Annotated in this window: 55 protein-coding genes, 1 tRNA gene and 1 pseudogene (1 of these 57 only partly in view); 31 read left to right on the top strand and 26 right to left on the bottom strand. The window is 63.1% G+C overall.

The window, feature by feature from the left end:
* The 3 genes in view from FOY53_RS17585 to FOY53_RS17575 are tightly spaced (each overlapping or abutting the next) and all read left to right on the top strand, a layout consistent with a single transcriptional unit that may run on beyond the window.
* Window positions 1-100 carry the 3' end of a tripartite tricarboxylate transporter TctB family protein gene (locus tag FOY53_RS17585; RefSeq protein ID WP_146591288.1) on the top strand. It extends 464 nt beyond the left edge of the window, so only the last 100 of its 564 coding nucleotides appear in the window; its start codon lies beyond the left edge, outside the window; the stop codon is at window positions 98-100.
* On the top strand, window positions 100-1,605 hold the full coding sequence (locus FOY53_RS17580) for a tripartite tricarboxylate transporter permease (RefSeq protein ID WP_146591286.1): 1,506 nt from the start codon (window positions 100-102) through the stop codon (window positions 1,603-1,605). The genes FOY53_RS17585 and FOY53_RS17580 overlap by 1 nt, the downstream gene beginning before the upstream one ends.
* Complete coding sequence (locus FOY53_RS17575; protein WP_146591284.1) at window positions 1,605-2,456, top strand: shikimate dehydrogenase family protein; 852 nt, start codon at window positions 1,605-1,607, stop codon at window positions 2,454-2,456. Before FOY53_RS17580 ends, FOY53_RS17575 begins: the two co-directional genes overlap by 1 nt.
* A 46-nt stretch (window positions 2,457-2,502) precedes the next feature.
* Here the strand turns inward: FOY53_RS17575 and FOY53_RS17570 are convergent, their stop codons facing one another.
* On the bottom strand, window positions 2,503-3,450 hold the full coding sequence (locus FOY53_RS17570) for an ornithine cyclodeaminase family protein (RefSeq protein WP_146591282.1): 948 nt from the start codon (window positions 3,448-3,450) through the stop codon (window positions 2,503-2,505).
* Window positions 3,451-3,736: 286 nt separating this feature from the next.
* On the opposite strand from FOY53_RS17570, the gene FOY53_RS17565 reads away from it, so the two are divergent.
* The 6 genes from FOY53_RS17565 (at window position 3,737) to FOY53_RS17540 (ending at window position 11,640) form a co-directional block, all read left to right on the top strand.
* Window positions 3,737-5,926 (top strand): NADP-dependent isocitrate dehydrogenase, encoded by a 2,190-nt coding sequence (locus tag FOY53_RS17565; protein WP_146591280.1) that lies wholly within the window; start codon window positions 3,737-3,739, stop codon window positions 5,924-5,926.
* Between the two features lie 803 nt (window positions 5,927-6,729).
* Window positions 6,730-7,068: a P-II family nitrogen regulator gene (locus FOY53_RS17560; RefSeq protein ID WP_146591278.1), complete on the top strand. Its 339-nt coding sequence runs from the start codon at window positions 6,730-6,732 to the stop codon at window positions 7,066-7,068.
* 42 nt (window positions 7,069-7,110) lie between these two features.
* The gene (gene glnA / locus FOY53_RS17555; protein WP_146591276.1) at window positions 7,111-8,517 is read left to right on the top strand and encodes a type I glutamate--ammonia ligase; all 1,407 of its coding nucleotides are present in this window, start codon (window positions 7,111-7,113) and stop codon (window positions 8,515-8,517) included.
* Between the two features lie 379 nt (window positions 8,518-8,896).
* On the top strand, window positions 8,897-9,754 hold the full coding sequence (locus tag FOY53_RS17550; RefSeq protein WP_146591274.1) for a hypothetical protein: 858 nt from the start codon (window positions 8,897-8,899) through the stop codon (window positions 9,752-9,754).
* Between the two features lie 115 nt (window positions 9,755-9,869).
* The gene (locus FOY53_RS17545; RefSeq protein ID WP_146591272.1) at window positions 9,870-10,661 is read left to right on the top strand and encodes a lytic murein transglycosylase; all 792 of its coding nucleotides are present in this window, start codon (window positions 9,870-9,872) and stop codon (window positions 10,659-10,661) included.
* 124 nt (window positions 10,662-10,785) lie between these two features.
* Entirely contained in the window at window positions 10,786-11,640 is an 855-nt protein-coding gene (locus FOY53_RS17540) for a hypothetical protein (protein WP_146591270.1), read from the top strand.
* Here FOY53_RS17540 and FOY53_RS17535 read toward each other — a convergent pair.
* The 3 genes from FOY53_RS17535 to FOY53_RS17525 form a co-directional block, all read right to left on the bottom strand.
* Window positions 11,609-12,355: a heme-dependent oxidative N-demethylase family protein gene (locus FOY53_RS17535; RefSeq protein ID WP_146591268.1), complete on the bottom strand. Its 747-nt coding sequence runs from the start codon at window positions 12,353-12,355 to the stop codon at window positions 11,609-11,611. The genes FOY53_RS17540 and FOY53_RS17535 overlap by 32 nt on opposite strands.
* 358 nt (window positions 12,356-12,713) lie before the next feature.
* A complete protein-coding gene (gene mfd, locus FOY53_RS17530; RefSeq protein WP_146591266.1) occupies window positions 12,714-16,187 on the bottom strand; it encodes a transcription-repair coupling factor in 3,474 nt (1,157 codons plus the stop codon).
* Between the two features lie 33 nt (window positions 16,188-16,220).
* Window positions 16,221-16,745, bottom strand: coding sequence for a component of SufBCD complex (locus tag FOY53_RS17525; RefSeq protein ID WP_146591264.1), 525 nt, complete (start codon window positions 16,743-16,745; stop codon window positions 16,221-16,223).
* Between the two features lie 134 nt (window positions 16,746-16,879).
* Between FOY53_RS17525 and hemB the strand changes: the two genes are divergently transcribed.
* The gene (gene hemB, locus FOY53_RS17520) at window positions 16,880-17,878 is read left to right on the top strand and encodes a porphobilinogen synthase (protein WP_146591262.1); all 999 of its coding nucleotides are present in this window, start codon (window positions 16,880-16,882) and stop codon (window positions 17,876-17,878) included.
* Window positions 17,879-17,997: 119 nt separating this feature from the next.
* Window positions 17,998-18,555: a lipid-binding SYLF domain-containing protein gene (locus tag FOY53_RS17515; RefSeq protein WP_146591260.1), complete on the top strand. Its 558-nt coding sequence runs from the start codon at window positions 17,998-18,000 to the stop codon at window positions 18,553-18,555.
* Window positions 18,556-18,717: 162 nt separating this feature from the next.
* Here the strand turns inward: FOY53_RS17515 and FOY53_RS17510 are convergent, their stop codons facing one another.
* The gene (locus tag FOY53_RS17510) at window positions 18,718-18,984 is read right to left on the bottom strand and encodes an usg protein (protein ID WP_146591258.1); all 267 of its coding nucleotides are present in this window, start codon (window positions 18,982-18,984) and stop codon (window positions 18,718-18,720) included.
* Between the two features lie 196 nt (window positions 18,985-19,180).
* On the opposite strand from FOY53_RS17510, the gene gyrA reads away from it, so the two are divergent.
* Window positions 19,181-21,946: a DNA gyrase subunit A gene (gene gyrA / locus FOY53_RS17505; RefSeq protein WP_146591256.1), complete on the top strand. Its 2,766-nt coding sequence runs from the start codon at window positions 19,181-19,183 to the stop codon at window positions 21,944-21,946.
* A gap of 113 nt (window positions 21,947-22,059) precedes the next feature.
* Here the strand turns inward: gyrA and FOY53_RS17500 are convergent, their stop codons facing one another.
* From FOY53_RS17500 to FOY53_RS17485, 4 genes are all read right to left on the bottom strand, one after another.
* On the bottom strand, window positions 22,060-23,313 hold the full coding sequence (locus tag FOY53_RS17500) for a GNAT family N-acetyltransferase (protein ID WP_186766652.1): 1,254 nt from the start codon (window positions 23,311-23,313) through the stop codon (window positions 22,060-22,062).
* 135 nt (window positions 23,314-23,448) lie between these two features.
* Window positions 23,449-24,924, bottom strand: coding sequence for a carboxypeptidase M32 (locus FOY53_RS17495; RefSeq protein ID WP_146591252.1), 1,476 nt, complete (start codon window positions 24,922-24,924; stop codon window positions 23,449-23,451).
* Window positions 24,921-26,075, bottom strand: coding sequence for a heme A synthase (gene ctaA, locus FOY53_RS17490; protein ID WP_146591249.1), 1,155 nt, complete (start codon window positions 26,073-26,075; stop codon window positions 24,921-24,923). Before ctaA ends, FOY53_RS17495 begins: the two co-directional genes overlap by 4 nt.
* Window positions 26,076-26,129: 54 nt before the next feature.
* Window positions 26,130-26,876 carry an RNA methyltransferase gene (locus FOY53_RS17485; RefSeq protein ID WP_146591247.1) on the bottom strand — a complete coding sequence of 249 codons (747 nt, stop codon included), beginning with the start codon at window positions 26,874-26,876 and terminating at the stop codon, window positions 26,130-26,132.
* A gap of 141 nt (window positions 26,877-27,017) precedes the next feature.
* On the opposite strand from FOY53_RS17485, the gene FOY53_RS17480 reads away from it, so the two are divergent.
* Window positions 27,018-27,353 carry a TfoX/Sxy family protein gene (locus FOY53_RS17480; protein ID WP_146591245.1) on the top strand — a complete coding sequence of 112 codons (336 nt, stop codon included), beginning with the start codon at window positions 27,018-27,020 and terminating at the stop codon, window positions 27,351-27,353.
* A 63-nt stretch (window positions 27,354-27,416) separates the two neighbouring features.
* Window positions 27,417-28,040 carry a thiamine phosphate synthase gene (locus FOY53_RS17475; protein WP_146591243.1) on the top strand — a complete coding sequence of 208 codons (624 nt, stop codon included), beginning with the start codon at window positions 27,417-27,419 and terminating at the stop codon, window positions 28,038-28,040.
* Here the strand turns inward: FOY53_RS17475 and olsA are convergent, their stop codons facing one another.
* The 3 genes from olsA to FOY53_RS17460 form a co-directional block, all read right to left on the bottom strand.
* Window positions 28,041-28,877 carry a lyso-ornithine lipid O-acyltransferase gene (olsA, locus tag FOY53_RS17470; protein ID WP_186766651.1) on the bottom strand — a complete coding sequence of 279 codons (837 nt, stop codon included), beginning with the start codon at window positions 28,875-28,877 and terminating at the stop codon, window positions 28,041-28,043. It lies immediately after the preceding gene.
* Window positions 28,874-29,635, bottom strand: a complete 762-nt coding sequence (gene olsB / locus FOY53_RS17465) for an L-ornithine N(alpha)-acyltransferase (RefSeq protein WP_146591298.1) — start codon at window positions 29,633-29,635, stop codon at window positions 28,874-28,876. Before olsB ends, olsA begins: the two co-directional genes overlap by 4 nt.
* 130 nt (window positions 29,636-29,765) lie before the next feature.
* Window positions 29,766-29,951 carry a DUF3553 domain-containing protein gene (locus tag FOY53_RS17460; protein WP_146591242.1) on the bottom strand — a complete coding sequence of 62 codons (186 nt, stop codon included), beginning with the start codon at window positions 29,949-29,951 and terminating at the stop codon, window positions 29,766-29,768.
* Window positions 29,952-29,977: 26 nt separating this feature from the next.
* On the opposite strand from FOY53_RS17460, the gene FOY53_RS17455 reads away from it, so the two are divergent.
* Window positions 29,978-30,580: a histidine phosphotransferase family protein gene (locus tag FOY53_RS17455; protein WP_146591240.1), complete on the top strand. Its 603-nt coding sequence runs from the start codon at window positions 29,978-29,980 to the stop codon at window positions 30,578-30,580.
* Between the two features lie 45 nt (window positions 30,581-30,625).
* On the opposite strand, the gene FOY53_RS17450 is transcribed toward FOY53_RS17455, so the two are convergent.
* From FOY53_RS17450 to FOY53_RS17420, 7 genes are all read right to left on the bottom strand, one after another.
* Entirely contained in the window at window positions 30,626-31,891 is a 1,266-nt protein-coding gene (locus tag FOY53_RS17450) for a glutamate-5-semialdehyde dehydrogenase (RefSeq protein WP_146591238.1), read from the bottom strand.
* Between the two features lie 60 nt (window positions 31,892-31,951).
* On the bottom strand, window positions 31,952-33,058 hold the full coding sequence (gene proB, locus FOY53_RS17445; protein WP_146591236.1) for a glutamate 5-kinase: 1,107 nt from the start codon (window positions 33,056-33,058) through the stop codon (window positions 31,952-31,954).
* Window positions 33,046-34,086, bottom strand: coding sequence for a GTPase ObgE (obgE, locus tag FOY53_RS17440; RefSeq protein ID WP_146591234.1), 1,041 nt, complete (start codon window positions 34,084-34,086; stop codon window positions 33,046-33,048). The genes proB and obgE overlap by 13 nt, the downstream gene beginning before the upstream one ends.
* 69 nt (window positions 34,087-34,155) lie before the next feature.
* Complete coding sequence (locus tag FOY53_RS17435) at window positions 34,156-34,695, bottom strand: GNAT family N-acetyltransferase (protein WP_146591232.1); 540 nt, start codon at window positions 34,693-34,695, stop codon at window positions 34,156-34,158.
* Window positions 34,696-34,852: 157 nt separating this feature from the next.
* Window positions 34,853-35,122, bottom strand: a complete 270-nt coding sequence (gene rpmA / locus FOY53_RS17430) for a 50S ribosomal protein L27 (RefSeq protein WP_146591230.1) — start codon at window positions 35,120-35,122, stop codon at window positions 34,853-34,855.
* Window positions 35,123-35,134: 12 nt separating this feature from the next.
* The gene (locus FOY53_RS17425; RefSeq protein WP_146591228.1) at window positions 35,135-35,770 is read right to left on the bottom strand and encodes a 50S ribosomal protein L21; all 636 of its coding nucleotides are present in this window, start codon (window positions 35,768-35,770) and stop codon (window positions 35,135-35,137) included.
* Window positions 35,771-35,984: 214 nt separating this feature from the next.
* A complete protein-coding gene (locus FOY53_RS17420; protein ID WP_146591226.1) occupies window positions 35,985-36,794 on the bottom strand; it encodes a DUF2059 domain-containing protein in 810 nt (269 codons plus the stop codon).
* Between the two features lie 172 nt (window positions 36,795-36,966).
* Here FOY53_RS17420 and FOY53_RS17415 point away from each other — a divergent pair.
* Window positions 36,967-37,056 (top strand) — tRNA-Ser (locus FOY53_RS17415).
* A 260-nt stretch (window positions 37,057-37,316) separates the two neighbouring features.
* Here FOY53_RS17415 and FOY53_RS23455 read toward each other — a convergent pair.
* The gene (locus FOY53_RS23455) at window positions 37,317-37,502 is read right to left on the bottom strand and encodes a hypothetical protein (RefSeq protein WP_146591224.1); all 186 of its coding nucleotides are present in this window, start codon (window positions 37,500-37,502) and stop codon (window positions 37,317-37,319) included.
* 160 nt (window positions 37,503-37,662) lie between these two features.
* On the opposite strand from FOY53_RS23455, the gene FOY53_RS24230 reads away from it, so the two are divergent.
* From FOY53_RS24230 to FOY53_RS24220, 3 genes and pseudogenes are all read left to right on the top strand, one after another.
* Window positions 37,663-38,010: a transposase gene (locus FOY53_RS24230; RefSeq protein ID WP_439332550.1), complete on the top strand. Its 348-nt coding sequence runs from the start codon at window positions 37,663-37,665 to the stop codon at window positions 38,008-38,010.
* Window positions 38,007-38,228: pseudogene (locus FOY53_RS24225) on the top strand (IS5/IS1182 family transposase); the annotation flags it as partial. The gene FOY53_RS24230 and the pseudogene FOY53_RS24225, both read left to right, overlap by 4 nt.
* Before the next feature lie 91 nt (window positions 38,229-38,319).
* Window positions 38,320-38,457, top strand: coding sequence for a transposase (locus FOY53_RS24220; protein WP_439332549.1), 138 nt, complete (start codon window positions 38,320-38,322; stop codon window positions 38,455-38,457).
* 71 nt (window positions 38,458-38,528) lie between these two features.
* Here FOY53_RS24220 and FOY53_RS17400 read toward each other — a convergent pair whose 3' ends face one another.
* Window positions 38,529-39,911 (bottom strand): amidohydrolase family protein, encoded by a 1,383-nt coding sequence (locus FOY53_RS17400; protein ID WP_146591222.1) that lies wholly within the window; start codon window positions 39,909-39,911, stop codon window positions 38,529-38,531.
* A 2-nt stretch (window positions 39,912-39,913) separates the two neighbouring features.
* Window positions 39,914-40,684 (bottom strand): GntR family transcriptional regulator, encoded by a 771-nt coding sequence (locus FOY53_RS17395; RefSeq protein ID WP_246107453.1) that lies wholly within the window; start codon window positions 40,682-40,684, stop codon window positions 39,914-39,916.
* Window positions 40,685-40,808: 124 nt separating this feature from the next.
* On the opposite strand from FOY53_RS17395, the gene FOY53_RS17390 reads away from it, so the two are divergent.
* The 9 genes from FOY53_RS17390 to FOY53_RS17350 all read left to right on the top strand — a co-directional run bounded on the left by FOY53_RS17390 (window position 40,809) and on the right by FOY53_RS17350 (window position 50,444).
* Entirely contained in the window at window positions 40,809-42,380 is a 1,572-nt protein-coding gene (locus FOY53_RS17390; RefSeq protein WP_146591220.1) for an ABC transporter substrate-binding protein, read from the top strand.
* A gap of 61 nt (window positions 42,381-42,441) precedes the next feature.
* A complete protein-coding gene (locus FOY53_RS17385; RefSeq protein ID WP_146591218.1) occupies window positions 42,442-43,428 on the top strand; it encodes an ABC transporter permease in 987 nt (328 codons plus the stop codon).
* 10 nt (window positions 43,429-43,438) lie between these two features.
* Complete coding sequence (locus FOY53_RS17380; RefSeq protein ID WP_146591216.1) at window positions 43,439-44,362, top strand: ABC transporter permease; 924 nt, start codon at window positions 43,439-43,441, stop codon at window positions 44,360-44,362.
* Between the two features lie 9 nt (window positions 44,363-44,371).
* Entirely contained in the window at window positions 44,372-45,337 is a 966-nt protein-coding gene (locus tag FOY53_RS17375; RefSeq protein WP_146591214.1) for an ABC transporter ATP-binding protein, read from the top strand.
* Entirely contained in the window at window positions 45,334-46,371 is a 1,038-nt protein-coding gene (locus FOY53_RS17370) for an ABC transporter ATP-binding protein (protein ID WP_146591212.1), read from the top strand. The genes FOY53_RS17375 and FOY53_RS17370 overlap by 4 nt, the downstream gene beginning before the upstream one ends.
* 4 nt (window positions 46,372-46,375) lie before the next feature.
* Window positions 46,376-47,011 carry a flavin reductase family protein gene (locus tag FOY53_RS17365; RefSeq protein ID WP_146591210.1) on the top strand — a complete coding sequence of 212 codons (636 nt, stop codon included), beginning with the start codon at window positions 46,376-46,378 and terminating at the stop codon, window positions 47,009-47,011.
* On the top strand, window positions 47,008-47,748 hold the full coding sequence (locus FOY53_RS17360; RefSeq protein ID WP_146591208.1) for an aspartate/glutamate racemase family protein: 741 nt from the start codon (window positions 47,008-47,010) through the stop codon (window positions 47,746-47,748). Before FOY53_RS17365 ends, FOY53_RS17360 begins: the two co-directional genes overlap by 4 nt.
* Before the next feature lie 12 nt (window positions 47,749-47,760).
* Window positions 47,761-48,966, top strand: a complete 1,206-nt coding sequence (locus FOY53_RS17355; protein WP_146591206.1) for an amidohydrolase family protein — start codon at window positions 47,761-47,763, stop codon at window positions 48,964-48,966.
* The gene (locus FOY53_RS17350; protein ID WP_246107452.1) at window positions 48,963-50,444 is read left to right on the top strand and encodes a chlorohydrolase family protein; all 1,482 of its coding nucleotides are present in this window, start codon (window positions 48,963-48,965) and stop codon (window positions 50,442-50,444) included. Before FOY53_RS17355 ends, FOY53_RS17350 begins: the two co-directional genes overlap by 4 nt.
* A gap of 81 nt (window positions 50,445-50,525) precedes the next feature.
* On the opposite strand, the gene FOY53_RS17345 is transcribed toward FOY53_RS17350, so the two are convergent.
* From FOY53_RS17345 to FOY53_RS17330, 4 genes are all read right to left on the bottom strand, one after another.
* A complete protein-coding gene (locus FOY53_RS17345) occupies window positions 50,526-51,191 on the bottom strand; it encodes an ankyrin repeat domain-containing protein (protein WP_146591202.1) in 666 nt (221 codons plus the stop codon).
* Window positions 51,192-51,248: 57 nt separating this feature from the next.
* Window positions 51,249-51,731, bottom strand: a complete 483-nt coding sequence (locus FOY53_RS17340) for a GlcG/HbpS family heme-binding protein (protein WP_146591199.1) — start codon at window positions 51,729-51,731, stop codon at window positions 51,249-51,251.
* Between the two features lie 91 nt (window positions 51,732-51,822).
* A complete protein-coding gene (locus tag FOY53_RS17335) occupies window positions 51,823-52,431 on the bottom strand; it encodes a response regulator transcription factor (protein ID WP_146591197.1) in 609 nt (202 codons plus the stop codon).
* Entirely contained in the window at window positions 52,428-53,942 is a 1,515-nt protein-coding gene (locus tag FOY53_RS17330; protein WP_246107451.1) for a sensor histidine kinase, read from the bottom strand. Before FOY53_RS17330 ends, FOY53_RS17335 begins: the two co-directional genes overlap by 4 nt.
* A gap of 335 nt (window positions 53,943-54,277) precedes the next feature.
* Between FOY53_RS17330 and FOY53_RS17325 the strand changes: the two genes are divergently transcribed.
* From FOY53_RS17325 to FOY53_RS17315, 3 genes are all read left to right on the top strand, one after another.
* Window positions 54,278-54,616, top strand: a complete 339-nt coding sequence (locus FOY53_RS17325; RefSeq protein ID WP_146591195.1) for an ArsR/SmtB family transcription factor — start codon at window positions 54,278-54,280, stop codon at window positions 54,614-54,616.
* Entirely contained in the window at window positions 54,613-55,113 is a 501-nt protein-coding gene (locus tag FOY53_RS17320; protein WP_146591193.1) for an SRPBCC family protein, read from the top strand. Before FOY53_RS17325 ends, FOY53_RS17320 begins: the two co-directional genes overlap by 4 nt.
* Before the next feature lie 327 nt (window positions 55,114-55,440).
* A complete protein-coding gene (locus FOY53_RS17315) occupies window positions 55,441-55,986 on the top strand; it encodes a YaeQ family protein (RefSeq protein WP_146591191.1) in 546 nt (181 codons plus the stop codon).
* The last annotated feature ends 81 nt before the right edge of the window (window positions 55,987-56,067 follow it).

The raw sequence follows: 56,067 nt of genomic DNA, 5'->3' as shown, positions 1-56,067 counted from the left end.
GATCTTCCGCATCGTGTTCAGCGTTCTCATGCCCGCCGGCATCGTGCCGGAAGCTGAATTCATCCAGATGTTCCGCAACCTCCTGGGAGGGAAAGCCTGATGGAGACCCTGCTCGCCTTTCTCACTGTCTTTACCCATCCCGAGCTGCTGCTCCTGGTCGGGGTCGGCACCTTTGCCGGGGTATATGTCGGCGCGATCCCCGGGCTGTCGGTGACGATGGCAGTGTCGATCCTGATTTCGTTCACCTTTTCCTGGGATGTGCACCCGGCCATCGCGCTGATGATCGGCATCTACATGGGGGGCGTTTACGGCGGGTCGCGCACGGCGATCCTGCTGAACATTCCCGGCGCGCCCTCGGCCATCGCCACGGCGCTGGACGGCTATCCCATGGCACAGCGCGGAGAGGCCGGCACCGCCATCGGCGTGACAACGGTCATGTCCTTCTTTGGCGGCTTCATCGGCATCGCCGTGCTGGCGGTGGCGGCGCCCTTCGTGTCGGACTTTGCTCTGAAGTTCCAGCCGCGCGACTACATGCTGCTGGCGGTTCTGGGCATTCTGCTGGTCGGCTCGCTGTCCACCGGTTCCCTGCTCAAAGGCATCTTTGCCGGTGCGCTCGGCATTGCCATCGGCGCTGTGGGCCGCGACCCGCTGACCTTTACCGAACGCTTCACCTTCGATCTGAAACTGATGGAGGGGGGCATTTCCTTTATCGCGGTGATGATCGGCATGTTCGGTGTCTCCGAAGCGCTGATGCAGCTGCATCACGTCAACAAGGCGGCCGTTCGGCAGAAGATCTCTCGGATTGTGCCGTCGTTTTCGACGATCCGGAAATACCTGCCGCTGTCGCTTCAGACGTCGTCCATCGGCGTGATCATCGGCGCCCTGCCCGGCACCGGCGGCGACATTGCGGCGCTGATGGCCTATGACCATGCCAAACGCGTCACCAAGTCCCCCGAAGTGCCGTTTGGCAAGGGCGCGATGGAAGGCCTGGTCGCCCCGGAGACCGCCAACAATGCCGCCGTCGGCGGAGCCTTCATCCCGATGATGACACTGGGCATTCCCGGCGACGCGGTGACGGCGATCATGATCGGGGCGCTGTTCATCCACGGGCTCAACCCCGGGCCGATGCTGATGATCGATCAACCCGACATGTTCTGGTTCATTGTCGGCGCGCTGGTCATGGCCAACTTCTTCATGCTGCTGTTCGGCCTGACCGGGATCAAGCTGTTCACCAGGATCGTCGAGATGCCGCGCGCGGTGTTGATCCCGCTGATCATGCTGCTGTCGATTGTCGGGGCCTATGCCGTCAACAACTCGATTTCGGATGTGTACTGGATGCTCGGGTTCGGCGTGTTCGGATACTTCATGCGGCACTATGGCTATCCGCTGGGGCCGGTCATTCTGGGGGTGATCCTGTCGCGGCTGCTGGATGACAACTGGCGCCGGGCCATCATTTCCGAACGCGAGGATCTGGGGCGGTTCTTTGCAGGCCTGTTTTCAAGCCCGCTGTCCACGATCCTGTTCCTGAGCGTTGTCCTGATCTTCGTCTCGCAAACGCCCCTCTGGACCCGCGCCAAGGCGCGTCTTGCACGAAAGGCCGCATGATGATCGAGGCAAACACTCTCAGTCTGGGCCTGATCGGGGACAACATTGCCCGCTCACGCTCGCCCGGACTGCACCGGCTGGCCGGGGGGCAGAACGGCATCGCGGTCACCTATGACAGGCTGGTGCCCAGGGATCTTGAGGAAAGCTTTGAACAGGTCTTTGCCCGCTGCCTGACCGGCGGCTACCGGGGCATCAACGTGACCTATCCCTACAAGGAACGTGTCACACAGGCCCTGCGGATCGATGATCCGCTGGTAAAGGCCATCGGCGCGGTCAACACCGTGATCTTCGAGCCCGATGGTCCGCGCGGGCACAACACCGATTATTCGGGCTTTGTGGCGGCCTACACCCAGGTGCGCGGCTCTGCCGGGACCGGTCCGGTGCTGATGATCGGCACCGGCGGTGTCGGCCGTGCGGTCGCCTTTGGTCTGGTTGCACTGGGAACCCGCGAATTGCGGCTTGTGGATCGCGACGCCGCCAAGGCGGAAGCCCTGGCAGAGGCGTTGCAGGCCGCAGACCCGCAGATGCAGGTGACAATCTGGCTGGATCCGGAAAAAGCCGCCGAAGGGGCGTCGGGCCTGATCAACTGTACCCCGGTCGGCATGGTCGGGTATGGCGGCACGCCGTTGCCGCGCGCGGCCATGACCGGGGCCAAATGGGCGTTTGACGCCGTCTACACCCCGGCGGACACGCAGTTCCTGACCGACGCCGAGGCCCAGGGGCTGACAGTGATTTCCGGGTGGGAGCTGTTCTTTTTCCAGGGCGTTCATGCCTGGGCGTTCTTTTCCGGCCTGCCGCTGGACGAGGCACAGCTGCGCCGGGATCTGTCCCGCGAAGAAGAGACCGCCTGACGGCAGGCCGAACCGCACAGAACCGCATGGGCCGGGGCGGGCGGGCCTAGCGCCGTTCCTTGCCAGCCGCCGACCCGCCCGTCCCGAGAATCGCACAGGCCGTCATCAGATCCAGATGCGCCCCGCCGCCATTTTTGAACACGGTGATCTGTTCGGGGCTGGTGCGCCCCGGGCTGCCCTGGTTGAGCTGGTAGAAATCCGCCAGTACATCCGCCTCGGTGATCGCGCCCGATGCCAGCGGTATGCTGAGTTCGCCGATATGGTGCAGCGTGGTTTCCCGGCTGTCGACAAAGATCCGCGCCTTTTGCAAAAGCGCGTCATCAGCTTCGCGCATGTCCGCGCGGAAGGCGCCGATCAGGTCCACATGGGTGCCGGGCCGGACCCAGTCGCCCCGCAGAACCGGAGTCTGCGACATGGTGGCGGTGACGATCATATCCGCGCGCCCGACCGCATCCGGCAGGTCCGTCACCGCGGATGCCGGCAGCCCCTGCTCCGCCAGCTCCCGCGCCAGTGTCGCGGCCTTGTCCGCGGTCCGGTTCCACAGGCAGATCTGCGAAATCCCGGGAAAGATCTGCCGGTAGGCAGCGGCGACATTGCGCGCCACCTGCCCCGCCCCGATGATCAGCAGCGACCGGCTGTCCTTGCGGGCCAGATAACGTGCGCCGAGTGCCGAATCCGCCGCGGTCTTCACATCGGTCACCAGCCCGCTGTCGATGGCGGCGATCAGCGCCCCGGCCCGATCCTCGAACACCAGCATCGCACCCTGTACCGTCGGCAGGCCCCGCGCCGCGTTCTGTGCCATCACGGTCACGCTTTTGACGCCGTACCCCAAACCTTCGATCCAGGCCGCCCGGCTGAGCAGCGTACGCCCCGGGGGACCAAGAAAGACATCCTCGATATGTGCGGCCGGATAGCGGTGCCCCTGATCGAGCGCCTCTACAAATCCTGCCCAGTCAATCAGGCTGCCAAAAGTTTCCCGGGTGACAAATTTCATGGCGTTGCTTCCTTGGTGCGTTCACGGGTGCCACAGCAGTTAAAGCAGCGGGCTTGCGCGCGCCACCGCTGTCGTTCACCCGGCGCGGATGGGCTGGCCCCTCTCTTGTTCATCGACGATAATACCGTGACATTCCGGCGTTGCCGCATCCGCACGGGACAACTGTGCACAACGGGGAAGCATCGCAAAAATATATCGCCCGCAAGCAAGGTGTACCACGGTATACCGTAGACGTTCCGGAATGAATCCGATATGGGTCGGCCAACGCAAATCCCAAGAGGTTTCCATGTCTGATATCATCTACACCAAAGTCGACGAAGCACCCGAACTGGCGTCCGCTTCCTTTCTGCCGATCATCCAGAAATTTGCAGCGGCTGCCGGTGTGTCCGTCGGCACCAAGGACATCAGCCTCGCGGGTCGGATCCTGGCCACATTTCCCGACTACCTGACCGAAGCGCAGCGCCAGCCGGACGATCTGGCCGAACTGGGCCAGCTGGTGAAGACCGCTGATGCCAATGTGATCAAGCTGCCGAACATTTCCGCCTCGGTGCCGCAGCTTGTCGCCGCGATCAAAGAGCTTCAGGCCCAGGGCTATGCCCTGCCCGACTATCCCGAAACCCCGGCGACGGACGAGGAAAAGGCCGTGCGCGCCAAATACGACGGGATCAAGGGCTCGGCGGTGAACCCGGTCCTGCGCGAAGGCAACTCGGACCGCCGCGCCGCCAAGGCCGTCAAGAATTTCGCGCAAAAGAACCCGCACCGGATGGGCGACTGGAGTGCTGACAGCAAGACGCGCGTGGCCTGCATGACCAGCGGCGACTTCCGCTCGAACGAGGTGTCGGCAACACTTGCCAACGCAGCCACTGCCAAAATCGTTCTGGAAACGGCTGGTGGCCAGACTGTCCTGAAAGAGGGCATCAGCTATCCGGCAGGCACGGTGGTCGATGCCACCTTCATGAGTGCCGCGGCACTGGGCCGGTTCCTCGCGGAGGAGATCGAGAAGACCAAGGCCGAAGGCACGCTGTTTTCGCTGCACCTGAAGGCCACGATGATGAAGGTGTCGGACCCGATCATCTTTGGCCACGCCGTCAAAGCCTATCTCGCGCCGGTGATCGAAAAGCACGGCGCCGCCCTCGCCGATCTGGGTGTGACCCCGAACTCGGGCCTTGGTGACCTGCTGGCCAAGGTTCAGGACAATGCTGCGATCATGGCGGACATCGAAGCCTGCATGGCCGCGCGCCCGCCGCTGTACATGGTGGATTCCGACAAGGGCATCACCAACCTGCATGTGCCGTCGGACGTGATCGTCGATGCCTCGATGCCGGCGCTGATCCGCGCAGGCGGCAAGGGCTGGGGCCCTGATGGCAAGGAATCCGACGCCAACTGCGTGATCCCGGACAGCTCGTACGCGTCGATCTATGACGAGGCGATCCGTTTCTTCAAGGAGAACGGCAAGCTGAACCCCGCAACCGCCGGCACCGTGCAGAACATCGGCCTGATGGCGCAGAAGGCCGAGGAATACGGCTCGCACCCGACGACCTTTGAAATCGCCGAGGCCGGCACCGTCAAGATGATCCTCGACGACGGCACCGTGCTGCACAGCCACGAGGTCCAGGCCGGCGACATCTGGCGTTCGGCATCGACGCGCAAGGCGCCGATCGAAGACTGGGTCAACCTGGCCATCGACCGTCAGAAGGCCGAAGGCATCCGCGCCATCTTCTGGCTGGATGCAAGCCGCGCCCATGACGCCGAACTGATCGCCTACGTCAAACCGATTCTCGACGCCAAGGGCCTGTCCGACACCTTCGAGATCATGGCGCCGCGCGAAGCCACCCGCGCCTCGCTCGAGACCATCACCAAGGGAGAAAACACCATTGCCATCACCGGCAACGTGCTGCGCGACTACCTGACCGACCTGTTCCCGATCCTCGAACTGGCGACTTCGGCCAAGATGCTGTCGATCGTGAAGCTGATGAACGGCGGCGGCCTGTTCGAGACCGGTGCAGGCGGATCCGCCCCCAAGCATGTTCAGCAACTGATGGAACAGAACCACCTGCGCTGGGACAGCCTTGGCGAGTTCTGCGCCCTCGGGGAAAGCCTGACCTTCCTTGCCGACGCCAAGGGCAACGAAAAGGCCCGGGTGCTCGGCCGGGCAGTGGACGCAGCAACCCAGGGCATCCTGGACAACGACCGTTCACCGTCGCGCAAGGTCGGCGAGCCGGACAACCGTGACAGCCACTACTGGTTCGCACGCTATTGGGCCGAAGCCCTCGCCGCGCAGACTGACGATGCCGGACTCGCGTCCCATTTTGCCCCCATCGCTGCGGCCTTGGCGGAAAATGAGCAACAGATCCTGTCCGAACTGGCCGCTGCACAAGGCGACGCAGCCGATCTTGGCGGCTATTACCACACCGATGCCGGAAAAACCGGTGCCGTGATGCGCCCCTCGGAAACGCTGAACGCGCTGATCGGCTAGGGCAAGCACACGCAAGACCAACGCCGCCGCGCCTCTGAACGAGGCGCGGCGGCATTTTATTGCGCCCCGTGCGGGCGGGTTTCCGTACAACAGACCTCGCCCTGCACCGCAGCCCCTGCGAGGTGTCGACGCGGGCCAGAGCCCGTTCCAGAGACGGTTGCGCCGGATCTGGGCCGCATCGCATCAGACCAGTGCCCCCTGCGCTGGCGGGCCGTTTTCGCCGCCCGAAGCGGGACAAGGTTGCCTGCCGAGCGAAGCCATGCGGGGACGTCACCGTTTGTATCAGATTTCTTGACAGAACCGGCGCCGCCTGCTCCGATGACGCCTCGTTCATCGCAAGGAGTAACCGACCGCCGGATGGCGGCCACGGACCAGCCGTCTTGGCAGTGACCTCGGTGACCTGCATGCCCTGCGACCGCACTCTGTCCCCATTCCGGCCACGGGTGAGCCCCCCGGCTGCGCCCGACCATCACCCCGGCGTTTTTTTCGGACTTCGGCCCCTGCAGGCAACGCTGGCGCACCGTACCACGGGGTGCAGCTGTCAACTCCGAGACCCGCCGGAAAACGGTGAAGCAAGCGAAAAAGTACAAAACCGGGCAGTCGCAAACACACCTGCCTGCAGGATCGTCGCCCGACCAAAAGGCGCGATTCAAAAGTGATTATATTTTGCGCACATCGCACAAAATTTAATCCTGACCCTCGAATTGCGTTGCGCTTGGCGCACCAACCACGATCAATCCGATTGTGACGGCGACCCCGAGATGGTCTGAGCGTCAACCAACGGATTTGCGAGGAGACGGGCCGTGAAAAAGATCGAAGCGATCATCAAACCGTTCAAGCTGGACGAGGTCAAGGAAGCTCTGCAGGAGGCCGGCATCCAGGGCCTCAGCGTGATCGAGGTCAAAGGTTTTGGCCGCCAGAAGGGTCATACAGAGCTGTACCGCGGCGCCGAATACGTCGTTGATTTCCTGCCGAAGGTCAAAATCGAGGTTGTGCTTGACGACGATCAGGTGGATGGCGCTATCGAGGCGATCATCTCGGCTGCGAAAACCGACAAGATCGGTGACGGAAAGATCTTTGTCACGACCGTCGAACAGGCTATCCGCATCCGCACCGGCGAATCCGGCTCGGACGCGCTTTAACAAACGCTACACGCTATACCAGGACAGAAAGGGACCCAGGGAATGAGCACAGAAGCAGTTCTTAAGCTGATCAAGGACGAGGAAGTCGCCTACGTCGACATCCGCTTTACCGACCCGCGCGGCAAGCTCCAGCACGTCACACTGTGCGAAGACCAGGTTGATGCGGATTTCCTCGAAGAAGGCTTCATGTTCGACGGTTCGTCGATTGCAGGCTGGAAGTCGATCGAAGCCTCCGACATGAAACTGATTCCGGACACGAACAGCGCCTATATCGATCCGTTCTACGCGGAAAAGACCCTGTGCATCCACTGCACCGTGGTCGAGCCGGACACGCTCGAGCCCTATGACCGCGACCCGCGCGGCACCGCCGAAAAGGCCGAAGCCTATCTGAAGTCGACCGGTATCGGCGATGTGTCCTACTGGGGCCCCGAAGCCGAGTTCTTCCTGTTTGACGATGTGCGTTTCAGCAACAAGATCAACAAGGTGTCCTATGAAGTTGACGCGATCGACGCGTCCTGGAACACAGACACCGAATACGAGATGGGCAACACCGGCCACCGTCCGGGTCTCAAGGGCGGCTATTTCCCGGTCAACCCGATCGACGACGCCCAGGACATCCGCGGCGAGATGCTTTCGACCATGAAGCGCATGGGCATGAAGGTCGACAAGCACCACCACGAAGTGGCCTCGTGCCAGCACGAACTTGGCCTGATCTTCGGCACGCTCACCACCCAGGCGGACGAGCTGCAGAAGTACAAGTACGTCATCCACAACGTGGCACAGGCCTATGGCAAGACCGCGACCTTCATGCCGAAGCCGATCTATGGCGACAACGGCACCGGCATGCACTGCAACATGTCGATCTGGAAAGACGGCAAGCCGCTGTTCGCAGGCGACAAATATGCCGATCTCAGCCAGGAGGCCCTGTGGTTCATCGGCGGCATCCTGACCCACGCCAAGTCGCTCAATGCCTTCACCAACCCGTCGACCAACAGCTACAAGCGCCTGATCCCCGGCTTCGAGGCCCCCGTCCTGCGCGCCTATTCGGCCCGCAACCGCTCGGGCTGCGTCCGGATCCCGTGGACCGACTCGCCCAAGGCCAAGCGCGTCGAAGCCCGTTTCCCCGATCCCTCGGCGAACCCGTACCTGTGCTTCTCTGCCCTGCTGATGGCCGGCCTTGACGGCATCAAGAACAAGATCGACCCGGGCGAGGCGATGGACAAGAACCTGTATGATCTGCCGCCCGAGGAACTGGCCGGCATCCCCACCGTCTGCGGCTCGCTGCGCGAAGCGATGGAAGAGCTTGAAAAGGACCACGATTACCTGCTGGCAGGCGACGTGTTCACCAAGAGCCAGATCGAAGGCTATGTCGCTCTCAAGATGGAAGAGATCGAACTGTTCGAGCACACACCGCACCCGGTCGAGTTCGGCATGTACTACAGCTGCTGATCCCTACCTGGATCACGCCAAGCTTTTGGACGCCCCCGCACCGGGGGCGTCTTTTTTTGTGGCCGGGCCCATGCCGGTGTGACGCTGCCCCGGGCTTTGCGGTGTCCGCGCAACCGAAAATCCGGTCACACCGCGCCGGTCGCGGATCGTTCAGCGATTCGCATCAAATCCCGGCAAACCTGCGGAATGGTTTCCAATTGCGGCAAAATCGATGCAAAGCGCCACATTCATCCATGATTGCGGCAACTTCGACTTACTCTCCTTTAGTTTGTGGCAACGCTTCCCTTACTGTTTACATATTTTGAACAATTAACCTCGGTTAACTGCAGGCACTGTAGGTCGGCGCAAAGTCCGGCGGCAAAATGAAACGGAACAGGCTATGCACTCCACGCGACTCAAATTCACCGGCGACCCCACGATCACTCTGGACGTCCTTGATGGCCTTCTTGCTGCTGCACTGAGGCAGGACGGCGACCTGCCGACCCGTCGCGAATACCGCTCCACCGGGATCAGCCTGCACGGGGCAGAGCTGAGTGTGCGGGCAGACCTGGAATTGGCCAATGACAACCGGTATCTGTGTCTGTCGCTTGCGGCTGCGGAAGGCACCTGCCTGCCCCGCGCCCAGATGCATGCCCGGTTTGCAACCCTGGTGGAAGATTTTACCGCCGCTTTGCCGCTGGAACTCACGGCCGGAGCCCGCAAGGCCCGCGCGGCAACCCTGCGCCCCGTGCCGCGCACGCCCGTTGTTGCGCGCGTCACGCGCAGACGTGCCAGTGACGACAGTATCACCCCCCGCCGCATTTCCCGCGCCTGCGTTGCCCGCCTTCGCGAAACCACGGCGCAACCGGGTCCCCGCCGTCATCATCGTCTGCCCAGCCCGGCGCTGTCGGTCCCGGTCACGGCCAGCCCCGGACATGCGGTGGCGCGCAAGCTCGACAGCCACGTGCAGGCCTACGAACGCGCCCTGCGGGCGACCCTTGTGCGCCGGGCCCTGCCCGACGAGATGGACGCCCTGCGCGAAGAAACCGGAATCCAGCCGGTCGAGGCACGCCTGTCCGCCTGGGCGGTTTCGCTGGCGGTAGCCACCATATCGCTGCCCATTGCCATGCCCGTCATCATCCACAACCTTGTCAAGGGTGAGGACATGCGCGTCGCATCCCTGTCGATGGGACTGGCCGGATTCTTCGTGGCGCTCGAATCCTCGGGGCTGATGGCCGGGCTGATGGCGTACCTCTGATCACGCGGACGTGACGCTCACGGGGCGCTGGCACTGCTTTGCGGCCGATTTCCCCACTTTGCGACCATGTCGGATACCGTTACCCTTCCTGCAATTCCGAATGCAGGAGAACGTCATGCGCCGTATACTATCCATAGTCCTCGCAGCCAGTCTGGCCACACCAGCGCTGGCTGCTCAATGCGGCAACAGCGGCGGCGGGTTCGAATCCTGGAAGGCCGCCTTTTCGCGCGAGGCGCAGGCTGCCGGAGTAGGACAGCGCGGGCTTCAGGCACTGGCCGGCACCAGTTATGCCCAGAGCACGATCAACGCCGACCGCAACCAGAAAAGCTTCAAGTACTCTTTCGACAAGTTCATGCAGGTACGCGGCGCCGACACGATTGTCGCCCAGGGGCGCAAGCGCAAGGCCCGCAATCCTGCCTTCTACGAGGCGCTGGAACAGCGCTTTGGCGTTCCTGCCGGCATCCTGATCGCCATTCACGGCATGGAAACCGGTTTTGGCGGCTTCATGGGCGACAGCTCGGTGGTCTCGGCCATCACCACGCTGGCCTACGACTGCCGCCGCTCTGACTTTTTTGTGCCCCATGCCATCGGCGCGCTGAAGCTGGTCGATCGCGGCTCGATCTCGGCGTCGACCCGCGGCGCCAAACACGGCGAACTCGGCCACACCCAGTTTCTGCCCGGCAATGCGCTGTCCTTCGGCGTCGACGGCAACGGCGATGGCAAGGTGGATTTCTACAATGAAACCGACGCTCTGGCCTCGACTGCGAACTTTTTGCGGCAGAAAGGCTGGCGTCCCGGTGCGGGTTATCTCGAAGGGCAGCCGAACTTCTACGTGATCCAGCAATGGAATGCCGCCGGCGTCTACCAAAAGGCGATTGCCGTGATGGCATCGCGCATAGACAGCTGAACATTTCGCCAGAATGCGGGACAAATCCCCGCCAAAACGCACGATTTGTGCCGCATTCTGACCCAATTCCGATGACATCTCTGGGACCAGGAAACCCCTTTCAACAGCACATCGAGTGCCAGACATGTCCAACGCACAATCCGCCTACGTCGCGCTGATCCTGCCCGATGCCGCCACCGCCCCGGACGCCGTCTTCTTTTTGAAGAGCGCCCGCCGCGCCCTGTCGCGTCTGGATGCGGGCTCGGGAGAGGCGCCGAAAGTCTCGACGCCCCGGCTGCGGACAGCGGCTGACACGCTGGATCTGCGGGTTCAGTTGACCACCAGCGAAACCCAGGGCCTGCGGGCTACAATCCAGGCCACAGCCTTCCGGCAGGCCCCTTTCTGCCCGGATCACGCCGCACAGGTTCTGTCAGCCCTGGCGCTGGACATGATCGACATGGCTGAAATCAGTGCGGTCGAATGGGACGACCCCGGCGTGTCGCTCAGCGTCGAGGATTTCATCAACCTACGTCGCTATGTCTCGCCCCGCCGCAAGAAGTCTCCCCCGGCGCCCCAGTCCAAGACCCGGCCAGCCGCACCAACACCGCCATCAGGCACAGGCGTGCAGCGCGCCGCGATTCCGGATTGTGATGCCGCCGCCCGCCGCCTGATCCGTCGGTTCATGGAAGAGGTGCCGGACGCCGACCTGCCCCAGCGTCCGCCGGAAAAGGCACCGAGCCTTGCCGCCGGGACATCCGGCACGGTCGAAGCCGATGCCATCGAGCAGAACATATCCGCCGACCCAGCCACGCCACTGCGACCGACCGGGATGTTTCAGGGTCTGCGCGACCTGCCCGGTCGTGCTCTTTGCCGCGCGCGCGCCACGATCCGCGCCATCAATTTCCGCATGGCGACACATGTGCTGACCGTTTCGGCGCTGTTTGCGATCCTGCACAGCTCGGACCGGCTTACCGGGATGCTGAACCATCTGACGCGCTGAGCGCGGCACGCGGAACCACGTAGGTGTGGATGGAAAACACCACCGCCCGGCTCAGTGGCAGCCGCAGCAGACACTGTCGCTCGGTCCGCAGGAAAGGTGCCTCCTGCGCTGCGTTCTCCGGCCGACCTGGCCGGGGTCCGGGCTGGAACAACGTCGGATCCCAGTCCCACAGCGTGTTGAAGCGCCAGAGCGGTCGCCCCGGCTGAAGACCATCAAACAACCGCTGCACCCGCTTTGCGATATTGGCATCGTAAGACGGCACCGGCGCATGAATTTCGACCAGCGGGCGCAGGAACTTGTCCGCCAGCCGCCAGCGCGCCGGAAAACACAGCAGTGCCCCGACCAGCACATGCACACCGTCCTGCGGCAGCAGCAGGCACAGATCCTCCTGCAGCAGATGGCCCAGCGTGATCAACGGCGCCTGCCGGTCCAGCGCGATCACCACACCATCCGGTCGCGTGATGTGCCCGCCCTGACGAAGAAATCCGTTGGGAAGCTGTTCCAGCACCGTATCCAGAAGCTCTTCGGCCGCCGGGCGCGCACGCGGGTCCAGCGCATGCACGGCCTGCTGGTGCCGTGCGATCAGACGCGCCTTTTCCGCCAGCTGCGGACCATAAGCCTCGTCCACCAGAAGCCAGTCTTCGGTCAGCGGCCGCACCCCGGGCAAGGCGGGGGGAGTGCTGACATCAAAGGGAAGTGCGGATTGCAAGATCATGCACCGCCATAGCGAACCGCGCGGCACCGGAAAAGGCCCAGGCAACCGAAAATTGCATCACGCGGCGCTGCCGCCGGATATCCCCGCCCCGCTGCACGTCGCGAACCCTGTCACGGTCGTGGCTCCGTCGCGGACAGCGCCTTTCGGCCTGGCCCCCGCAGCCTGCCGGAATTCGGAAACGACCCATGTCCGCGGCGGCGCGGATTCCGCCGGATCAACCGGTGCGATGCCAGTCCGGCGACACGGCGCTGACGCCCCTGAGCCGATGGCTCGATTTTTCAGGTCGCAGATATCCTGTAGTGCCCGGCACCGACGCCGGCGGCAACGCCGCCAGACGCAGCCTCAGACAGACGCAGCCTCAGACAGAGGTGCGGCGCTTCTTCTCTTCGACCAGCTTTTCGGCCAGATCGCGGGCAATGCCAAACGCCCCCTGGATCTTGTCCTTCTCCCGGGCCCAGTCCCGGCGCACGACAATCTTGTTGTCCTTGACCTTGGCATTGCCCTGTTCGGCGGCAATGAACTCGACCAATCCCTGCGGCGCGGCAAACTTGTCGTTGTGGAACTGCACGGTCGCGCCCTTGGGTCCGGCGTCGAGCCGGGCAATTCCCGCCCGCTTGCACATTGCCTTGATCCGCACCACCAGCAGCAACGTGTTGACCTCGCGCGGCAGCTTGCCAAAGCGGTCGATCAGTTCGGCGGCAAAGCCTTCGAGCTCGACCTTGGTGGTCAGGGCCGACAGCCGCCTGTACAGCCCCAGCCGCACGTCAAGATCCGGCACATAGTCTTCGGGTATGAGCACCGGCACACCCAGATTGATCTGCGGTGCCCATTGGCCGTCTTCCTCGCTCAGCCCTTCCATCTGGCCCGAGCGGATCTTGGCAATCGCCTCCTCCAGCATCGACTGGTACAATTCGTAGCCCACGTCGCGCATCTGGCCCGACTGTTCCTCGCCCAGCAGGTTGCCGGCACCGCGGATGTCCAGATCCTGACTGGCCAGCGTAAATCCGGCGCCCAGGGTGTCGAGCGATCCCAGCACCCGCAGCCGCTTTTCCGCCGTCGTGGTCAGCTTGGCGCGGGGCTTTGTCGTCAGATAGGCATAGGCCCGGGTTTTCGAGCGTCCGACCCGTCCGCGGATCTGGTACAGCTGCGCCAGACCGAACATGTCGGCGCGATGGATGACCATGGTGTTTGCGGTCGGGATGTCCAGCCCGGATTCCACGATCGTCGTCGCCAGCAACACGTCGAACTTGCCGTCGTAAAACGCATTCATCCGGTCATCCAGCTCGCCCGCAGCCATCTGACCATGCGCCACCACATAACTCAGTTCGGGCAGCTGGTCCCGCAGGAATTGCTCGATCTCGGGCAGATCAGTGATGCGCGGCACGACATAGAACGACTGCCCGCCGCGATAATGTTCGCGCAGCAGCGCCTCGCGAATGGTGACGGAGTCGAATTCCGAGACATAGGTGCGGATCGCCAGACGGTCGACCGGCGGCGTGCCGATGATCGACAGATCCCGCACCCCGGTCAGCGACAATTGCAGCGTACGCGGAATCGGTGTCGCCGTCAGGGTCAGCACGTGGATGTCGGTGCGCAGCGCCTTCAGCCGCTCCTTGTGACCGACGCCGAAATGCTGCTCTTCGTCGATGATCAACAGGCCCAGGTTATGGAACCGCACCCCCTTGGCGAGCAACGCATGCGTGCCCACCACGATATCGACCGACCCCTTGGCCATGCCGTCCCGGGTCAGCGCCGCCTCTTTGGCCGACACGAACCGTGACAGTGCCCGCACCTGCAGAGGAAAGCCGCGGAACCGTTCTGCGAAACTTTTGAAATGCTGCCGCGCCAGCAGCGTGGTCGGTGCGATCACCGCCACCTGCACGCCCGACATGGCGGCAACAAAGGCGGCGCGCATGGCCACCTCGGTCTTGCCGAAACCGACATCGCCGCAGATCAGCCGGTCCATCGGCTGGCCCGAGTGCATGTCGGCCATCACGTCCTCGATGGCACTGAGCTGATCGTCGGTCTCGGCATAGGGGAAGCGCGCGGAAAAGGCATCCCAGGCCCCGGGTGGCGGGTCCATGATCGGGGCGCGGCGCAGCGCACGTTCGGCGGCGATGCGGATCAGCTTGTCCGCCATTTCGCGGATGCGTTCCTTCAGCCTGGCCTTCTTGGACTGCCACGCCCCGCCGCCCAGCTTGTCCAGCAACCCCTCTTCGTGGCCATAGCGGCTCAGCAGTTCGATATTCTCGACCGGCAGATACAGCCGCGAACCCTCGGCATATTCCAGCAAGAGGCACTCATGCGCGGCCCCCAGCGCCTCGACCACTTCAAGGCCCTGATACCGGCCGATGCCATGATCGACGTGCACGACCAGATCGCCGGGACTGAGGCTCTGGGTCTCGGTGAGGAAATTCTCGGCCTTGCGGCGTTTTCGCGGCGCGCGGATCAGCCGGTCGCCCAGCACGTCCTGCTCGGAGATCACCGTAATCCGCGCCGTGTCCCCGAACGGCGCCTCGAATCCCGTCTCGAGCGCCCAGACCGCCAGGTGCAATCCGCGCTTTCCGATGCGCGTTCCGTTGGTGACAGGAATGGCTTCGGCCAGTCCTTCATCCTCGATCAACCCGGTCAGCCGCTCGCGCGCGCCTTCCGAATAAGAGGCGATCAGCACCGGACCCGCCTGCAGCCTGTTCCGGATATGGTCGGCCAGAGCGCCAAACAGGCTGATGCTTTCCTGCTGGCGCTCGGCGGCAAAACTGCGCCCGATGCGCCCGCCGCCATCCACCACACCGGGGCCCGAAGCCTGTGCCAGCGGGTGCATCTGCAACACGCGCCGCGTCCCCAGCGCCTTGTCCCAGGCAGCGTCATCCAGATACAGCAATGCCGGCGGCGCCGGTTTGTAGACCGAATCCATCCGGTTCTTCTGCTGCATCGCCAGGCGACGGGTTTCATACTGATCGGCAATCGTGTCCCAGCGCGCCAGCCGCGATGGCGTCACCTGATCGTCCAGCAGAACCGGAGCCCCGGGCAGGTAGTCGAACAGGGTTTCCAGCCGCGCGTGGAAAAACGGCAGCCAGTGCTCGATCCCCTGGTGCTTGCGCCCGGCGCTGACCGCTTCGTACAAGGGATCGTCGGTGCCGGCCGCGCCGAATTCGATGCGGTAGTTCTGCCGGAACCGCGTGATCGCCGCCTCGTCCAGAATGACTTCGGAGACAGGGGCGAGTTCGACCATGTCGAGCTTTTCGGTGGTGCGCTGGGTCGCCGGATCGAACCGTCGCGCGCCGTCCAGCACATCGCCGAACAGATCCAGCCGCACCGGCCCGCCGTCCCCCGGCGGGAAGATGTCGATGATCCCGCCGCGCACGGCATAATCCCCGGGCTCGAGCACTGTCGGTGCCTGGGTGAACCCCATGCGCACCAGAAAGTTGCGCAGCGCCGCCTCGTCGACGCGGCCGCCCACCGTGGCGGTAAAGGCCGCCTCACGCAGCACCTCGCGGGCCGGCAGGCGCTGGCTTGCGGCATTCAGCGTGGTCAGCAGCACAAACTTTGGCGGCATGCCGTGCACCAGCCCCGCCAGCGTCGCCATCCGAGTGGCCGAGATATCCGCATTCGGAGAAACCCGGTCGTAGGGCAGACAATCCCAGCCGGGAAACAGGATCACCGGCATCTCGGGCGCCCAGAAGGCCAGCGCATCGCGCATCTGCGCCATACGTTTGTCGTCGCGCGCCACGTGCACAACCGGGCCGTCCGCGCGGGACAACTCCTGCAGGATCAGGCGGGCATCAAAGCCTTCGGGCGCGCCACCAAGGACTAGGGGTTTGTTATGGGCCATGGCCGGTTCACATGGCGCGGAAAGCCGCCTTCGTCAACCGAGGAAGCTGGCCGAGAGGTTCTGATACATGCCCCAGAGCGATGTGACAAAGATCGAGATCATACCGATCACCTGCGTGGCGATGCGCAGACGCGACAGGCGCTTTTGCGCCAGCGCGCCGGTGGCCCCTTCGGTCCGGATACGCTGGGCCGTGCGCAGGCTCAGCATACCGACAAGCGACATCGGAAACCCCAGCAGGAACAGCGCCTGCGCCAGTTCGATCCAGTAGACAAAGGCCAGCAGCGTCAGCACCGCCAGCATGAAACAGGCCAGCGCCAAAAGCCACAACCCGGCCTCTTCGGCGATATACAGCAGGCGGTTGGTGTTGATCCGCACGAGATCATCCAGATCGGCCTCGGCCTGCCCGCCGAAACGCCGTGCCCGCGTGACCATGTCGAACGGTACACCCAGCACCCAGTGACTGGCCGTCGACCACAGAACCGCCAGTGCGATCCAGAACCAGAGGTTCGAGAAGGACCGCATGTCGATCACTTCAAACACGATGAGATGCCAGTCCACACGCCGCCCCTTTGGTCCCACAGGTCGGCCTGCGTTCCGCGCGCCCCGCCGTGCCGGAGCCTTTGCGCAACGCAACCCTTGAGATAACCGCCATTCCATGCCACCCAAATACGGCGTTTACAAGGACCAGCCCGATGAAACCCACGCTAGCCGCCTTTCCCGCCACACGTCTGCGCCGCACCCGCCGGACGCCCGCGCTGCGCGATCTTGTCCGAGAGACCACGCTGACGCCCGGCGATTTCATCTGGCCGGTGTTTGTGCGCGATGGCGACGGCATCGAGGAACCCGTCGCCTCGATGCCCGGAGTGATGCGCCGTTCGGTCGACAAGGTGGTCGCCGCGGCGGTCGAGGCCCACGCGCTGGGCATTCCGGCGATCTGTCTGTTCCCCTATACCGATCCGGCCAAACGCAGCGCCGACTGCGCCGAGGCCTGGAACCCCGACAACCTCAGCAACACCGCCACCCGCGCCATCAAGGCGGCGGTACCGGATCTGGCGGTGATGACCGATGTGGCGCTCGACCCCTACAGCGACACCGGTCACGACGGCTTTGTCGAGGCCGGTGAGATCGTCAATGACCGCACTGTCGAGGCGCTGGTGAAGCAGGCGCTGAGCCAGGCCGAGGCCGGCGCCGACATCATCGGACCCTCGGACATGATGGACGGCCGCATCGGCGCCCTGCGCCGCGCCCTGGAAGGGGGCGGTTTCCAGAATGTGCTGCTGCTGAGTTACGCCGCCAAATATGCCTCGGCGTTCTACGGCCCCTTCCGCGATGCGGTGGGCGCCTCGGGGGCGCTGAAGGGCGACAAGAAGACCTATCAGATGGACCCGGCCAATGCCGACGAGGCGATGCGCCTGATCGCGCGTGACCTGTCGGAAGGCGCCGACATGGTCATGGTCAAGCCGGGGATGCCCTACCTCGATATCTGTCGCCGCGCCAAGGACATGTTCGGCGCCCCGACCTTTGCCTATCAGGTGTCGGGCGAATACGCGATGCTGGCGGGCGCGGCGCGGAACGGCTGGGTCGACGGCGACAGGGTCATGCTGGAATCCCTGATGGCGTTCAAACGGGCGGGCTGCGACGGGGTGCTGACGTATTTTGCTCCCGCAGCAGCGAAATTGCTCAACCGATAGCGCTACAGCGCCGAAGACGCGCCAACGGTGGTGACACCCGCGGCCTTTCGCGGTATAAACTGCGACAACCGGCGACACAGCCGGACCCGAGGCATGTCAAACAACAAAAGAGCGGTTCCATGACAGATTTCACGCGACGCGGCTTTTCCCTTGCGCTTGGCGCTGTGGCCTTTCTGGCCGCCTGTAACAACGGCATCGGCAGCCGCGGTCCGGCCACCATCGACGCCCGCGTCGATGCCACACTGTCGCAACTGTACAGCGAGTACCCCAACACCCGTCAGCTCGAGACAAAGTCGACCGGCGTGCTGGTGATGCCACTTGTCACCGAAGCCGGTCTGGGTCTTGGCGGCGCATATGGTCGCGGCGCGCTGCGGGTCGGCGGCGTGACGGTGGACTATTACTCGACCACCAAGGCCAGCGCCGGATTGCAGATCGGCGCGCAGCAGTACGCCCATGTGCTGTTTTTCATGACCGACGACGCGCTGATGAACTTCCGCCGCTCGCCGGGCTGGGCCGCCAGCGCAAACATCGAGTATGCAACGCCGGAGCGCGGCGAGACCCTGGCGGCAGAGACCACCACGTCCCTGTCCCCGGTCATCGCGGTGGTCTTTGGCCAATCCGGCCTGCGGGTGGGCGCCACGCTGGACGGCGTCAAATACAGCCGCATCATTCCGTGATGGTATCGCAATCCCGGGACGCGCGGGCCCCGTAGCGCCATCGCTGCGGGCGCAGGTAAGCCCGCCCGCCCTTATCGGCGGAGGGAACCCTGGCGACCGCGCGCGGCAATACCTGCGCGGAGGAGGACTGTCCCCCTCCGCGACCCGGCCTCCAATCCACCCTCAATGATAGCGGAATTCGCCCACGACCTGGCGCCATTCGCCGGCCGCGATCATCTTGCGGTGGGTAAAGCGGACCGAATGCAACGGTCCCTCTATGCTGTCCTGCCAGAATTCGATGAAATCGAACAGTTTCCTGTGGTCCGGTGCCAGATCGTATTCCTGCCAGATGAACGTGTTCAGCACGTTCTTGTAGTCCGGCATCCGATAATAGATCTCGGCCGTGGTCAGACCATAGCCACGCAGCATCAACTCCGTTTCGCTCTGCATCTCACTACTCCTCGTGTTTGCCTCGGCAACAAAGGAATCATGCCAAGCAGCAATTTACTTTTCAATAAAAACAGTGTGTTATCAGTCACCTCCGGTGGCTGCCAGAAATGCCCGCCAGCAGCCATTGCGCCCTGCATCCTGCGTCTGATATACCCTCCCCAACAAGATATAGAAAAATGACGGACAGGTAGATCACGTGAGCGATACGCCGGAACCCCCTGATAACGAAGAAGAAAATCACCCGGTGCGTTCGCCGCACGCGGGTCCGTCGATTTCGATCACAGACGAGATGAAATCGAGCTATCTTGATTACGCAATGAGCGTGATCGTGAGCCGCGCCATCCCGGATCTGCGCGACGGCCTCAAACCTGTGCACCGGCGCATCCTGTACGCCATGCACGAGACCAACAACGCGCATGACAAACCCTATCGCAAATCCGCCCGCCCCGTCGGCGACGTGATGGGTAAATACCACCCGCATGGCGACTCTGCGATCTATGACGCGCTGGTGCGGATGGCACAGGATTTCTCGATGTCGCTGCCGTTGCTGGACGGACAGGGCAACTTTGGATCCATGGACGGCGACAACGCCGCGGCCATGCGCTATACCGAAGTGCGCATGGACAAGCCTGCCGCCTACCTGCTGGCGGACATCGACAAGGAAACCGTCGACTTCCAGGACAACTACGACGGCAAGGACCGCGAGCCGACTGTCCTGCCGGCGCGGTTCCCGAACATGCTGGTCAATGGCGCCGGCGGTATCGCCGTCGGTATGGCCACCAACATCCCGCCGCACAATCTGGGCGAGGTCATTGACGCCTGTCTCGCGCTGATCGTCGAGCCGGATCTGACCTCGGAACAATTGATCGAATATGTCCCGGGTCCCGATTTTCCCACAGGCGGGTTGATGCTGGGCCGCTCGGGCGCGCGCAAGGCCTACCTCGAGGGCCGCGGCAGCGTCATCATCCGCGCCAAGACCAGGGTCGAAGAGATCCGCCGTGACCGCTGGGCGATCATCATCGAAGAGATCCCCTATCAGGTGAACAAGGCGACGATGATCGAACGCATCGCCGAGACCGCCCGCGACAAGAAGATCGAAGGCATCAGCCACGTCCAGGACGAATCCGACCGCGACGGCGTGCGTGTGGTGATCGAGCTCAAGCGGGATGCCACTGCCGAGGTGGTGCTGAACCAGCTGTTCCGCTTTACCCCGATGCAGACCTACTTTGGCTGCAACATGCTTGCGCTGAACGGCGGCCGCCCCGAGCAGCTGACCCTTCGCGCCTTTCTCACGTCGTTCCTCGATTTCCGCGAGGATGTCGTGGCCCGCCGCACCGCCTATCTGCTGCGCAAGGCGCGCGAGCGCAGCCACATCCTGTGTGGCCTGGCGGTCGCCGTCAGCAATGTCGATGAAGTGGTCCGCACCATCCGTGCCTCTGCCGATGCCGCCGAGGCGCGGGTGAAGCTGATGGAACGCCGCTGGCCTGCCGAAGAGATCCTGCCGTTCATCAAGCTGATCGACGATCCGACTCACACCGCGAACGAGGACGGCACCTACAACCTGTCCGAAGTGCAGGCCCGCGCCATCCTCGAACTGCGGCTTCAGCGTCTGACCCAGCTTGGCGTCAAGGAAGTCACTGACGAGCTCGAAGAGCTGGCCGGCAAGATCAAGGAATACCTCGAGATCCTGGGATCGCGCGAGCGGATCATGGGCATCATTTCGGACGAGCTGCGCGAAGTGCAAGAGCTGTTTGCCGTGCCACGCCGTACCGAAATTCTCGACTGGTCCGGCGACATGGAAGACGAGGACCTGATCGAGCGCGAGGACATGGTCGTCACCGTGACCCAGTCCGGCTATATCAAGCGCACGCCCCTGGCTGATTTCCGCAGCCAACGGCGCGGCGGCAAGGGTCTTTCGGGCGGCGGGCTGAAAGAGGACGACGTGGTTACCACGCTGTTCGTTGCCAACACCCATACCCAGTTGTTGTTCTTCACCACCGAAGGCATGGTCTACAAGCTCAAGACCTGGCGTCTGCCGCAGGGCGGGCGCACCTCCAAGGGCAAGGCGATCGTCAACATTCTGCCGATCCCGACCGGAATCTCCATCGCCGCGATCATGCCGGTGGACCGGGATGAACAGGACTGGGACGACCTCCAGATCGTCTTTGCCACTTCCAAGGGCTCGGTGCGCCGCAACCGGCTGTCGGATTTCACCAATGTGAAATCCAATGGCAAGATCGCGATGAAGTTCGAGGGCGAGGACGCGGATACCCGTCTGATCAACGCCCGTATCTGTTCCGAAGACGATGACGTGATGCTGGTCACCAACTCCGGACGCGCCATCCGCTTTCCGGTGCCGGACGTCCGGGTGTTCAACTCGCGCAATTCGACCGGTGTGCGCGGCATCAGGCTGCTGAACGGCGACGAGGTCGTGTCGATGTCAGTGATCCGGCATTTCAACGCCGAATCCGACGAACGCGCCTCCTACCTCAAGATGCGCCGGGCCATGGCCGGCATCGCCGACGATGCCGAGGCGGTCGAGGGCGACGAAGAGGAAGGCAATGCCAACAGCCAGCTGCCGCCCGAACGCTATGCCGAGATGTCGGCGGCGGAAAACCTGCTGTTGACGGTCACCGCCGGGGGGCTGGGCAAACTGAGTTCCAGCCATGACTACCCGGTGCGCGGTCGCGGCGGCATGGGCGTCACGGCCTGGGAAAAATCCATGCGCGGTGGCGACATTGTCGCGTCCTTCCCGGTCGAACTGGACGATCAGATCATGCTCGCCACCTCAAAGGGTCAATCCATCCGGGTCCCTGTCGAAGGCATCTCGTTCCGCTCGCGCAGCGCCGGCGGGGTCAAGGTGTTCAACACCGGCAAGGGAGAAACCGTGGTCTCGGTCGCCTGGATTGCCGATCAGGGTGATGAGGACATCGCAGAAGATCTTCCCACGCCCGAGGCGTGACGGCCTGTCAGCCTCAACCGGAAACCCAAAAGCCGGGCAGAAATGCCCGGCTTTTCCTGTTCCGCCGACCGGGCCGTGTGACCCGGACCACCGGCTGAAGCCACCTTCACGTTTCAGGGATTGGCAGCCCGGCCACCGGCTTTGGCCAACTGCGTCAGCGCGGCATTCAGATCCCTGGTCCTGCCCCGGGCCAACATCTTCTGACAGCGGATCAGCGCCTGCGGCATCTGCGCCGGATCAAGGATGTCATCGTTTCGCCGCAGGACCTCAAGATTGCCCAGTTGCAACGTCGTGCTGGCGTAGTGGAACTTGTAGGGCTCGGTGCCATGTCCAAAGTCGTAGAGGCGCCCGCCCCTGCGGATGACATCCGAAATCGCGTGGGCATGCATCAGCAACCCGACGTCGATGTCCCCGACCCCCGTGTCGCGGCCGGTCACCATGCAATGATAGGCGCCGGCCTCGGGATCGACGACAAAACCCAGTGCGCCGATCATCCTGTCGCCCTGCCACAGCGACGGCATGTACAGCAGACCCAGAGCCTGCGCCCGGTCAATCATCCGGCGGTACTTGCCGCGCACAAGCTCCAACCGCGCAGGCGAATTCTCGGCTTCCCAGCGGGCGGCCCAGTGATCCAGCAAACCTTCGCGCAGAGGCTCAAAGGCGACATCTTCCTGCGTTTTGGCCACAACCTCTCCTGCGCCGAAATACCGCCGCATGGTCTTGCGGATCTTCTTTCTGGTGTTGCGGCTGCGGCCCTCGAGATAGCTGTCAAAGTCCCCGGGCAGCGGGATCTGCGGGCAGACAAGTTGATCCGTCTCGCCACGGTTGATCCTGTGATCGGGCCAGGAGACGGCAAACTCTGGGGCGGAAAAGGCGGCGGAAAAGGTCCGCAACCGGCGGTTTGTCGGCTCGTAGCGCAGGGCAAACCGGGCCCAGGGCTGCGCCGCGACATGGCGACCCAAAGCCGCAAGGGCCCAGGATTCCCGGGCCGGATCACAGACAAAGCCGGTGTATTCGGTGAAACACAGCCGTCCGGCCGCTGCATAGGTGGTGAGAAACCTCTGTTGCGACCGGCTCCAGCGCAATTGGCGGCGCAGGGGTAGACCGGCGACGAGCCGTGCAGGGTCGCCCGGATGGCGCAGAGCGAACACAACCCAGTCGCCAGGGTTCTCTGCAAACAGCGCCCGCAGCCATCCATGTGACAGAAACACCCCCGAGTCCGGGTCGCCTGCGTGCAGCTGATCCCAAAAGGGACGCAGGCGATCGAACCCGTCCAGCGTGTCGATCTGGTCGATCCTCACCGGCACAGGCGCGGCCGCGTCCTGGCCCCGCGCTGAACCGGAATGCGTCGCAATGGGTCTGTTCATGGCGTCTACCTCTGATCCAGAGGTCGGCATACTGCCTGAATGGGGCCATTTTATGCAGGTTCTCTGCCCCCGCGGCGCCCGCGCCCGGAGGCACCCCCGGACTGCGGCACTGCGCGCCGCGTCGTGCCCGGGGGATCAGATGGAGTAGATGTCGCCGAATTTCGTGTCGAGATAGTCCAGCAGCGGACCTTCGTTCGGCTCAAAGCCGCACGCCCTGGCGATCACGTCGCGCGGGTGATGCAGGCCGCCGTATTGCTGTACGTTTTCACCCAGCCAGGTCGTCGCGGCCCCCAGTTCGCCCTGCGACAGCTGATCGTCCAGATCCGGAACCGCCGTGCGAAGCGCCTGATGCAGGCACCCGGCATAGACATTGCCCAGCGTGTAGGTCGGAAAATATCCGAACAGCCCCACGGACCAGTGCACATCCTGCAGCACCCCGTTTGACGGACGATCCACCGCAAAACCGAAATCGCTCAGAAAGCGGGAATTCCACGCCGCCTCGAGATCCTCGACCTCGAGCGCCCGGCTGATCAGAGCGCGTTCTAGATCAAAGCGCATCAGCACATGCAGGTTGTACTGCACCTCGTCGGATTCGGTGCGGATAAAACCGTTGTGCACCCGGTTGACGGCGGCATGGAAGTCCACCGCATCCCTGACGCCGATATCGCCGAAGGTCGCGACCATCTGCCCGAACAGCCATCCGGTAAAGGCCCGGCTGCGGCCCAGCTGGTTCTCGTAGATCCGGCTCTGGCTTTCATGCACGCCCATCGACACCCCCTCGCCCAGCGGCGTGAGGTGGTAGTCCTGCGCCACTCTCTGCTCGTAACAGGCGTGCCCGACCTCGTGAATCGTCGAGTATATGCAGTTGAACGGGTCTGTCGGACTGGTACGCGTGGTGATGCGCACATCGTTTCCGGAACCGGACGAGAACGGATGCACCGCCTTGTCGACCCGGCCGCGGCTCATGTCATAGCCGAACACCTTGGCAATCTGGCGCGACAGCTTCATCTGTGCCGCCTCGTCAAAGTCGCCCTGCAAACCGCCGGGCTGCGGTTGCGCCAGGATACGCTGCCGCAGATCCACCAGACGCGGGCGCAGTGCGCCGAACATCTGTTCCAGACCGGCCGCGGTCGCTCCGGGCTCGTAGTTGTCCAGCAATGCGTCATAGACATCGCCGCCCTGCGACAGCGCCGCCCCCTCTTCGCGGCGCAGCGCAAGCACCTGTTTCAGGGTCGGGGCAAAAGCGGCAAAATCGTCCCTGGCACGTGCATCGGCCCAGACGCCCTGAGCGGCGCTGGTCACCCGGGCGAGTTCGGCGGCCAGCCGGGACGGAACCCGGCGCGTGCGCTCATATGTGCGGCGGATGTGGCGCATCTGTGCCTGTCCCACCATGTCCAGCGCTTCGTCGCTGATCAGGTCAAGCCAGTCGCCGACCTTTGGGTCGGTGCGGCGCGCATGCAGCACTGCTTCGATCGCGGCCATCTCTTCGCCGCGCTGCGCCCCGGCACCGCGCGGCATCACCGTTTCCTGATCCCATCCCAGCCGACCGGCGATCTGGCCCAGTGCCGTGGTTTCGCGTTGAAAGGCCATCAGATCGTCATATGCGTTCATCGCACGGTTCCCCTTACGGATTGGAAGATCGGAAACTGCGCCACAAAGCGCGCCCGCAACAGCAGGACCCAAAGCGCGACCGCGCCGATCTGGTGCAGGATTGCCGCCTGCCAGGGCGCGCCGTACAGCACTGTCGCAATGCCCAGCACCATCTGCAGAACCAGCATCGCCAGCACCGCGTTGAAGCGGAACCGGGTCTGTCCGTTGGGCGAACGGCGTGATCTGACCCAGACATGGATGCCGAAGGCCAGCAGCAGATATCCCACCATGCGGTGGATGAACTGCACCAGCCCGTCGTTCTCAAAGAAATTGCGCCACAACGGTTCGATCTCGAACGGCGTCGGCGGCAGAAAGGCGCCGGCCATCAGCGGCCAGTCGGTATAATTGCGCCCGGCGTCTATTCCAGCGACCAGCGCCCCGATCAGGATCTGCACGAAAGCAAGCGCCGCCAGCGCGGTCGCCAGCCTGGCCAGCCCGGTCTCGCGGGCCCGCCGCGCCTGCAGCATCTCGCGCTCGTCCCGACCCAGGGCGAACACATACCAGGCGATCAGCCCCAGGATGACGAACGCCAGCCCCAGATGTGTCGCCAGCCGGTAGCTCGCCACGTCGAGACGCTCGCCGCCAAGCCCCGAGGACACCATCCACCAGCCGATCGCCCCCTGCGCGCCGCCCAGAACGCCCAACAGCGCCAGACGCGCGGTCCAGCCGCGCGGAATCTGCCGCGCCGCCAGAAAACCAAGGAACCCCAAGGCCCAGACAAGCCCGATCACCCGGCCCAATTGCCGGTGGCCCCATTCCCACCAATAGATGAACTGGAACTCGGCAAGGCTCATGCCCTTGTTCTGCAACTGGTATTCCGGAATTGCCTGGTATTTTTCGAACTCGGCCTGCCAGCTGGCCGCGTCCATCGGCGGCAAGGCACCGGTGACGGGACGCCATTCGGTGATCGACAACCCCGAATCCGTCAGCCGCGTCAGTCCACCGACGACGATCATCACCAGCACCAGCGCAAACAGCAGCATCAGCCACAGACGGATACCGCCCCGTGCGCCACGCTTGCCCGCGTCGATCATGCCTCCCTTGGGCAGCGCGGCCCTAGCCTTGGCGGGTTCCGCGCCAACCTCTTCAAAGATACTGCGTTTTCCGCTCATATCCCGCTCCTTCATGTCGCCGGAACAGTAGGCTCCACACCCCGGAGCTTCAAGTCAGTCGCCACGTTCTTTCCAGCGCACCATTTGCCGCATGATGCCGTGTAGCATCCGCACATCCGCCTGGGTCAGCGGCATCCGCGACCAGAGATTGCGCAGGTTCAGCTTCATGCTGTCGGCCTTGTGTTCGGGAAAGAAGAATCCCGCGTCGCTCATCCGGTCCTCGTAGTGTTCCGACAGCTTCTGCACCTCGGTCTGGTTCGCCCATTGCCCGCCGGCAAGCTCGGTGGTTTCGGGCGTGATCTCGACCGCGTGACGCTGCCATTCATAGGCAGTCAGCAGCACACATTGCGCCAGGTTGAGCGAGGCGAACGCGGGGTTGACCGGCACCGAGATGATCGCATTGGCCAGTGCAATGTCCGGGTTCTCGAGTCCGGCGCGTTCCGGCCCGAACAGCACCGCGACCTTTTCACCGCGTCCGATGCGATCGCGGGCGATCTGCATGGCGTGCTCGGGCGCGTAGATCGGCTTGGTCAGATCGCGGTTGCGCGCGGTTGTGGCCATGACAAAGGTGCAATCCGCCACCGCCTCGGCCGTGGTCGCCGCAAGCAGCGCCTCGTCCAGCAACCGCCCGGCCCCCGCGGCCATCGCCACCGCGCTCTGGTTCGGCCAGCCGTCGCGGGGCGCGACCAGCCGCATTCGGTCAAGGCCGAAGTTCCACATCGCCCGCGCCGCGGCGCCGATGTTCTCGCCCATCTGCGGGTTGACCAGCACAAAGGCAGGTTGCGGCGTTTCTGTCGGCATGACGAGGCTCCTGTCGGACTGTTGCGGTCTCATACCATGCGGACGCGCGGCTGCAACAAAGCGCGGCAGGCCACGCGAAAACCCTCTGCTTTCCTAGGGGCTGCCGTTTGGCTACTTTGGCATCCAGGGGAGGATCAGAACATGGCCGTTGATCCGGGGCTTCTCGACCTCATGCGCGGTGATCTGGCAGACCTGGAGGGCATCCGCGAAGTCCGGATGTTCGGAGGTCTGTGTTTCATGCGCGAGGGCCACATGCTCTGTGGTCTGCACAAGGGCGGCGCCATGTACCGGGTCGGCAAGGCCAGCATCGACAAGGCTCTGGCCATACCGGGCGCCAGCCCCATGGCCTTTACCGGTCGCACCATGGGCGGGCTGATCGACGTCGACGCCGACGGCATGGCCGATGACAAGAGCCGCGCCGCCTGGCTGAAGATGGCCTGCGACTTTACCGACTCGCTGCCGCCGAAATTGCGCTGAGAACAATGGTCAAAAGGGATTTGTCCCTTTATAGCGAGCCAAATCCTATCAGGAGCCGACCCGATGGCCGAAACCGAACACCCGCAGATCTATCTCATAACACCGCCAGAATTTGACCTGAGCACTTTTCCGCAAACCCTTGCGGGGGTTCTCGATTCTGCCGAGGTCGCCTGTATTCGCCTGGCCCTGTCGACCCGTGACGAAGATCGCATCCTGCGCGCGGCGGACGCGGTGCGCGATGTGGCGCATCAGTATGACATCGCGCTGGTTCTGGACACACATGTGGTGTTGGCGCAGCGGCTTGGACTGGACGGCGTGCATCTGCTCGACGGTGCCCGTTCGGTCCGTTGGGCACGCAAGGAGTTGGGGGATGACGCGATCGTTGGCGCCTACTGCGCCCAGTCCCGGCACGAAGGCATGGCGGCGGGTGAATCCGGCGCCGACTACATCAGCTTCGGCCCGGTCGGACCGACCGCTCTGGGCGATGGCGCCGTGGTCGATCCGGAATTGTTCAAGTGGTGGTCGGAAGTCATTGAGCTGCCCTGCGTCGCCGAGGGCGCATTGGGCGAAGAACAGATCGCAAGCCTCTCTTCTGTAACAGATTTCTTTGCATTCGGTGCAGAGATCTGGGAAAGTGACAACCCCGGCGAAGCCTTGGCCAGACTGACCCGCGCCATCACCGGCTGATCAGCCCGCGTGCTCGCCGGCCAAGCTGTGACCGGCACGCACCTGTGTTTCCAGGTGGCTCGCCAGTGACTTGCGGTTGGGAAAGGCGTCGATCCGTACCGGGGGGTGGTAGACCAGTTCAACGATCCCCTGTCGCCGTGCCGCGAGTGTCTTGAGCAGGTGCTCGCCAAAACTCATGTCACCCCACCAGCCGTAGAACCGCGGATCTTCGCCTTCGGGGGCATGATAGATCACGCTGACCGGCTGAATCTGCAACTCATGTTTCAGACCATTGGCAAAGAACGCCGCAAAAAGCGTTGATTTAAAAGGTAAAACCCGCAATCCGTCGGTCGAGGTGCCTTCCGGAAAGAACAGCAGCCTGTGGCGGTGCAGCAGCCTTTCCTCGAACATTTTCGCCTGCTGCGCCGCTTCGCGCGGGTCGCGGCGGATGAACACCGTTCCGGTCGCCCGCGCCAGCCATCCGATGCCCGGCCAGCCGGCGACCTCGGATTTTGATACGAAATAGACATTCTTGCGGGCATTCAGCGCAAAGATATCCAGCCACGAGGAATGGTTGGCCACCACCGCCCCGGGGCCCGTCATCCTTGGTCCGCGTACCACCAGCGGCAGCCGCAGTATCACAAAAGCCGCGCGACACACCCCTTGGGTGATGTATGGCGTGACCGGCCGGTCAACGCCGCACAGCGGCCTCTCGAACAGACGCAGCAGCAACAGCAACGCCAACCCGCCAAAGACCACGGTGCCCAGCACCAAACCGCGCCCCAGAATGCGCAGCCACCCCGCCACGCCCGGGCGGTGCGGTGGCAGAGCGTCCGGTGTGGTCCAGGTCGGGTTCACCCGGCAATGTCCCGGGAATACAGGTTCTTCTGCCGTTGATTCATCTGCGCGGTGTCGATCAGCAGACAGACATCCGTGGTGTTGAACGCCTTGTCCACAAACGCGCCGTCCCCGACACAGCCACCCAGCCGCAGATAAGCCTTGATCAGGGCCGGAGTCTCGAGCATGGCGCGTTTGCGATCCACCTCGGACTCGGGCAACAGGGCCATCGGCTGATAGGTGCGCGCACGCGTGCGCAGCGTTTCGGGCGCTCTGTGACGATAGTGCAGATGGCTGAGCGGATGCGCCAGTTTCTGCACATCGGTGCCGTGAAAGCTTGCCACCCCGAACAGGATCTCGATCCCGTGATCCGCGACATAGGCCGCCAGCGCCTGCCACAGATGGAACATGGCCGAACCGCCGCGATAGTCCGGATGCAGGCACGACCGCCCCAGTTCCAGCAGTTTCCGGCCCGACTTGTGCAACGCGTCAAGGTCGTATTCCGCTTCGGAATAGAACCCGCCGGCGGCGGCGGCACGATCGCCGCGCAACAGTCGGTACACGCCGATCACAGCGTCCTGCCGCGCATGATCCACCAGCAGAAGGTGGTCGAAAAACGGGTCGAACCGATCCTTTTCCAGCCCGGCCTCGTGATCGACAAGCGCGCCGCCGCTGCCAAGTTCGCGCACGAAGACATCATAGCGCAGGCGTTGCGCGGCCCGTATATCCGCATCTGTCCGCGCCAGACGCGCACTGAACTGGGGGGACTGGGCGTTCATCGGCGACATTTCCGCTGGGTGAAACCTGTTGCCCGCTTCTAGGCAAGCTGCATAGACTTGGCAACAGGTGCGATGCCAGGCTGCCTGACACCAGACCGCCATTTGTTAACTATTGAGAAACCACTTTGTCCTATTCACTTCCGAACACCGGCATGAGTGTGACACGTCGACCGTCGATGACCACCTTCCCCGCCTCGCGGAAGTTGACTGTGATACGCCCGCCGATATTCGACTGCACCTGTCCCATGCCCCAGTCGGGACGGTCCGGGTGCGTAACCAGCATCCCGGGTTCCAACAATGCATTCAGATCACTCATTTCCGTTCCTTCGCCCCGAGGTGTCGATGCAACAGGATAACGCCGACCTGGCGACTTTGATAGGCTCCCGTATCTGCCACGATCTGATCAGCCCGATCGGCGCGATCAGCAACGGGCTGGAACTGTTGACGCTGAATGGCGCGGGCGGCATCGGGCCGGAATTCGACCTGATCAATGACAGTTGCAGCAGTGCAACGGCGCGGATCCGGTTTTTCCGAGTGGCATTCGGGACGTCCTCTGCCGGACAGCAGTTGCGGCGCGACGAGGTGGTCAGCGTCCTGGAAGGCATTGCCAGGGGCACGCGCCTGCAGACGCAGTGGCACCCGGATGGAAATCAACACCGCCGCGATGTCCAGCTGGCATTTCTGGCGTTGCTGTGTTTTGAAACCGCGCTGCCACAGGGCGGTACCGTGGTGTTTGATCTGCAGGACGGGCGCTGGCAGATCGCGGGCACGGGGCCACGGCTTTCGCTGGATCCCGATCTGTGGAAAATGCTCACGGATCCGTCGCACAGGACCGAAATTTCGCCCGCACGGGTGCAGTTTGCGATGCTGCAGGTGGTTGCCGCCGACCACGGGCGCACAATGACATACACACAGGCTGACAATCACCTGCGGCTGCAACTGTGAACCGCAGGATCGCCCCCCGACCGGGGAAAAACCCGGCGGCTGTGTTCAGCCGCGTATGGTCCCGTCCCCGGTGACCAGATACTTGAAGCTGGTCAGCTGCTCCGCTCCGACCGGCCCACGCGCATGCAGTTTTCCGGTGGCAATGCCGATCTCTGCGCCCATGCCGAATTCACCGCCATCGGCGAATTGAGTCGAGGCATTGTGCATCAGTATGGCGCTGTCCAGCCGTTCGAAGAACCTGGCCGCCGCCTCGGGATCCTCGGTCAGGATGCAGTCGGTGTGCTGCGAGCCATAGAGCCGGATATGCTGGATCGCGGCGTCGACATCATCCACCACACGGGCAGCGATGATGGAATCGAGATATTCGCGGCCCCAGTCGTCCTCGGTTGCCGCCACCGTGCCGTCGATCGACAAAAGCTCGGCGTCGGCGCGCACTTCAACTCCGGCGTTCAGCAGTGCGCGGATCACGCCCTGACCGATGGTGTCGGCAATGTCGCGATGGATGAGCAGACATTCCGCCGCGCCGCAGATACCTGTGCGGCGGGTCTTGGCATTCAGGATCACATCCAGCGCCTTGACCGGATCGGCGTCCTTGTCGACATAGATGTGCACAATCCCTTCGAGATGCGCGAACACCGGCACACGGGCCTCTTTCTGCACCAGCCCGACCAGTCCCTTGCCACCGCGCGGCACAATCACGTCGATGCTGTCGGTCATCGCCAGCATCGCCGACACGGCCTCGCGGTCCCGGGTCGGAACCAGCTGGATCGCCGCCTCGGGCAGACCGGCGGCGCGCAGTCCCTCGACCAGCGCGGCATGGATCGCGGTCGAGGAATGCAGGCTTTCCGATCCGCCGCGCAGGATCACCGCGTTGCCGGACTTCAGGCACAGCGCACCGGCGTCCGCGGTCACGTTGGGACGCGATTCGTAGATCACGCCGATCACCCCCAGGGGAGTGCGCACCCGGCGGATGTGAATGCCCGACGGCTGATCCCATTCCGCCATCACCTTGCCCACCGGATCCTCCTGTGCCGCGATGGCCCGCAGCCCGTCACACATCGCCGCCACCCGCGCCTCGTCCAGGTGCAGGCGGTCCAGCATCGCATCGCTCAGACCCTTTTCGCGGCCAAAGGCCATGTCCCGTTCGTTGGCGGCCAGCACCGCCTCACGGGTACGCCAAAGCGCATCGGCCGCCACGGTCAGTGCCTGCGCGCGACCCTCGGCCGGGGCATGGCTCAGCTCGGCCGCAGCGGCGCGGGCGCGGGCGCCGATTGCGGCCATCAGGGCGGGGATGTCTGTCATGTCCTGCATCGTTTCTGCCTTTGGCTGCGTCGGATTGTGAGTATTTGGAAAGAGAAGAAACCCTGACGCTCAGAGCGCCATGTCATCGCGGTGCACCAGTGCCGCCCGGCCCGGATAGCCCAGCAGCTCCTCGATGTCCTGGCTTTGATGGCCACGGATGGCGCGGGCCTCCGACGCGGTGTAGCGGCACAATCCCTGCCCCAGCGTGCGACCGTCCGCGGTACGGATCGTCACCGGGTCACCGCGCCCGAACCCGCCCTCGACCAGCGCAACCCCGGCCGGCAGCAGGGATTTCCCGGCGGCCAGTGCCTGCGCGGCGCCGGTGTCGACCACCAGCGCGCCCTGCGGCTTCATCGCCGCGATCCAGCGTTTGCGGGCGAGGTGCGGATCGAGGTGCGGCGTGAACCAGGTGGCATTGGCGCCGTCTTCCAGGGCCTTCAGCGGGTGCAGCACAAAACCGTCGCTGATCGCCAGGGCACAGCCCGACGCCGTTGCGGTCTTGGCCGCCATCAGCTTGGTCTTCATGCCGCCCTTGGAGAGACCCGATCCGGCGTCGCCGGCCATGGCTTCGATCTCGGGTGTGATCGCGTCGATCACCGTGTAGCGCGTGGCGTCGGGGTCGACCTGCGGGTTGCCGGTGTAGAACCCGTCGACATCCGACAGCAGGATCAGCTGGTCGGCGCCGGCCGTCACCGCCACCTGCGCCGCAAGCCGGTCGTTGTCGCCGTAGCGGATTTCGTCCGTCGCCACGGTGTCATTTTCATTCACGATCGGCACGACCCCGAGCCCGACAAGCGTTTCCATCGTCGCGCGCGCGTTGAGGTAGCGGCGGCGGTCGGCGCTGTCTTCGAGTGTCACCAGAATCTGCGCCGTGGTGATGCCGTGCGGTGCCAGCGCCTCTTCCCAGGCGCGGGCGAGTCGGATCTGTCCGACCGCGGCGGCGGCCTGCGACTGTTCCAGCGGCAGCACGGTGGCGGGCAGTTTCAGTACCTGCCGGCCCAGAGCAATGGAGCCCGAGGACACCAGAATAACATCGGTGCCGCGCGCCTTGATCCGCGCCACATCGGCGGCCACGGAGGCCAGCCAGTCCAGCCGCAGGGCACCGGACCTGCGGTCCACCAGCAGGGCCGAGCCAATCTTGACAACCAGCCGACGCGCCTCTGTCAGGGACGCCAAGGCGCGTCCTCCTCAGCGTCCGCCGCGCGACCGCGAAGACGGTTTTCGTCGACCTCGGCCCGCAGCGCCCGCAGCACCTCGACCGTGCCTTCCTTGCTGACGCCGGACATCAGCATGACCTTGGCGCCGACCGCCTGTTGCAGCTCTTCCCGCAAGAAGGCGCGCTCTTCGGCGTCCAGCGCGTCGACCTTGTTGAGCACGGTGATGCGGGGCTTGTCGTTCAGCCCGGCGCCATAGGCTTCGAGTTCGCCGATGATGGTGTGGTAATCTTCGATCAGGGTGCCGGAGGTGCCATCGACCAGGTGCAGCAGCACCGCACAGCGTTCGACATGGCCCAGAAACTGGTCACCAAGGCCGCGTCCCTCGTGCGCGCCCTCGATCAGGCCCGGAATGTCGGCGACGACAAATTCCACATTGTCCACGCCGACCACACCCAGATTGGGGTGCAGCGTGGTAAAGGGATAGTCGGCGATCTTGGGCCGGGCGTTGGAGGTGGCAGCCAGGAAGGTCGACTTTCCGGCATTCGGAAGCCCCAGCAGACCGACATCCGCGATCAGCTTGAGCCGCAGCCAGATGGTGCGTTCCACCCCCGGCTGGCCGGGGTTGGCGCGGCGCGGCGCCTGATTGGTCGCGGTCTTGAAATGCAGGTTGCCCCAGCCGCCGTTGCCGCCGCGGGCAAGCTGTACCCTCTGGCCGAGCTCGGTCATGTCGGCCAGCACGGTTTCCTCGTCCTCGTCGAGGATTTCCGTCCCGACCGGCACCCGCAGCACGATGTCGTCGCCGGTCTTGCCGGTGCGCTGCTGACCCATCCCGGGCTGGCCGCTCTGGGCGAAAAAGTGCTGCTGGTAGCGGAAATCGATCAGCGTGTTGAGCCCGTCCACGGCCTCGGCCCAGACCGAACCGCCGTTGCCGCCGTCGCCGCCATCCGGTCCACCGAATTCGATATACTTCTCGCGACGAAAGCTGACGGAGCCGCCGCCGCCGCCGCCGGAACGGATGTAGACCTTGCACAGATCGAGAAATTTCATCTTGGTCGTCCTGCAGTGCGCCTGCGCGCGGGTTTAGCGCGTTCCCGCAGCCGCCTCAAGCGGCGCGGATCAGCGCAGTTTTCTGAGATAGGTCCAGGTTGAGACCTTGGCGTTGCGGGCCACCGAAAACGCTTCGGCATCGCCAATGTATTCGAACCCGCAGTTGGTCAGCACCCGGGCGGATGCAAGGTTTTCCTGAAACACCGACGCGAACATCGTGGCGCTGCCCAGGGGATTTGCCTCGACCAGCGCGCGTACGGCGTCGGAAGCCAGCCCGGTGTTCCAGAACGCCGGCGCAACCCAGTACGAGACTTCCGACTGTTTGCGGTCGAGCCGTTCCAGCGAGATCACGCCCATCACCTCGGGTCCGTCCGCCTTGGTGCCGTCCATCGCCCAGACATCCATGGTCCGTTCGCTGGACATGGCCCGGGCAACATAGGCTTCGGTCGCGCCGGGCGGCAGCGGGTGCGGCACGTTTGCGGTCATGTCGGCCACACGTTTGTCACCGGCATAATACTCGATGAGGCCGGTGTCCGACGGGCGCAGTGGGCGCAGGTCGAAGCGTTCGGTCCGGATGGTCGGCTGAACGTTGGCATGGTCCAGGCTCATGTGTCTTCTCCTCCAAAACACGGCGGGTATCAGCGCGCCTGTCCCGTGGTCATTCCTCTGACGGGAACGCGGCACGGAGCGGAAAATGCACCAATACGAAAAAAGGGGACCGGCGTTTCTGCCGATCCCCTAATGTCTCTGAAACCTTAAGGTCGGCTTACTCGGCAGCTTCCGCCGCTGGCAGGACCGAAATAAAGGTGCGGCCCTTGAGGCCCTTGTGGAAGGTCACGGCGCCTTCGGTCATCGCGAAGATCGTGTGATCCTTGCCAAGACCAACGCCCTCACCCGGCCAGAACTTGGTGCCGCGCTGACGCACGATGATGTTGCCGGCAATCGCCTTCTGACCACCGAAGAGTTTTACGCCAAGGCGGCGACCGGCAGAGTCGCGCCCGTTGCGGGAGGAACCGCCTGCTTTTTTGTGTGCCATGGGTTGGTCTCCTTATTTCGCAGCCAGAGCTTTGGCTTGTTCGATCCAGCCTTCACGCTCGATCCGGCCCTTGAAGGACAGCAGTTCGCCGAACTTCTCGACGTCTGCCTCGCTCCATGCCGCGATCTGCGCATAGGTCGTGATCCCTGCATCGTGCAGCTTCTTCTCAAGCGCCGGACCCACGCCCGACAGTTCCTTGAGATCGTCGCCACCGGCAGCGGCGGGCGCGGCCTTGGGTGCCGCGGCCTTCTTTTCGGCTTTCGGCGCAGCCGCCTGAACCGTCGCGGGCACCGAGCCCGTTCCGATCGCAACCTTGATGCCGGTCGAATCGCCGCCCGAGGCGAGGATGTCGGTCACGCGGACCAGGGTCAGCTTCTGGCGGTGCCCCTTGGTGCGCTGCGAGCCGTGCTTCCGGCGACGCTTGACGAAGTGGATGACCTTGTCACCCTTGACCTGGTCGATGACCTCGGCCTGTACAGCGGCGCCCGCCACAAACGGCGCGCCCACGGTCAGGTTGTCGCCGCCGATCATCAGAATATCGTTGAACTGGACTTTTTCACCAGCATCCGCTGCAAGCCGTTCCACCCGAAGCGTATCGCCGGACTGAACCTTGTATTGCTTGCCGCCGGTCTTCATCACCGCAAACATGCGTGTCTTCCTTTGTCTGCCGCGTCCTGTGGCCCCTGCCCGTCTGCAGGTGTTTCCCGGCTTTTGCCGCCTCGGACAGCGCGCCCTCTGGGGGCGTCATGTCAATAACCTCTGAGACCGATGCAGAAGCTCCGGCCCGAGAGCCGCGCTTATGTTGCGCCCGACCCCGATTGTCAAGCACCTCCCGGAGCCAATCCCCGCGGCGCTGGCGATCCTAGAGTTCCTGCGCCTGCATCTGAAGCGCCGAAGCATGGCCCAGCTGGCGGGAGATGTCATCATACATCGTGTTGAACCCCGCGAACAAGGCCCGGTTCATCAACTGCCCCGCAGGTGAGGACGACAGGTCGATATAACCCTCCAGCACGTCGTCGCTGAGCGGTCCGTAGGCCAGCAGCAGGTAGCCGTACAGCCATTCACGGGTATCCTCGCGCGTCTCGTCCTCCTGGGCCCAGACGTCCGCCAGTATCTCGGCTTCGGACATCTCCAGCGCGCCGCCTTCGACCAGCCCGGAGTAAAACTTGAAACTGGCGTTCAGCGCCCCGGTCACATTTGCCTCGATCAGATCGTTGGCCTCGACAAAGGCCTCCAGTCGTTCAAGCCGCTTGTCCCCGCTGCCGTCCAGGTCGCTGAACGTCGCGCGCGCCATGTCCTCGACATCGGCGTCGACCATCGCCCGCCGCGCCTCCAGTTCCAGCTCAACGATGCGGCGACCCTCTTCAGAGGTGAAATACGCCAGCAAGGGACTGAGGTCCTCGTCACCCAGCGTGGCCGCGAATTCGGTGCGCACCGTCTCATACATCCAGTCGGTGTCATAGATCGTCGACACCGCCGCAGACCAGGCGCTGGACCTGCCGCCGGGCAACATGTCCCGCGCCAGCTCGTCGCCATAATCCAGGCCCTCCGCGCGCATGACATCGACAATCTCCCGGACCCCAAGCGCGGTCAGCAGGTCGTCGGACGGCGTCGCCCAGGCGGGGCACGCGATGACGGCTGCAATTGCGAAGGCGCTGATTCTCGCGAACATGTGACGGTGGTCCTTTTGCGGCGTTTCCTTCCTAGCTATTCCCCCTGCCGTCCATTTCCAAGCCGTATCGGGGCACGTCGCCGTGATCCTTCGGAGGAGTTTGCACATTTGCGCATTTTCCCTGTTGCACCCGCCCCCCGCATGAGGCTAAACGCACCCACCAGACCCCCGCGGAGAGGTGCCGGAGTGGTCGAACGGGGCGGTCTCGAAAACCGTTGAGCCTTCACGGGTTCCCAGGGTTCGAATCCCTGTCTCTCCGCCACTTGCCTTTGATTTCATAGGCTAAAAGGCAATTAACCCACACTTGCCCCACATAGAATAAACGCTTGGGATTGCGTTCGGCTTTTTTCCTCCGAACTGCCCGCGCGTGAATTTTGCTACCCCGGGCGGTCCCGGATCAAGGGTAACAGAGATGCGCCCCCCTGGCCTGCGTCGGTTCTCAGGAATGTGCATGCCCGCGAAGTGCAGTCCGATCCGGTCCCTGCGCGCATGGTCATTAGGATCCGCCCGCCCCCTCCCGGTTCAGCGGGTCAGGGTGTTCAAGCCATCCTGCGCCAGATCCATTAGCCGTTTCAATTCGCGCAGGATCTGTTCAGATTCACCCGTCCGCTCGCCATGTCGCCAAGCACCATTGGCTGCGCCGGTCGGGGCACCGCCGCGCGCGCCGTGCATCCGGCAGACGTGCCACCCACGTACGGCAGGCGACATGCAGCAATTGCCGGTTGTCTTTGTCCTGGCTTTGCATCTGGGGGCCGCTCTTAAGCGATTGACAGCATTCAACGCCTTCAAACCTTCGTTTTACTAGGCTCAGGACCCATTGATTTTCGCTTCGTTGCGTGATTCACGGCTCAAAAAATGATCGGTGAACATGTCTGATCTGATCTGGTTGTCCGACGCGCAGATGGCGCGTCTTGAGCCCTGCTTTCCCAGATCCCACGGCAAGCCACGCGTCGATGGCAAGCGCGTGCTTGGCGGGATTATCTTCATCAATCGCAACGGCTTACGGTGGCGTGGCGCGCCGAGGGAATACGGCCCGCACAAAACGCTCCACAACCGGTGGAAACGCTGGAGTGACAAGGGCATCTTTGCCCAGATGATGGCCGGTCTGGCTGCTGATCACGGCGAACAGACGACGGTCATGATCGACGCCACTTACCGCAAAGCTCATCGAACGGCGTCCAGTCCGGGCATCAAAAAGCGGGGCGCGGTCGCCTGATTGGTCGAACCAAGGGGGGCAAGAACACGAAACTGCACGCCATCTGCGACAGCCAGGGACGTGCGCTCGATCTGTTCGTGACCGCCGGTCAGGTCAGCGACTACATCGGTGCCCGAGCACTGCCGAGCAGCCTGCCGGATGTCGTCTGGCTGCCTGGGGATCGCGGCTATGACGCTGATTGGTTCAGAGAAGCGTTGAAAGACAGCGGGATACGCGCCTGCATCCCGGGTCGCAAGCAACGCAAGACTACAATCCGATACGACAAGCGGCGCTGCACACGCCGCAACCCTCTCGTGACATTGCTGCGCAATGCACTGCCGGGCAGTGATCGAGATCATGTTCGGCAGGCTCAAGGACTGGCGGCGTGTCGCAACCCGCCATGACCGCTGCCCCGAAGTCTTCCTCTCCGCAATCGCCCTCGCTGCACTCGTCATCTACTGGCTATGAGGCCTGATCCGAGGGCGGACTCTAATCGGCGGTGGAGGAAAATTCCCGTGGCAGGACAGCGGATGCAGCCTCTACTCGACCAAGAGATGCGTCAGTCTACAGCGCGCGACAGCCGCTTGTAACTCCCGCGTCGCAGCGTCGAGGATTGCGTCTTCGTCCAGATCGGTCTTCCGGTGCCGCATGCGGATGTTACCGTTCACGATCACGGTATCCACGTCTGCCGCGTTGGCAAACTGTGCCACTGTCGTCAGTGGCATCATCGGCGGGTAGAGATGCGGCTTGCGGCGGTCGAGCATGACGATATCGGCCTTTTTGCCCGGCTCAAGTGAGCCCAACTCATCCTCCAGCCCAATCGCCCTTGCCGCGTGGATGGTACACATTTCAAGAACATCGAGCGGCATCATCACTGCAGGATCACGGAAGTGGCGGCGGTGGTAGTGCAAACACTGGGCCATATGCCGGAACATGTCATATCCGCGATCCGGGGCCGCCGCATCTGACCCCAAGGCGACGGTCACGCCCATGTCGCGCAGTTCTGGCGCGGGGCAGCGGCCAAGGATGGACATGATTGCCGACGGGTTATGCACGATAGACGCGCCACTGCGCTTCGCGGCGGCCATGTCTTCTGGGGTGAGGTCGACCGAGTGAGAGAGGTAGGCCCACGGGCCGAGAATGCCGAGATCTTCGGCCAGCGCGATGGAGCCTTCGCGGTGGCCGTCCTGGGTAAACAGCAGACCCTGCCTTTCGCGCAAATCCATCGCCGCGCGGCACATCTGGCGGATTTCATCCGGGTCTTGGGCGAATTCAGCAGGAGAATAGACCGGCATGATCAGACAGATGCCGGTGCCTTCCCCCAGCAGATCGCCATGCGTGTCTGCCAATTGTCCGCAAACCGCGAGTTGGTCTTCGAATGAAAGGGTAAGATCCTGGCTGAGATCGAGGCTGCGGTAGGTCCTGGGGAATGGCCGTCGGTTCAGCCCAACAGCGAGCATTGTACGGATGCCGATCTCTCGCGTGGCGGCACAGTGCAGATCGCCTGCCTCGATGGTATCGGTGCGGTAATGATCAGCTCCGCCGCCGAGCAGCATGGTGCAGGTGGTGATCCCCGCCTTGAGCCGCTCAAGCCCCGAAAGCCGCGCTTCGGCCTGCCAGAATCCGGGGGTAGACCCGCGGGTATAGAGGTCTTCGCAGGCCTTGAACCACGCGTCACCGTCGCCGCCGCCAAGGTTGCGTGTCAAACCGTGTCCGGCATGGGCATGGCTGTCGATCAACCCCGGCAGGGTGATCATATCCGCCCCCCCGATCCGCTCAGCCCCTTCCGGCACGGCCACCTCATCAGCAGAACCAACGGCGGTGATGCGATCATTTTCAAAAAGGATCGTCGCGTTCTCAAGCACTCTCCGGGCGGGGTCCATCGTGATGGCGGTGGTGTTGGTGATCGCATGAATAGCCATTCTCAACCCCCGCTCAAGGCGATGCCGAGGACGTCGTCCTGCAAGGCGTTGCCTTCGCTTGACGCTTCCAGTTTCAACGTTCTTTCCGCTTCCTGCAGATGTTCATCCATCGCAGTCTTGGCAGTGTCAAAGTCCCCTGCCGCCAGCGCGGCGACGATGGCGGCATGTTCATCCGGGCCACATTGCGTGTCGCATTTCGGCTGGAAAACCGCCGTTACCAAGGTGCTTTTTGACACAAGGTCGCGCAGGATATCGGCGAGAAGGGGTGAAGCCGCGAGTTCGGCCAGCAGCATGTGAAAGGCACCGGAAAGGCGGATGATCCGGGCGGTATCGCCCTCAGCCAAGGCTTCGCGCTCCTCGGCGATATGGGTTTCGAGCACCGCCAGCTTGTCCTGGGCGCCATGCTTCCTGAGCGCTTCGATAACGCCCCGTTCCACCACCCGCCGGGTGAAGAAGACATCGCGGGCCTCTTCGACCGAGGGCGTGGTCACAAACGCCCCCCGATTGGGGATGTGGCTGACCAGCCCATCATGGGTCAACTGGTCCAACGCCCGGCGGATTCTCGGGCGACTCGCGCCAAAGATTTCACACAGACGCTCTTCTTTCAGGCGGGTGCCGGGCGGCAGGCGGCGTTCGGCGATGGATTTCCAAATCCGTTCATAGATCTGCTTTTCCGTGAGCTTGGCTTTCAGCAACTGCTTATCCCCAACCATAATTTCTCCGGGTCTTACGTCGCACAACTGTCGCCGATGGGAGGCCAGAAGCGCAAGCATTTAATGTTTGCAAAAATTGTTAACAATAATTGTAGACAGAAAAAACGAATTGTGCCAGCTTTTCTCCAGTTGCTGAAATGCAGGCCCCTTGAGCCCGCTTGGCGACAGAAACAGGGAGACAACCATGACACCGCGCAACCTATTATTCACCGCTACCTCGGCACTGGCGCTGGCCTGTGCCGGCGCCGCGCAAGCCGAGACATTCCGGCTGGGCACCAACGGCGATCTTTACGGGCTGGACCCACATTCGATGACGGACAGCTTTACCGTCTCGTTCCTCAACCACGTCTATGAGGCGCTGGTGCGCTATGACGCGGACCTCAAGATCGAGCCGGCCCTGGCGACAGGCTGGGAGCAGATCGACGAGACCACCGTGCGCTACACGCTGCGCGAGGGGATCAAGTTCCACGACGGTCAGGACTTCTCGGCCGAGGATGTGGTGGCATCGGTGAAACGCGCGGCGCATGAAGACTCGCCCATTCGCGGAAATATCGCCGGGCTGGTCGATGCCAAGATGGTTGATGACATGACCGTCGACCTGATGCTCGACGGGCCGAACCCGTTGCTTAACAACTTCCTGACCAACGTGCTGATCTTCGACAGTGGTTGGCTGGAAGAGCATGACGCGCTGGACCCGATTGACGCGCAGAAGGGCGAAGAAGGCTACACCACGTCAAACGCCAATGGCACTGGCCCCTTCCGCTTTGAATCCCGCACCCCCGACGCGCAGACCGTTTTGACGGTCAACGGCGATTGGTGGGACGAGCCGCAGCACAACCTGACCCGCATTGAGCTGAACCCGATCAACTCCGACGCGACCCGGGTGGCAGCGATGCTGTCGGGTGAACTCGACATGATCTTCCCCTCGCCCCTGCAGGATGCCAAGCGCATCGAATCCACCGACGGAATGCATGTGTTGGAAGCGCCCGGCCTGCGCGCGATCATGATGGGCATCAACATGTCCGACAAATCCAACAACCCCAACCAAGAAGGCAATCCGCTGCAAAAGGTCGAAGTGCGCCAGGCGCTGGTCCATGCGATCAGCTATGACCTGCTGCGCGACAAGATCATGCGCGGCAAGTCCCGCAATCTTGGCGGGCTGGTCGCCCCGCAGGTGCCGGGCTTTGACGAAGGTGTCGATGCGATCCCCGCCTATGATCCCGACCTGGCCAGGAAAATGCTGGCCGATGCGGGCTACCCCGAGGGTTTCAGCCTGAACATGAACTGCCCGAATGACCGCTACGTCAACGACGCGGCGATCTGTCAGGCGCTGGCGGCGATGTTCGCACGGGTCGGCGTTAAGGTGGACCTTACGGCAGAGACCAAGGCGATCCACTTCGAGCGCGCCCGCGCCAATGAAACGGATATGTTCATGCTCGGCTGGGCGACCCTGCCAATGCTCGACGGCTACTCGGTTCTTTCGGCCATGCTGCACACGCCCGGTGGGCAGATGGGCACATGGAACCCCGGCGGCTATTCCAACGCCGAGGTCGACCGCCTGACCAAGGCTGTGGCCACGGAACTCGACGCCGAGAAACGCCTCGAGATGATGGCCGAAGCCTTCCGCATTGCCGATGAGGAAGTGGCTTGGTTGCCGCTGCACGCGCAGCCGCTGTCCTGGGCCGCCCGTGACGCCGTGAAGATTCCCCAGACCGCGGATGACAAGCCGCGCCTCTGGCTCGCCCGGATCGAGTGACCTGTCGCGGCGGGCGTGATGACCGCGCCCGCCGTCCTTCCCCTGCCAGCCGGAGGCCAGCATGTTTGCCTTTCTTATCCGCCGCATCATTCAGGCCGCGCTGGTGATGCTCGTCGTCGCTTCGATCGCCTTCTTGATGTTTCGCTTTCTGGGCGACCCGATTTCCAACCTTCTGCCCGAAGACGCCACCGTTCAGGACCGCGCCGAGATGCGCGAGAAAATGGGGCTGAACGACCCGGTAGTGGTCCAGTATGGACGATTCATCGTCGATGCCGCGCAGGGTGACTTCGGCCAATCCTACCGCAACAACCGCCCCGTGTCGGACCTTCTGGCCGAACGCTTTCCCGCTACCGCCGAACTGGTGCTGGTCGCCGCGAGCCTCGCGCTGGCGCTTGGCATCCCTCTGGGCATCTACACCGCGCTCAACCCGCGCGGCTGGCTGAGCCAAGGTTTACAGGTGATCTCGCTTCTGGGCATCTCGGTGCCGACCTTTGTGACCGGCATCCTGCTGATCCTCGTCTTCTCGGTCTCGCTGGGCTGGCTGCCCAGCTTTGGCCGGGGCACGGTGGTTGATCTGGGCTGGTGGACAACTGGTTTCCTCACCGTCTCCGGCCTCAAGGCGCTGATCCTGCCCGCGATCATGCTGGCACTGTTCCAGATGACGCTGATCATGCGGCTGGTGCGCGCCGAGATGCTGGAGGTACTGCGGACCGATTACATCAAGTTCGCCAAGGCGCGGGGCATTCCCAACCGGATGCTGCATTTCAAATATGCACTGAAGAACACGCTGATCCCGGTAATGACGATCTTTGGCCTGCAATTGGGCGGGTTGATTGCCTTTGCCATCATCACTGAGACGGTCTTCCAATGGCCGGGTATGGGGTTCCTGTTCATCCAGGCCGTGAACTTTACCGATGTGCCGGTGATGGCCGCCTACCTGGTGCTGGTGTCCTTCATCTTTGTCGTCATCAACACGCTGGTCGACCTTTTGTACAATGTGGCCGACCCGCGCCTGCGGGCCGAGAAAAAACCCGCGCGCGGCGTCTGAGGAGCAGAATATGTCAAACTTCGTGCCCATGCTGTACTCCGTCTGGGACAGCGATATCTCCTACAGTTTCCGCAAGTCGCGGGTGGCTGTCATCTCGGCGCTGGTACTGCTGGCGATGTTCCTCACGGCGATCTTCGCGCCGAGCATCGCGCCGCAGAACCCTTTCGATATCGCCGAGCTGGACCTCTTTGACAGCGAGTTGCCCCCATTCTGGGCCGAGGGCGGCAATACCGCCTATCTGCTCGGCACCGACACACAGGCCCGCGATGTGCTCTCCTCGATCATGCACGGAATGCGAATTTCGCTGCTGGTGGGGTTCGCCAGCGTGATCCTTGCGGCCGTGATGGGGGTAACCCTCGGTCTGCTCGGTGGCTTCCTCGGCGGTATCGTCGATGCGGTGCTGATGCGGATCGCCGATGTCTTGCTCAGCTTCCCGCCCATCCTTGTGGCACTGCTGATCAATGGCGTGTTGCGCGGCGCCCTCCCCAGTTCGGCGCAGGCAGAGTCGGCGCTGATCGTGCTGATCCTGTCGATCGGCCTGACCAATTGGGTGCAATACGCCCGTACCGTGCGCGGCTCGACCATGGTGGAACGGCGCAAGGAATATATCGAAGCAGCGCGCACCCTCGGCACCGGCAAAGTGGCGATCATGATGAAGCATATCCTGCCCAACGTGCTTGGCCCGGTGCTGGTGATTGCCACGATCAACCTGGGCATGGCGGTGCTGACCGAAGCGACGCTGAGCTTTCTGGGTGTCGGCATGCCGCCCACCCAACCGTCGCTGGGCACGCTGATCCAGATCGGCAATGAATTTCTGTTCTCCGGCATCTGGTGGGTCGTCGTTTTCCCTGCCGCAGCACTGGCGATCCTCGTGCTGGCGGTGAACCTTCTGGGCGACTGGCTGCGCGATGCGCTTAACCCCAAATTGCGGTGAGGTAACCGAATGTCACTTCTTGAACTGGACAATATCGTTGTCGAATTCCCCACCCGCCGCGGCCCGCTGGAAGCGGTCAAAGGGCTGAGCCTTGACCTCGACGAAGGCGAAATCCTCGGGCTGGTCGGTGAATCCGGTGCGGGCAAGTCGATCACGGGCGCGGCCATCACCGGGCTGATCGAACCACCCGGCCTGATCCGCTCGGGCGAGGTGCGGCTGCGCGGCGAGCGTATCGACAATCTCCCCCCCGAAAAGATGCGCCGCATCCGGGGCAAGGAAATCGGCGCGATCTTTCAAGACCCGCTGACCAGCCTCAACCCGGTCTACACCGTGGGTGACCAACTGATCGACACGATGCGCGTGCATCTGGGCCTTGATCAGAAAGCCGCCCGCAAACGCGCCGTTGAATGGCTGGCCGAGGTGGGCATTCCCGCCCCCGAAACCCGGCTGGACCAGCACCCGCACCAGTTTTCAGGCGGGATGCGGCAACGGGTGGTGATCGCGCTGGCGCTTTGTGCCGAGCCGAAGCTGATCATCGCGGATGAGCCGACAACGGCGCTCGACGTCAGCGTGCAGGCGCAGATCCTGGCCCTGCTCAAGCGGCTCTGCCGCGAGAACGGCACGGCGGTCGTTTTGGTGACGCACGACATGGGCGTGATCGCGGAAACCGCCGACCGCGTGGCGGTGATGTATGCCGGACGGCTGGTCGAGATCGGCGACGTCCGCCAAGTCATCGAAGACCCGCTGCACCCCTATACGCGCGGCCTCATGGCCTCGATCCCGCAGATCGGCAACCGGGACCGGAGGCTCACGCAAATCGAGGGTGCCATGCCTGGCCTGCGCAATCCCGCGCCCGGCTGTGCCTTTGCCCCCCGCTGCCCGCGTGCGATGGACCACTGCCACAGCATTCGCCCCGTCCCACAAAGTGCCGGCACCGGCCAAGTCGCCTGCCACATTTATGGAGAGACGCAATGACCCCGCAAATCGCACCGGACGACATCCTCAGCGTCCAGAATATCTCCAAACGCTTCGACGTGTCCGAGCCGTTCCTCAACCGCCTGATCGAACGCCGACCGCGCCGCATCCTGACGGCGGTGAACGACATCAGCTTTGACGTGCCGCGCGGCAAGACCTTTGCCGTGGTGGGCGAGTCCGGCTGCGGGAAATCCACCGTGGCGCGGTTGCTGATGGGGCTGCATGCCCCAAGCGCGGGCGCGATCCGATTTGAAGGAACAGACATCACCCATCTGCCCCCCGGCAATCCCCCCGCACTGCGCCGCCGGATGCAGATGATCTTTCAAGACCCCTATGCCTCGCTCAACCCGCGCTGGCGGGTGCGCGACATCATCGGCGAGCCGCTGAAGAACTTCGGCATCTGCAAGACCCGCGCCGATGTGACACGCGAGGTGGAAAAACTGCTGAGCCAGGTGGGCCTGAACCCCGCCGACGCCAAGAAGTTTCCGCATGAATTCTCGGGCGGCCAACGCCAGCGCCTTTCCATCGCCCGCGCCCTGACGACACGGCCCGAACTGCTGATCTGTGACGAGCCGACCTCGGCGCTGGACGTCAGCGTGCAGAGCCAGATCCTCAACCTGATGAAAGACCTGCAGGATGAGTTCAACATGAGCTACATCTTCATCAGTCACGATCTGGCGGTGGTCTGGTACATGGCCGATGTGCTGGCGGTGATGTATCTAGGCAAGATTGTCGAGGTTGGTCCCAAAGAGCAGATCTTTGAGAACCCGCAGCACCCCTACACGCGCCTGCTGATGGAAACTGTGCCCAAACTCACCGTCGGCGGCACCGAGCGGACCCCGGTGGCCGGCGAAGTGCCCAACCCGATCTCCCCCCCACCCGGCTGCGCCTTCCACCCGCGCTGCCCGCTGGCGAATGACATCTGTCGCGGCGCAGCACCAGAGCTGAACCTGCGCAGCGGCGGTCAGAAATCCGCCTGCCACGCGGCGGACGAAGGCCGGTTGCCGCCATGGCTGCGGCTGGCGGCGGAATAGCGGAATGGAGTTTGACTTCACCACCCTGCCCGAACGCGACCGCTACCGCCTGCTGTCGAGCTTCGTGGCCCCGCGTCCCATCGCGCTGGTCACGACGCTCTGCCCCGACGGGGTGCCCAACGCGGCGCCCATGAGCTTTTTCAACGTCTTCTCGCAGGAACCCCCCATCGTGATCCTTGGCATCCAGACCCGGCCAGATGGCACGGTCAAGGACACGGTGAACAACATCAACGCGCGGCAAAGCTTTTGCGTGAATATGGTCGACATGGCGCTGGCCGGGGCGATGATCACCTGCGGCATCAGCTATGAGCCGGATGTGGACGAGATCGCCACCGCCGGGTTGACCATGACGCCCGCCAGCCAGATCGAAGGCGGCTGGATCGCGGAAAGCCCCTGCGCAATGGAATGCGCCGTGGCCGAGACCATTCGCTATGAGCGGCGCGAGATCATTCTGGGCCGGGTCGTGCAGATGCATGTCCGCGACAACTGCCTCGATGACGCGGGCCGCTATGTACGGCCCGAGAACTACCAGCCAATCGCGCGGCTACATGCTGACAATTACATCACCTCTAACCGGCAGTTCGAGCTGAAGGCCCCCGCCCAGCCTCCCTCTGGCGTGAAACGGAAAGCCGCCCCATGAAAATCCACCTTATCAATCCAAACTCGACCGTGGGGATGACCGAAGCCATCGCCCGCACCGCCCGCGCCCACGCCGGGCCGGGGATCGAGATCATGGCAGCCACCGCGCGCGGCACACCGCCCAGCATCGAAGGCTATGCCGATGAAGCCCGCGCCGTGCCCGCGATGCTCGACGCCATTATCGCCGCCGAAGCACAGGGCGCCGTGGCCCATGTGATCGCCTGCTTCGACGATCCCGGCCTTGATGCCGCACGCGCTGTGGCGATGGGGCCGGTGATCGGCCTGTGTGAAGCCGCGCTGATCGCGGCGGGCCGGATCGCCAAGCGCTTTTCCGTTGTCACCACCCTGCCCCGCGCCGTGCCGATCATCGAAGACCTTGGGGATCGCTACGGCTGTGGTCGGGCGCTCTGCGCTGTGCATGCCGCCGACATTCCCGTGCTCGACCTTGAATTCGCGCCGATGCAAACCCTGCCCCTGATCGCCCGCAAGATCCGCCAGTCGGTCGAGGAAGACCGCGCCGAGGCCGTGGTGCTGGGCTGCGCGGGCATGAGCGCACACCTGGAGCAACTGGGCCGCGATGCCGGGGTGCCGGTGATCGACGGCGTGGGCTTTGCCATCCGCATGGCTGTCGGGCTGGCCGCCACCGGACTTTTGACCAGCAAAACCGGCGCCTATGCCCTGCCCCGCGTGAAGCTAGCCGCCGAGGCGCAACCGCGCGTCGCCCACCTGACCCGATAGACTGGACGAAATATGACCAAGCCACTGCTGCTGAAAAACCTGCGCCCGATGGGCGGGGCGAATGTGGACGTATTGATCGAAGCCGGGCGCATCGCCCGGATCGCCCCTGGCGTCATGCCGAGCGGGGATGTAACCGTCGAAGACTGCGGCGGCGCGCTCGCCCTTCCCGGACTGGTTGATGCCCATGCCCATCTCGACAAGACGCTTTGGGGCATGCCTTGGCACCCACACCAGCAGGGCAAGAGCCTCCGGCAGATGATCGACACCGAGCGCCAGTTGCGCCACGAGTTGGACATGGATGCAGAGCGCCAATCGTCGCGGCAGGTGGCACTGGCGCTGTCCAAGGGCACGACGGCGATCCGCAGCCATGTCGATATCGACACCGACCACGGGTTGAGCCTGTTCGAGGGGGTGGCAGCAACGCGGGCGCGCTATGCCGAGGTGATGCAGATCGAGATCGTCGCCTTCCCGCAATCGGGCATGATGATTCGCCCCGGCACGCTGGAATTGATGGACCAGGCCCTGCGCGATGGGGCCGAGATTGTCGGCGGGCTGGACCCCTGCGGCATTGACCGTGATCCCAAGGGGCAGCTTGATGCCATTTTCGGGCTGGCTGAAAAACACGGCAAACAGATCGACATTCACCTGCATGAGCCGGGTGAAATGGGCGCATTCAGCCTTGAGATGATCCTTGACCGGACCGAGGCGCTGGCGATGCAGGGCAAGGTGACGGTCAGCCATGCCTTCTGCCTTGGCATGAACGATCAGGCGCGGGTCGCCGCATTGCTTGACCGGATCGCAGCACTTGAAGTGTCGCTGGCCACCACTGCGCCCGCCTCGCGCCCGGTGCCTTCGGTCGCGGCCTGCCGCGAGCGTGGCATCGCGATCTGCGCGGGCAACGACGGCATCCGCGACACCTGGACCCCTTACGGCAACGCCTGCATGTTGGAGCGGGCGATGCTCGTCGGCCTGCGCAACAATTTCCGCGCCGATGTCGAGGTCGCTTGGGCGTTCGACACCTGCACCACTGACGGGGCTCGGGTGATGGGGTTGGAGGATTACGGCCTCATCGAAGGCAGCCGTGCCGATCTTGTGCTGGTGGATGTCGAGGCGCTGTCCGAGGCGATTACCCTGCGCCCGCCGCGTCGGCTTGTCCTTTCGGGCGGGCAGATCGTGGCCTGCAATGGGGAGACGGCAAGCGCATGGCAAACAGCATGAAGCGTACCGCCCTGAAGGCGGCTTGGGTGGTCGGCCATGCGGAGGGCAGGCACTGCCTTTATCGCAACGGCACTGTTGTCGTTGAAGGCGAGAAAGTGCTGTTCGTCGGTCATGACTTCGACGGCGACGTGGCAGAAACGATAGACTTCGGCGAGGCGCTGATCGGGCCGGGATTCATCGACCTTGACGCGCTGGCCGACCTCGACACCACGGTATTGGGCTATGACAACCATCCGCCCGAACTGAAGGGCCGGGTCTGGCCGCAAAGCTACATGCAGGCCGGTCCGCGCGAGATGTATACGCCCGAAGAACTGGCCTTTCAAAAACGCTATGCCTTCACCCGATTGATCCGCAACGGCATCACCACCGCCCTGCCCATCGCTTCGCTGTTCTACCGCGCGTGGGGCGAGACGGCGGAGGAGTTTGACGCGGCAGCAGAGGCGGCAGCTGACCTCGGCTTGCGAGTCTACCTCGGCCCCGCCTATCGCAGCGGCAATCTGGTTGTCGATACAGATCAGCAGGTCGGTTTTCATTACGACGAGCCACGCGGGCTGGCAGGTCTGTCAGAAGCCGAAGCCTTTGTCGCTCGACACGAAGACACCCACGGCGGGTTGATCCGCACCATGCTGGCCCCAGACAGGATCGAGACCTGCACGCCCGATCTGCTGCGCCGGAGCGGTGCCGCCGCCCGGGAACATGACGTGCCGATCCGCCTGCATTGCTGCCAGTCGCGACTGGAATATGATCTGGTGCTGCAACAGCATGGCAAGAGCCCGCTGGAACTGCTCCGCGATACCGCCTTCTTTGCGCCCGCCACGATCCTGCCGCACGGGCTGTTTCTCTCGGGCATCAACGGGGTCACCCATGATGCGCCCGACCATGACATTCTGATGAATTCCGGTGCCGCACTTGCACATTGCCCATTGGTGATGGCACGCGGCGGCAAAGTCCTGCACTCCTTCGCGCGCTTCCGCGATCTTGGGGTGACCATCGGCATGGGGACGGACACGCACCCTGCCGATATGATCCAGAACATGGCGCTTGGCGTGATGACCGCGCGGATTGCAGAGGGCAATCCGACCTGCGTCAGCGCCGCCGATTTCTACGATGCGGCAACCCTGGGGGGCGCGGCGGCACTAAATCGGCCGGACCTGGGGCGGCTGGCGCCCGGCTGTGCGGCAGACTTGAACGTGATCCGACTGGATTCTCCGGATATCGGCCAGCGCATTGACCCGATACAGACCTTGTTGCTCAACGGCTCTGGCCGGGATGTCTCGGACGTGATGATCGCCGGGCGTTTTGTTATGCGTGACGGCGCAATTCCGGGGGTTGATGAGGCTGCATTCCACCAGCAGGCCCAGACGCAATTCGATCGGATGGTTGCGCAATATCCCGATAGGACGTTGTTTCACCCGCCGGTAGAAGAGATTTTCCCGACAAGTTATCCTCTGCGTGGTGGTGCGCCTGCAGTCGGGTGAGGTGATTGAGGGACGGAAAGGTCGTTCGAGATTCAACGAGCCGCCATGGCGGGGACAGAGCGGCTCGTTTTGCCCCAATGGTTATTTGAGAAGCATGACCATCTCTTCATAGCCGCGTTCCATAGCATGCTGAAGCGGGGTGACCCCGTCGCGATCAGGGATGGTCTTATCGGCTCCTGCCTTAACGAGTATTTCTACCGTCTTGATGTGATCTTGCCCCCCATCCCCCAGAACCACCGCCTCGATCAGGGCGGTCCATTTGAGGTTATTGACGTGATCGAGCGGCGCGCCACCAGCGACGAGGCGGGCAACGACCTCGTGGTGACCAAGATGCGCAGCAGCGATTAGTGCGGTGCCGTCGTAAACGCTTGTAACGAGGTCCGGCTTGTTGCCCAACTCCATGGCAAGAGACACCATTTCGGGATCATTCGCCACTGCGGCAATGGTCAAAACGTCGTAGGCCCGATTTTCGAGTGCATTCATGTCTGCCCCGCCCTTTGCAAGTGCCGCAAGGGTGTCGTCATGCGAGGCAAAAGCAGCGATATGTGCTGGCGTACGCCCGGCGCGATCTCGGACATTCAGATCGGCGCCTGCTGCTATCAGACTATTGACGTCTTCCACCCGCCCTTCGTGGGCCGCGAGATGCAAGCCGCTGTATGACGCAATGTCGGACGCGGATGGTGCGGTCTGTGCGTGAGCGGCGGCACTCAGTGACAGTGCGGCGGCGGCGATAAGGGAACGAAGCATTGGGGACACCTTTCAATTGCAGTGACCCGCCTCCTTGAAAGGCGGGCCATGTTTACCTTATTCAGCGCCGATAACGTCAAGACCGGCGCGCGCGCATGTCTCGTCAATGGCACCAGATGGTGCGCCGCCGACACCGATGCCGCCAACCAACGCGCCGCCAATCTTGATCGGCAGACCGCCCGCCTGGATGACCAGACGACTGTCCATGTCGCGCAGGCCACCGTTTTCAGGGTTTGCACCGATGAAGCCGGCCAAACCGGCAGTGTCGCGGCCCATGCTGGCAGACGTAAAGGCTTTGCCGGTGCTCGAACCAACGGTGTGTGGGCCTGCATTGTCAGCGCGCAGGATCGTTTTGGTCACGCCGCTGCGTGCGACAATCGCGACGCTGACGTTGTGGCCCTCGGCAGCGCAGGCATCGACTGCGGCTTGGGCTGCTTGTGTCGCCATATTGAGCGGAAGATAGGGGGCCGATGGCAAGTCCTGGGCGAACGTCGAGACGGGGACCAGAAGCGTGGCTGCGAGGGTGAGTGAACGGATCATCGGAAGGTTCCTTTTGTTGAACTGGTACTCCGGTTCTAATCCCAGGCAGCAGATCGCAACATTCGTAGCCTTCGCAGGTATATCCGTAGTTCTACGGGTCGGCCTGTGCCTCCAGCCAGTATCGCGTCAACTCGGCCGCCGAAGACGTGCCCGCCTTGACGGCAATCGCTGCCCGGTGGCTCTCAACCGTACGCGGGGACAGGCCGAGCGCATCTGCGATCTGTTTTGTGGTCAGACCTTTCGCGATCATCCCAAGGACTTCTTGTTCACGCATTGAAAGGTGTTGAACCAAGGCAACGGCTTCGGCGCGTTCAGCTGAGGCCTGCTCGCGCCTTTCCAGCTCTGCGTGGCCCTTCTGGATCGCGTCTATCAAATCATGTTCGTCAACGGGCTTGCTGAGGAAATCAATCGCACCGTTGCGAAATGCCCGTCTGCACGCTTCGATATCACCATGGCCGCTGATGATGACAGTGGGCCACATCATCCCTTCCAGGTTCAGTTTTTCTTGCAGTTTCAGACCCGAGATTGCGGGCATGCGAATATCCAGGATCAAACACCCTGGCGACAGTGTCGCGGCTTGGCTCAGGAAAGCGTCAGGAGAGGCAAAGCTGCGCACAGTCAGTCCCACAGTCTCGAGCAAAAGCGTCAGGGCGCTGCGCACGGCCTCGTCATCATCGACCAAATAGACGTAATTATTCATGCTGCCACCGTCGGGGCTGAAAGCGGCAAGGACAAGCGAAAGGTGGTCTGGGCGGCATCGGACAGGTACACTATTTCCCCCCCCATCTGCTCGGCCAGGCGTTGGCACAGAGCCAACCCAAGCCCCGTGCCATCCGGTTTGCCGGTGACAAATGGCTCAAAAAGACGCGGCCTAATCTGCTCGGGGACGCCCGGCCCGTTGTCGGTGACATCCAAGATGGCCAACCCCGCGTCGGCAGCGGTCCGGATCGTGACCTTTGCCCCGTCCGAGGCATCAAGAGCATTTCGGACCAGGTTGAAAATGATCTGCTCCAGCTCGACCGGGTCCGCATCGACGAGAAGCGGTGCCTCGTGAAGCGACAGCACAATCGTAGCGTCTCGGCTCTTTGCCTCCAGTGCCAGCAGGCGCTGCACCGATCGAGCGGCCTCATGAAGGGCGCAGGGTTTCGATTGGGCGCGGTTTGGTTTGCTCCAGCGCCGCAGACGCTCGAGGATGTCCGCCGCCCGCTGCGCCTGCGCGACGGTGTCATTCAGCACTGCGCCCAGACGGTCAGCATCCCCGCGGCGCAACAAGTGCCGACCGGCCTGCGCTTGGCTGAGGATCGCGGTCAACGGTTGCGCCAATTCATGTGCCATGCCGCTGGCCATCTCACCCATCGCATTGACGCGTGAGGCATGCGCCAATCTGGTTTCCTGTGCGCTCAGCCTGGCCCGGTTTTCGGCCTCTTCGGTGCGCGCGCGTTGGTGCAATCCGAGGGCAGTCAGAGAAAGCAGAGCGGATACCAGCATGACTGCAGTCAGCGCTTTTTCCAGCGGCAGCACGTCTGCAAAACGAATGGCAAGTGCGGTTTGCAGTATGAAGGGTTGCGACTCGCTCCCCAAAGGCTTCGAAAACCCCGCTGCTTCTTGCGCAGGCTGCCCCACCAGCGCAGCCTGACCGTCTGGCGTCAGCAACCGCAGGGAAACAGATGGCTTCTGCCAAAAAGGATCTTCGGTCGCCAAAAGCGCCCGCGCATCAATGACCAGCACCAGTCCATGCTGTGCCGCATCGGTATTGGGCGTGCGCTTGACGACCATATAGTGGTCAGGCCGGGCCTGCAGCTGTTTCACCTGCAGTGCGCCGGTCGAGCTGCGGGCCATCTCGACCACCGATGCTGTATCCTCACCTGCAAGGCCCGGCTTCAATGGAATGACTGGATCCGAGGGATCAAACGGGATCACGTTCACGGAGGCAATGCGCGGATAAAACCGCATGATCGTTGCGCCCACGTCCAAAAAAAGATCCTGACGCGCGACGCCACCGGCCAGGAATATGGCGGACAATGACGTCAGGTGGGCATCATGCTGATCCGCACGTTGAGACGCCAGGCGGTGGAGCGTGGCGCTTTTGGTGGTGAGCTCGCGCACCAAACTCTGGCGTTCAATAAATGCCAACACACCCAGCGAAAATGCAATGGCAAGAACCCATATTCCCAGGTACTGCCAGATGTCATGTGATCTTGAAGACGCCATGCATTTTCATCGCAGATGCAAGAGCGATCACCAATCCGTATTTCTACGGTCTTCGCGAAACGGTCTGCATGAGGTTCGAAACTGGCTCACCACTTGCAAGAGCGTTCTTTATTGCAATACAACGGCCTACCCTCTTTGGATCCGCTTGGCAGCCTTGGTGCTGAAGGAAGCGAACGGCCCATGCCGGACCTCTATGCAGATCGCAGTGAACGGCAGCTTCGAGCCCCAAGCGGCAGATGCTGCGGCGGACATGAATGGCCGGTATCGCCTCCTTACAACTCCAAGAAGACACTTACCCCTTGAGGTAACTAACGACTCGGCCTATACTTACCCTTATGGATAAGAATGGCGCCGAACTCGATACCATCTTCCTTGCTTTCGCGGACAGCACCCGCAGGGCGGTCTTGCGACGGCTGGGCGATGGCCCGGCCTCGGTCAGCGATCTGGCCGCGCCCTTCGATATGGCACTGCCACCGTTCATGAAACACATCCGCACGCTGGAGAACGCGGGCCTGATCACCACCGAAAAGGTAGGCCGCGTCAGAACCTGTGAACTCAATCCAGAAACATATGCGGCTGTCGAGGAATGGCTCAAGGAACAGCGCCAGCAATGGGCTTCGCGCTACCGGAAACTCGATCAACTGCTCAAACAACTAAAGGAAAAAGACAAATGAAACCCGATCTCCACTTCAGCTTTCAGGCGGACATGCAGAGCAATCGACTTACCATCCGGCGCGAGTTTGACGCATCCAAGGATTTGGTCTGGGACTGCTATACCAAGGCGGAACTGCTGGACCAGTGGTTCGCTCCCGAACCTTTCACGGCCAAAACCAAATCCATGGCATTTGAGGAAGGTGGGCATTGGCATTTCGCCATGGTCGATCCTGACGGAAATGAACACTGGGTTCGCTTTGACTATAAGAGCATTACGCCGAAGGACGGCTATCGCGCGCAAGACGCCTTCAGTGACGCGGACGGCAGCATCAATCGCGACATGCCCGTGTCAATCTGGGACGTGACGTTCGAGGACGCATCCCCGCGCACGCTCGTCCAGATCATCTCGACCTACGAGACGCCCGAAGCGCTGCAACAGGTGATCGACATGGGCATGAAGGAGGGCATGAAAGCCACCCTCTCCAGTCTCGACAAGCTGCTTGCGAAACTGAGCTAAAGCAGGAGTTGTAGCCAAAGCGGACCTTGGGACGGCACGTTCAAAAGTCCGCTCTGTCCGCTCTAGCGACCTTTACCTGTCGAAAACGTTGCGCGATGCACGAACGGCCGGTTCGGTGAAGCCGCACAACGGCACGAACCGCTACCTGGAACTCCGCACCGGGCCGACGGCGGTCAACGCGCGGGAACGGCTACCGCTCAGCGCAGGCATTAGACCCTCCATCTTGATGCGTATTGTCGCCGCCTGGTTGTTTGCGGCCCTGTATTTGCTTCCCAAGGATCACCGGACGCGGTAGGCAATCCGATCCTCGAAGGATTGGGACAGAACATGGCGCAGAATGCCACCATTTATAAAATCGAGCTGTCGATCTCTGACATGGATCGCCATTATTACGAGACTCACAAACTGACCGTTGCGAAGCATCCCTCGGAAACGGCCGAGCGACTGATGGTGCGCGTCGTCGCCTTTGCCCTGAACGCCCATGAGCATTTGGAAATGACCAAAGGACTGTCGACGGACGACGAGCCCGATATCTGGCAGAAAACCCTGAGCGGCGAGATCGATGTATGGGTGACACTTGGACTTCCGAGCGAGAAGGTCATGCGTCAGTCCAGCAGCAAAGCTTCAAAGGTGATTGTCTATCCCTATGGCGGCAGGGTTGCCGAACTGTGGTGGGACAAGGTCAGGAACGGCACCACCCGTTTTGACAATTTGCAGGTCATCAATTTCACGGAGGCCGACACCGCCGCTTTGGCAAAGCTGGCCAACCGCGCAATGAAGCTCCAGGTCAATATCCAGGACGGCGAGGTAATGGTCAGCGTCGATGACAGCGTCGTCTACGTCACGCCCGACACATGGAAGGGCGCAGCATAGATTGTGACCTGCGACCCAGCTCTCCTCCAGTCTTTGGAAGAATCCGTGTATTGATTTCTGACCTCATGCGGCCTGCTGTTG

Source organism: Puniceibacterium confluentis, from assembly GCF_007923445.1.
GTDB classification, from domain to species: Bacteria; Pseudomonadota; Alphaproteobacteria; order Rhodobacterales; family Rhodobacteraceae; genus Puniceibacterium; species Puniceibacterium confluentis.
Note: the sequence above shows the minus strand (reverse complement) of the source record. Positions and strands in the feature narration are given on the sequence as shown.

Bases quoted from the DNA above. Each gene is read 5' to 3' on its own strand.
- FOY53_RS17345 (WP_146591202.1), bottom strand. From the start codon at position 51,191: ATGCTTCGTTCCCTTATCGCCGCCGCCGCACTGTCACTGAGTGCCGCC.
- FOY53_RS17320 (WP_146591193.1), top strand. From the start codon at position 54,613: ATGAAACCCGATCTCCACTTCAGCTTTCAGGCGGACATGCAGAGCAAT.
- FOY53_RS17455 (WP_146591240.1), top strand. From the start codon at position 29,978: ATGCAACAGGATAACGCCGACCTGGCGACTTTGATAGGCTCCCGTATC.
- obgE (WP_146591234.1), bottom strand. From the start codon at position 34,086: ATGAAATTTCTCGATCTGTGCAAGGTCTACATCCGTTCCGGCGGCGGC.
- FOY53_RS17360 (WP_146591208.1), top strand. From the start codon at position 47,008: ATGAAAATCCACCTTATCAATCCAAACTCGACCGTGGGGATGACCGAA.
- FOY53_RS17435 (WP_146591232.1), bottom strand. From the start codon at position 34,695: ATGAGCCTGGACCATGCCAACGTTCAGCCGACCATCCGGACCGAACGC.
- FOY53_RS17540 (WP_146591270.1), top strand. From the start codon at position 10,786: ATGTCCAACGCACAATCCGCCTACGTCGCGCTGATCCTGCCCGATGCC.
- FOY53_RS17580 (WP_146591286.1), top strand. From the start codon at position 100: ATGGAGACCCTGCTCGCCTTTCTCACTGTCTTTACCCATCCCGAGCTG.
- rpmA (WP_146591230.1), bottom strand. From the start codon at position 35,122: ATGGCACACAAAAAAGCAGGCGGTTCCTCCCGCAACGGGCGCGACTCT.
- FOY53_RS17385 (WP_146591218.1), top strand. From the start codon at position 42,442: ATGTTTGCCTTTCTTATCCGCCGCATCATTCAGGCCGCGCTGGTGATG.
- FOY53_RS17550 (WP_146591274.1), top strand. From the start codon at position 8,897: ATGCACTCCACGCGACTCAAATTCACCGGCGACCCCACGATCACTCTG.
- FOY53_RS17510 (WP_146591258.1), bottom strand. From the start codon at position 18,984: ATGCAGAGCGAAACGGAGTTGATGCTGCGTGGCTATGGTCTGACCACG.
- FOY53_RS17370 (WP_146591212.1), top strand. From the start codon at position 45,334: ATGACCCCGCAAATCGCACCGGACGACATCCTCAGCGTCCAGAATATC.
- FOY53_RS17515 (WP_146591260.1), top strand. From the start codon at position 17,998: ATGACAGATTTCACGCGACGCGGCTTTTCCCTTGCGCTTGGCGCTGTG.
- FOY53_RS17340 (WP_146591199.1), bottom strand. From the start codon at position 51,731: ATGATCCGTTCACTCACCCTCGCAGCCACGCTTCTGGTCCCCGTCTCG.
- FOY53_RS23455 (WP_146591224.1), bottom strand. From the start codon at position 37,502: ATGTCGCCTGCCGTACGTGGGTGGCACGTCTGCCGGATGCACGGCGCG.
- glnA (WP_146591276.1), top strand. From the start codon at position 7,111: ATGAGCACAGAAGCAGTTCTTAAGCTGATCAAGGACGAGGAAGTCGCC.
- FOY53_RS17535 (WP_146591268.1), bottom strand. From the start codon at position 12,355: ATGATCTTGCAATCCGCACTTCCCTTTGATGTCAGCACTCCCCCCGCC.
- FOY53_RS17425 (WP_146591228.1), bottom strand. From the start codon at position 35,770: ATGTTTGCGGTGATGAAGACCGGCGGCAAGCAATACAAGGTTCAGTCC.
- FOY53_RS17545 (WP_146591272.1), top strand. From the start codon at position 9,870: ATGCGCCGTATACTATCCATAGTCCTCGCAGCCAGTCTGGCCACACCA.
- FOY53_RS17480 (WP_146591245.1), top strand. From the start codon at position 27,018: ATGGCCGTTGATCCGGGGCTTCTCGACCTCATGCGCGGTGATCTGGCA.
- FOY53_RS17475 (WP_146591243.1), top strand. From the start codon at position 27,417: ATGGCCGAAACCGAACACCCGCAGATCTATCTCATAACACCGCCAGAA.
- FOY53_RS24230 (WP_439332550.1), top strand. From the start codon at position 37,663: ATGTCTGATCTGATCTGGTTGTCCGACGCGCAGATGGCGCGTCTTGAG.
- FOY53_RS17315 (WP_146591191.1), top strand. From the start codon at position 55,441: ATGGCGCAGAATGCCACCATTTATAAAATCGAGCTGTCGATCTCTGAC.
- FOY53_RS17565 (WP_146591280.1), top strand. From the start codon at position 3,737: ATGTCTGATATCATCTACACCAAAGTCGACGAAGCACCCGAACTGGCG.
- FOY53_RS17365 (WP_146591210.1), top strand. From the start codon at position 46,376: ATGGAGTTTGACTTCACCACCCTGCCCGAACGCGACCGCTACCGCCTG.
- FOY53_RS17570 (WP_146591282.1), bottom strand. From the start codon at position 3,450: ATGAAATTTGTCACCCGGGAAACTTTTGGCAGCCTGATTGACTGGGCA.
- olsB (WP_146591298.1), bottom strand. From the start codon at position 29,635: ATGAACGCCCAGTCCCCCCAGTTCAGTGCGCGTCTGGCGCGGACAGAT.
- FOY53_RS17450 (WP_146591238.1), bottom strand. From the start codon at position 31,891: ATGCAGGACATGACAGACATCCCCGCCCTGATGGCCGCAATCGGCGCC.
- FOY53_RS17420 (WP_146591226.1), bottom strand. From the start codon at position 36,794: ATGTTCGCGAGAATCAGCGCCTTCGCAATTGCAGCCGTCATCGCGTGC.
- FOY53_RS17575 (WP_146591284.1), top strand. From the start codon at position 1,605: ATGATCGAGGCAAACACTCTCAGTCTGGGCCTGATCGGGGACAACATT.
- mfd (WP_146591266.1), bottom strand. From the start codon at position 16,187: ATGGCCCATAACAAACCCCTAGTCCTTGGTGGCGCGCCCGAAGGCTTT.
- FOY53_RS17495 (WP_146591252.1), bottom strand. From the start codon at position 24,924: ATGAACGCATATGACGATCTGATGGCCTTTCAACGCGAAACCACGGCA.
- FOY53_RS17380 (WP_146591216.1), top strand. From the start codon at position 43,439: ATGTCAAACTTCGTGCCCATGCTGTACTCCGTCTGGGACAGCGATATC.
- FOY53_RS17485 (WP_146591247.1), bottom strand. From the start codon at position 26,876: ATGCCGACAGAAACGCCGCAACCTGCCTTTGTGCTGGTCAACCCGCAG.
- hemB (WP_146591262.1), top strand. From the start codon at position 16,880: ATGAAACCCACGCTAGCCGCCTTTCCCGCCACACGTCTGCGCCGCACC.
- FOY53_RS17460 (WP_146591242.1), bottom strand. From the start codon at position 29,951: ATGAGTGATCTGAATGCATTGTTGGAACCCGGGATGCTGGTTACGCAC.
- FOY53_RS17355 (WP_146591206.1), top strand. From the start codon at position 47,761: ATGACCAAGCCACTGCTGCTGAAAAACCTGCGCCCGATGGGCGGGGCG.
- FOY53_RS24220 (WP_439332549.1), top strand. From the start codon at position 38,320: ATGCACTGCCGGGCAGTGATCGAGATCATGTTCGGCAGGCTCAAGGAC.
- FOY53_RS17500 (WP_186766652.1), bottom strand. From the start codon at position 23,313: ATGAACAGACCCATTGCGACGCATTCCGGTTCAGCGCGGGGCCAGGAC.
- ctaA (WP_146591249.1), bottom strand. From the start codon at position 26,075: ATGAGCGGAAAACGCAGTATCTTTGAAGAGGTTGGCGCGGAACCCGCC.
- FOY53_RS17325 (WP_146591195.1), top strand. From the start codon at position 54,278: ATGGATAAGAATGGCGCCGAACTCGATACCATCTTCCTTGCTTTCGCG.
- FOY53_RS17375 (WP_146591214.1), top strand. From the start codon at position 44,372: ATGTCACTTCTTGAACTGGACAATATCGTTGTCGAATTCCCCACCCGC.
- FOY53_RS17350 (WP_246107452.1), top strand. From the start codon at position 48,963: ATGAAGCGTACCGCCCTGAAGGCGGCTTGGGTGGTCGGCCATGCGGAG.
- FOY53_RS17400 (WP_146591222.1), bottom strand. From the start codon at position 39,911: ATGGCTATTCATGCGATCACCAACACCACCGCCATCACGATGGACCCC.
- FOY53_RS17395 (WP_246107453.1), bottom strand. From the start codon at position 40,684: ATGCTTGCGCTTCTGGCCTCCCATCGGCGACAGTTGTGCGACGTAAGA.
- FOY53_RS17330 (WP_246107451.1), bottom strand. From the start codon at position 53,942: ATGGCGTCTTCAAGATCACATGACATCTGGCAGTACCTGGGAATATGG.
- FOY53_RS17390 (WP_146591220.1), top strand. From the start codon at position 40,809: ATGACACCGCGCAACCTATTATTCACCGCTACCTCGGCACTGGCGCTG.
- FOY53_RS17335 (WP_146591197.1), bottom strand. From the start codon at position 52,431: ATGAATAATTACGTCTATTTGGTCGATGATGACGAGGCCGTGCGCAGC.